We start from the raw sequence: 57,671 nt of genomic DNA on the forward strand, positions 1-57,671 counted from the left end.
AGCCGCAGCTCGCTCATCGCCGCCGAACTGGCCTACCGGCACGCCTCGCTGGCGCTGACGGTCGCCGAGAAGAGCGCCGCGGCCCAGCGCCGTGAACTGACCGACGCGCGCACTCTGCACGCCGCCTGGCAGGCGGCGGAGGCCGTACTGCGCCACCGCGCCGCCTCCGACCGTTCCGCGCGCGTCGCCGTGGCCATCCGCGAGGCGGAACGGGACGCGGCCCCGGCACTCGCCGCCCGCGCGAGTGCCGCCGCCGACCTCGTCCGCGCGCTGCACTGGGCCGCGGAGGAAGGTGAGCGGCTGGCCAACGAGCAGGAGGAGCGTTCCGCGGCGCTCCAGGAGGAGGGCGAATCGGCTCACCGCGATGCGACGGCCGCAGCCACCGAGGCTCAGCGCGCCCGCAGCGAGATCGGCCATCTGCGCCAACGGCTCAGCGAGGTCGAGCAGGAGACCGCCGAGGCGGTACGGGCGGGCTGGCTCGACGACACCGCACCCGACGCCGACCCGGCGCGCGCCGCGCTCGCGGCCAGCGACGCGGAGAAGACAGCGGTCGCGGCATGGGACGCGGCACGGGAGGCCGGTCGCACGACGGCTGACCGCGCGAGTCAGGCAGCCGCGGCCGAGTCCCGTGCCGAACTCGCGGCGGCCCGCGCCTCGGACGCGGCGCTGGCGGCGGACAGCGCCTACGAGGCGGAGCGCCGTGCCGCGGAGTCGATCGCCCAGGACGAACGACTGACGGAGCTGCTGAGCCTGCCGCCGACGGTGCACGCGGCGGTGCCTTCACCGCGGCGTGGCACCGGCGTTGACGCGGCCTCGAGGCCTGCCCCGGCGCCCGGCGGCGCCGAAGACCATGGGGCCGCGGACACCGGGCGTGCTCCGAACGTCGACGGCCGCCCCGACGCGCCCCTGCGCGCCGGCGAAGGGCCTCTCACCGCCGAAGAGTTGGACGGCTACGCCGACGAGCTGCGCGAGCTGCTCGACCAGTACGTCGCCTCGGCCGAGCGGCAGCTCTTCGATCTGCGTACCGCCGCGGCCGACGACGCCCGCATCCTGGGCGCGCTCGGCGACGGCGGGCTGCTGCCGCCGGGGCCCGACGTCCTCGCGACCGTCGAGTACCTCGGCGAGCACGGCGTCCCGGCCCTTCCCGGCTGGCGCTATCTCGCGCAGGCCGTCGACCCGGCCGACCACGCAGCGGTCCTCGCCGCGCGGCCCGAGCTGGTCGACGGCGTGGTGATCACCGACCCCGCCTCGCACGCCCGCGCACGCGAAGTCCTGACCGGGGCCGCGCTGTTGCCCCGCTCGGCCGTCGCGGTCGGAACGGCAGCCGCGCTGCTCGCACCCGTGCCCGGTCCCGGCACCGGTGCCGGCGGCGACGGGGACGTGTTCCTCGTACCGCCGAACCCGGCCATGCACGACGAGCACGCGGCCGACGAGGAGCGCCAGGCGCTGCGGGCCCGGGCGACCGCGCGGGACGAGGAGATCCGCGCGCTCGCGGCCCGGCTCGCGGGGGACCGTTCGATCGCCGCCCGGCTCGGCTCGTGGCGTGCGGACTGCCCGCCCGGCATGCTCGCCGAGCTCGCACAGGGTGCGCAGAGCGCCCGCGAGGCCGCCGAGGAGGCGCGGGAGGCGCTGGCCGAGGCCCGCACCGCACGCGCCGAGGCGGACGAGGCGGCCGCCGACGCCGCCCGCGTGCGCGACGAGCGCCAGGAGGCCGCCCAGCGCGCCCGCCGTGCCGCCGACGCACTCGCGGGCCTGGCCTTCCGGCTGCGTGAGCGAGCGGGCTGGCAGGTGAAACTGCGCGAACTGGCCGACGACGCGGCCGAGTCCGAGGCCAGGGCCACGACCTGCCTGGAACGGGCCAAAGCGGCCGACGAGGACCGCCGCGCCGCCCAGCGCGCGGGAGACGACGCACGCCGCACCGCCCGCGCGCTGCGCGCCGAGCGGGCCGAGATCGCCGGGGCTCCCGAGAATCTGCCGGAGGCCGACGAGGACGCTCCGCGCGCCGCGCTGCCCACCCTGCGCGAGGCCTACCGTGCGGCCTCCCAGCTGTACGAGAAGGTCGGCGTCGGCGCCGACCTGCGCGCCGAACAGGCCCGCGCGGAGAGCGACGAGAGCGCCGCCGTGGCCGAGCTCGACCGGCTCACCAACAAGGTCCGTACCCGCGCCGCCCAGCTCCTCGAGGGCACGGACGGCGCCGACGGTCCCTCCCGCCAGGCGGCGGCGGCCCGCGCCGAATCGCTCGTACAGATGCTGGAGTCGCGCGCCTCGGAAGCCAGCGAGAAGCTGGGCCGGCTGCGCGGCGAGGCCGAGCGGCTGGCCCCCGCCGACGGCGAGTCGCACACCGGACTCCCGGACGATCAGATTCCGGCCGACGCCGAGCAGGCGCAGGCCCTGCTGCGCACCGCGACGGGCGAACTGGCATCGCGCACCGACGCGCTGGAGACGGCCCGGGCCGCGCACGCCGCCCTGCTTCAGGCCCACCGGGCAGCCGAGGACGCGGCAGGCGGCTTCGACGAGACCGCCGCGCTCCTGCGGGACCTGCTGCGGGAACAGCACGACGAGGAGCCGCCGGACGCGCCCGAGCCGTACCCGGGCAGCCTGGAGGAGGCCCGGCACTCCGCCGCGGAAGCCCGGCGCTCACTGCGCGGCTGCGCCACCGACCTGTCCGCCGCCGAGGCGGCGGTGCGCGAAGCGAGCGACATTCTTGTCCGGCACGCGAACTCCACCCGGTACGAGCAGGTACGCACTCCCGCGCGCCAGCAGATCCGGGAACTGCCCGCCGCCGCGCTGCCCGAGCACGCAGCCAAGTGGGCGGAGGCGTTCGCGCCCCGGCTGCGCGTACTGACCGACGAGCTGGAGCAGCTGGAGCGCAACCGCGACACCATCGTCGACCGGCTGCGCGGTCTGGTGGACTCCGCGCTGACGACGCTCCGCTCGGCACAGCGGCTGTCCCGGCTTCCCGAGGGCCTGGGCGAGTGGTCCGGCCAGGAGTTCCTGCGGATCCGCTTCGAGGAGCCGGACCAGACGACGCTCGCCGAGCGGCTCGGCGAGGTCATCGACGAGGCGACCCGCGCGGCGGTGAAGAAGAACTCGGCGGCGGCCTACGGAGAGGGCCGGCGGGACGGAATGTCCCTGCTGCTGCGCGGTGTTCAGGCGGCGCTTCAGCCCAAGGGCGTCGCCGTCGAGATCCTCAAGCCCGACGCGGTGCTGCGCGCCGAGCGGGTCCCGGTGGGGCAGATGGGCGACGTCTTCTCGGGCGGCCAGCTGCTCACCGCGGCCATCGCTCTCTACTGCACGATGGCGGCGCTGCGCAGCAACGACCGCGGCAGGGACAAGCACCGGCATGCCGGCACGCTCTTCCTGGACAACCCCATCGGCCGCGCCAATGCGACGTATCTGCTGGAACTCCAGCGGGCGGTCTCCGATGCGCTGGGCGTCCAATTGCTCTATACGACAGGGCTCTTCGACACCACGGCTCTCGCCGAGTTCCCGCTGGTCATCCGGCTGCGCAATGACGCGGATCTGCGCGCGGGCCTGAAATACATCAGTGTCGAGGAACATCTGCGCCCGGGTCTGCCGCAACAGGACCCCTCGGGCGAGACGGTCCACGGCGAAATCACGGCGACGCGCATGTTCAAGCGAACCCCGGCGTCACCGGAGCCCGCGGCCGCAGACTAGGCCCTGTCCGGCCTGTTTCGACCGGACAGGACCTGGCCCTCGCCGGACATTCAGGCCCGTCCGGCTATCGAGGACCGGGGTCTGGCGCCGCGCCCCGGTTGCCGCTGCGCCGCCCGCGCCATCCGGCGCGCGCGGCGGCGCTCACGGCGAAGCTGACGCGCCGTGCTGCTCGGCACCGACACGACCCCATGGCGCTGGTTCCAGACCTGGCGGGTGACCCATACGTCCAGCACAGCCCAGGTCGCCACCACCGTGCTGCCGACGCTGCTGAGCACCATCGGAAAGGCCAGCCACGACCCGGCCACCGTGCAGAGAAACGCGATCATTCCCTGAATCAACGTCAGCGAGGCGATGATGACCGCGCGCACCGCCGCCGTACGGACCGGATCGGCCATGCGCCGCCGCACCGCCGGCTCCTCCACCCAGAGTTGCCGCGGGACATTCGCACAACTCGCCGCCCCAACCGCGCCGCGACGCTCGTCCGTGTCCATGGACCCTGTCACTCCCCACCTCTGTCCGACTTCAGGGTGGCTGCCCGGATTCCGCTGCTTTACTCCGGCCTCCGCATCGAATGCGGACCGGAGCCGAACCGAATGCGATGTACCCCGCGGTGCAGGCGAACCCCCGTGCCCCCGTACAGAGTGACGATTGACCCGGCCCGATGATTCCCGCGGAGCGAAGAATTCCAGCCATCTCCCACCGTCCGAAAGATGACGTGCCGCCAGGTGTGGTCCGACACCGTGGGGAATGCCATCTCCCCGAATACCGGGACAACTCATGATCAACACGTCGGTCGTAGGCCGAAAATCGTCCGGACGTGCCTTCGAGTTGTCTGTGTGACAGTAGTAGGCTCGCGCCGTTTGTTGACCGAACACCACCCGCACCGGGCGGGGGTTGAGCAGGGGGAGGCCATGCGCTTTCGCGGGAAGTCCATCCGCCGGAAGATCGTGGCGTTGTTGCTGGTGCCGCTTGTCTCCCTGACAGCCCTCTGGGGCTTCGCCACCGTACTGACCGGTCGGGAGGCCAGCGAACTCCTGGACGTCACCACCGTCGTCAAGGAAGTCGGATATCCGGTGGCGGACGCCCTCGGCGACGTCCAGAAGGAGCGCCGCCAGACGCTCATCTACCTTGCGGACCAGCGTGCTTCCGACGCCCTGCCCGCCCTGCGGCGCCAGCGCGAGGCCACCGACAAGGCCATCGCCAAGATCACGGCGAACATGAACAAGGCCGGCGTCCGCGACGACATGCGGTCCGACACCCGCGAGGAACTGCGCTCGCTCGTCGAGGGCCTCGACGGACTCAGTGCCCTGCGCCGCTCGGTCGAGACCGGCACCATCTCCCGCAAGCAGGCGCTCGACTTCTACAACCGCATCATCGATCCCGGCTTCAGTTTCCTGACGACGCTCCACGCCCTCAGCGACGTCGAGCTGGAACGCCAGGGCCGCGCTCTCGTCGGTCTCGTCCGCGCCACGGAAATGCTCTCCCGCGAGGACGCCCTGATCGCCTCCGCGCTGACCACGGGCCAGATCACCGCCGAAGAGATCCGCGCGCTCTCCGACTTCATCGCGAACCGCAAGCTGTACTACGAGACCAATCTCGAGGTCCTGCCCGCCGACGAGCGGGAGATCTACGAGCAGTACTGGCGCAGCCCCGAGACGGCACCCCTGCGCGACATCGAAGAGCGCCTGATCTCCGTGGGCGCCACCAAGGAGACGGGCGCCTCCGAAGCCGGGCGCTGGCAGGCCGCGGCCACACCCGTCCTCACCGACCTCGCCCGCGAGGCCAAGGAAGCGGGCGTCCGCTACGAGGACCGCGTCGAACCCGCCGCGTACAGCGTCTTCGTCAAGGCGGGCGTCGCCGGTGTCCTCGGCTTCCTCGCGCTCCTCGTCTCCGTCATCGTCTCCGTACGCATCGGCCGTGACCTCGTCCGTGACATCTCCCGCCTCCGCAAGGAGGCCCACGAGGTCTCCGGCGTACGGCTGCCCAGCGTGATGCGCCGGCTCGCCGCCGGTGAGCATGTGGACGTCGAGACCGAGGCACCACGACTCGAATACGACAAGGACGAGATCGGGCAGGCGGGCCAGGCGCTCAACACCCTTCAGCGGGCCGCCGTCGAGGCCGCCGTCCGGCAGGCCGACATGCGGCGCGGAGTCTCCGAGGTCTTCGTCAACCTGGCCCGCCGCAACCAGGTCCTGCTGCACCGCCAGCTCACGCTCCTCGACACCATGGAGCGCCGCACCGAGGACACCGAGGAACTCGCGGACCTGTTCCGCCTGGACCACCTCACCACCCGTATGCGCAGGCACGCCGAGGGCCTGGTGATCCTCTCCGGTGCGGCCCCCTCCCGCCAGTGGCGCAAACCGATCCAGCTGATGGACGTCGTACGGGCCGCGGTCGCCGAGGTCGAGGACTACGAGCGCATCGAGGTGCGCAGGCTTCCGCGTATCGGCGTCGGCGGCCCCGCGGTCGCCGACCTCACCCACCTGATCGCCGAACTCCTGGAGAACGCCACGGTGTTCTCGCCCCCGCACACCGGGGTCCAGGTGCACGGCGAGCGGGTCGCCAACGGCTTCACCCTCGAAATCCACGACCGCGGTCTCGGCATGGCCCCCGAGGTGCTGCTCGACGCCAATCTGCGGCTCGCGGAGACCCCCGAGTTCGAACTCTCGGACACCGACCGGCTCGGCCTGTTCGTCGTCAGCCGGCTCGCCCAGCGCCAGAACGTCCGGGTCTCGCTGCAGCCTTCGCCGTACGGAGGGACCACCGCGGTCGTCTTCATCCCCGCGGCCCTGCTCACCGAGGCCCCCGAGACCCAGGGCACCGGTTTCCGCCTCGACCGCAAGAGCGAGAGCCCGGCCGGACGCCGCGGCAGCGACGGCAAGTTCTCGGCGCTCGCCAAGGTCCCCACCGGCCTGGGTGGCTCCCCGCTGCTCGACGGGCCCGTCGAACTGGAGGCGCCGGTCGGCTCGTTGGGCTTCGACGACCGCCCGGTCGGCAGCGGTATGGACTCCGTCGCCGACATCGAGGACACCGAGAGCGAGCGCGGCGGGATCTTCCGCCCCAGGGCGGCCCGCGATCGCCGGGGCGCGAGTGCCGACGAGCAGCACCAGCAGGCGCTGGACCAGACGCCCGAGCGCAACTCCGGCCCGGTGCCGCTGCCCCGCCGCAAGCCGCCGACCCTGGTCACCGACCACGGCCGCAGGGTGGACGAGCGGGGCCGCACCCACCCGGCTCCCGCCCGCGAGCCCGGGAGAGCCTCCGCCGAGCCGCCGCTCGCGCCCGCTCCCGAGCCCTGGCAGATCCCCGAGCCCCGCCAGGGGCCGGAATCCCGCCAGGTTCCCGAGCTGCGCCAGGGTCCGGGATCCCGTCAGGCTCCCGAGCCGCGCCCGGGGCCGTGGCCCGCACCCGCCCCGGCCGCACCGGCGCCCGCACCCCGACGTGGTGCCGCACCTTCGCCTTCACCGGGATCCATCCCGCAGCCCGCCGCCGAAACGGCCCCGCGGCCCGACGGCCTGCCCCGTCGCGTCCGTCAGGCCAGCCTCGCCCACCAGCTCAGGGAGTCGGCCGCCGACCGGCAGCCGCCGGCCCCGTTCGCGGGAGGAGACGTCGAGCGGGACGCGGAGCAAGTACGCAGCCGTATGGCTTCCATGCAACGAGGGTGGCAGCGAGGCCGCCGCCACAACGCCGAAGAGGCCGGACACTCCGACCAGGCCACCGGCCCCGGCGAAACCGCACCACGAACGACATCTGAGGGGGACGGTCGATGACCGCACCACATGCCGCAGCAATCAACTCCATGGGCGCCAGGCCCGCCACACAGGGGGCGGGCGAGCTCAACTGGCTGCTCGACGAGCTGGTCGACCGCGTCGCCAGCATCCGCAAGGCCCTGGTGCTCTCCAGCGACGGCCTGGCAACCGGCACCTCGCGGGATCTCACCCGCGAGGACAGTGAGCATCTCGCCGCCGTCGCCTCCGGTTTCCACAGTCTGGCCAAGGGAGTCGGCCGTCACTTCGAGGCGGGCCGGGTCCGTCAGACCGTCGTCGAGCTGGACGAGGCGTTCCTCTTCGTCACGGCCGCGGGCGACGGCAGCTGTCTGGCCGTGCTCACCGACGCGGACTCCGACGTCGGCCTGGTGGCGTACGAAATGACGCTCATGGTCAAGCGGGTCGGCGTGCACCTGTCCACCGCACCACGGACCGGTCAGACCGCCGGAGGGTGAGGGCCGGGATGAGTGAATCGGCTCAGTACGCAACCGACCCGCACCACTTCTTCGACGCCGACGCAGGCCCGGTGGTCCGTCCGTACGCCATGACCCGCGGACGGACGAGCAGCAGGACCCGCCATCGGCTCGATCTGATCGCCCTTGTCGTTCCGGAGCTCGCGGCCGAGGACCCCGGCCGCGACCAGCTGCTCTCGCCGGAGCATGTCGAGATCGTCGAACGCTGCGGCGACACGCCTCAGTCGATCGCCGAACTCGCAGCCACCCTCGACCTCCCCGTAGGCGTGGTCCGCGTTCTCGTCGGCGATCTCGTCGAGGACGCCCTGGTGCACGTAACCCGTCCCGTTCCGCCGGCCGAGCTGCCGGATGTGAGCATTCTCCGCGAGGTGATCAATGGTCTTCGGGCGCTCTAGCCGCCGAACGCCGCCCATCGAGCCGGTCACGCTGAAACTCCTGGTCGCGGGTGGATTCGGCGTCGGCAAGACGACACTGGTGGGCGCGGTCAGCGAGATCAGACCGCTGCGCACCGAGGAGACGCTGAGCGAGGTGGGCCGTCCCGTCGACGACACCGAGGGCGTCGAGAGCAAGACGACCACGACCGTCGCGATGGACTTCGGGCGCATCACGCTCCGCGAGGACCTGGTGCTCTACATCTTCGGCACACCGGGCCAGGACCGCTTCTGGTTCCTCTGGGACGAGTTGGCACAGGGCGCGCTCGGCGCGGTCGTCCTCGCCGACACGCGCCGCCTGGAGGACTCCTTCGCGGCCGTCGACTACTTCGAGCGCCGCGGCATTCCGTTCACCGTCGCGGTCAACTGCTTCGAAGGGGCAGGGCGTTTTCCCGGCGAGGCGGTACGGTCGGCACTCGACCTCGACCCCGAGGTGCCGCTGCTGATGTGCGACGCGCGCGAGCGCGAGTCCGTCAAGGAGGTGCTGGTGGCGGTGGTCGAGCACGCACTGACCCGCGCCGACCGGCAGCGCGAGCACGCCACGACCTGACGCGGACTGCACGGCAGGACACGGCCCGTACCCCCACCGACAGGGGTACGGGCCGTGGTCTTGGGGGACCGCGGGCGGCTACCGGACGGGGCCAGGGGGTGTCTTTCGGATCTTGCCGGGCTCGCGTGCCCTGGCACGGCACCTCGCTGCGTTGTCGTCAGTCGCCTACGCTCCGCGTGGGCTCCATCCTCCGCCTTGCGATGCACCACGCCAGACCCCGCTCACTGATCCGGCCTGATCCAAAAGACACCCCCTACGCCCCGTCCTCCTCGTGCCAACCGAAGCTGCGCTCCACCGCCTTGCGCCAGTTGCCGTACTCGCGCTCGCGGTCCTGCGCCTCCATCCGCGGCGACCACTCCACGTCCCGCTGCCAGTGGGCCTTCAGCTCGTCGAGGTCCGACCAGACGCCGGTCGCGAGCCCTGCGGCGTACGCGGCACCCAGACACGTCGTCTCGGACACCTTCGGGCGGATCACCGGCACCCCCAGCACATCCGCCTGATGCTGCATCAGCAGATTGTTGGAGGTCATGCCACCGTCCACCTTGAGCGTGGTGATCTGCACCCCGGAGTCCTGGTACATCGCGTCGACGACCTCACGCGTCTGCCAGCTCGTCGCCTCCAGCACCGCGCGCGCCAGATGCGCCTTGGTGACATACCTCGTCAGGCCGGTGATGACACCGCGCGCGTCGGAGCGCCAGTACGGGGCGAACAGCCCGGAGAAGGCGGGCACGATGTACGCCCCGCCGTTGTCGTCCACGCTCGCCGCCAGCGTCTCGATCTCGTCCGCGCTGCGGATGATGCCGAGCTGGTCCCGGAACCACTGCACCAGCGCCCCGGTGATCGCGATCGAGCCCTCCAGGCAGTACACCGGCGCCTCCTCGCCGATCTTGTACCCGAGCGTCGTGATCAGCCCGCTCTTCGACGGCACGGGCCGGTTGCCGGTGTTCAGCAGCAGGAAACTGCCGGTGCCGTAGGTGTTCTTGGCCGTTCCCGTGTCGTAGCAGGCCTGTCCGAAGATCGCGGCCTGCTGGTCGCCGAGCGCGGATGCCACCGGCACGCCCGAGAGCTGGCCGACAGCGCTCCCGTACACCTGAGCCGAGGACTTGATCTCCGGGAGCATCACCTGCGGCACATTCATCGCCGACAGGATGGCCGGATCCCATTCGAGGGTCTGCAGATTCATCAGCATCGTGCGCGACGCGTTGGTCACATCGGTGACATGGACGCCGCCCTCGGTGCCGCCCGTGAGGTTCCAGATCAGCCAGGAGTCGATGGTGCCGAAGGCGATCTCGCCGCGCTCGGCCCGGCTGCGCAGCCCGGGCACATTGTCCAGCAGCCAGGCCGCCTTGGGCCCGGAGAAGTAGCTGGCGAGCGGGAGCCCGGTCGCATCGCGGAAACGGTCCTGTCCGTCCGTGCTGCCCAGTTCGTTGCAGAGCGCGGATGTACGGGTGTCCTGCCAGACGATCGCGTTGTGCACGGGTTTGCCGGTCGCCCGGTCCCACAGGACCGTGGTCTCCCGCTGGTTGGTGATCCCGAGCGCGCTGAGCTGTTCGGCACGCAGCCCTGCCTTGGCGATCGCCCCGGCCACCACCGCCTGCACCTTGGACCAGATCTCGGTGGCGTCGTGCTCCACCCAGCCGGGCTTGGGGAAGATCTGACGGTGCTCACGCTGGTCGACGGCGACGATCGCGCCGTCCTGGTTGAAGATGATGCAGCGGCTGGACGTGGTGCCCTGATCGATTGCGGCGACGAACTTGTCCGTCATGACTTCCCCTTGTCAATGAGGCCCGCAAGGCCTTGAACTGGAAGGCCTAGAAGGCGGCGTTGAAGATGAGGCCGGCCAGCAGCCCGCCGATCGCGGGTCCGGCAACCGGCACCCAGGCGTAACCCCAGTCCGATGTGCCCTTGTTGGGGATCGGCAGCAGCGCGTGGGTGATGCGCGGTCCGAGGTCACGAGCCGGGTTGATGGCGTAACCGGTCGGCCCGCCGAGCGACAGACCGATGCCGACGACCAGCAGCGACACCAGAAGGATGGAGATGCCGGAGCCGTAGATGCCGGCGTTCTGCCCGGGTATCTGGCCGATGCCGATACCGTCGTTCCTGCCGAAGGCGAGGATCGGCAGCACCAGGCCGATCGTCGCGATGATCTCGGTCATCATGTTGGCGACGGGACTGCGGATCTCCGGTCCCGTCGAGAAGATCCCGAGCGTGGGCAGGGCGTTCTTTTCGTCGGCGTTGGCCTGGAACTGCGCGAAATAGACGAGATAGGCGAGTACGGCGCCGAGAATCGCGCCGACCATCTGCGCCAGGATGTAGAGCGGGACCTTGCTCCACTCCCCGGTGTCGACGGCGACCCCCAGGGTCACGGCGGGATTGAGATGCCCTCCGGACAGCGGCGCGGCGGTGTACGCCCCCGCCAGCACGCCGAAGCCCCAGCCGAAGGCGATGACGACCCAGCCTGAGGCCCTGGCCTTGGAATGATGCAGGGTTACGGCGGCGCAGACGCCGGCGCCGAAGAGGATGAGTATCGCGGTGCCGATGACCTCACCGAGGAAAATGTCTCCATTGCTCATGGCGGCTCCTAGGCTTCGCCCGGGGCCTGGCCCCGGTCCTGCGTGCAGGGTGCGTGCTCCATGGCGTGCCATGGCTACGGGCAGGAGGCAGGGGAGTCCCGTACCCCGCCCGGCGTCCTTGACGAGCGTGGTGAGCGTGCCGAAGTGCGGCGATGCCGACGAAGAGGCAGTGTTCACCGGCCGTGACGGACCGTCAAGGTCGTTGACAGCAAGCGCAGTTCACAGCCGGTGTGTTGACACGGTAGCGGGGAACGTAAGGCGGCGGGAGTACGCCTGGGCACTGTGCTCAGCGCACGGCGACGACGGCCGAACCATGGCCGAACAGCCCCTGGTTCGCGGTCATTCCGGTGCGCGCTCCCGGCACCTGGCGATCCCCGGCGGCCCCGCGAAGCTGCCAGGTCAGCTCACACACCTGCGCGATGGCCTGTGCGGGCACCGCCTCACCGAAGGACGCGAGCCCGCCGCTGACATTGACCGGAATACGCCCGCCGAGCGCGGTGGCGCCCTCGCGCACCAGCTTGGCGCCCTCGCCCGTCCCGCACAGGCCGATGTCCTCGTACCACTCCAGCTCCAGGGCGGTGGAGAGGTCGTACACCTCGGCCAGCGACAGGTCCTCGGGGCCGATGCCCGCTTCCTCGTAGGCGGCCCGGGCGATGGACGCCCGGAAGGTGTGCGGGACGGGATCGACGGCGGCCGCCGAGTCGGTCGCGATGTCCGGGAGATCGAGCACGGTCTTCGGATAGGTCGGGGTGACGGTCGACACGGCACGGATACGCACCGGATCACTGACCCCGTGCCGCCGCGCGAAGTCCATGCCGGACAGCACCAGTGCGGCCGCGCCGTCGGAGGTGGCGCAGATGTCGAGCAGCCGCAGCGGATCGGCGACGACCGCGGACGCGGCGACATCCTCGGCCGAAACGGTCTTGCGGTAGCGGGCGTTGGGGTTCAGCGCCCCGGCGGCCGCGTTCTTGACCTTGACCAGAGCGAAGTCCTCGGGGGAGTCCCCGTACAGGGCGATGCGGCGCCGTGCGTAGAGCCCGAAGTAGGCGGGGTTGGTGGCGCCGAGCACCCGGAAGCGCACCCAGTCGGGATCGTCGGGCCGATCGCCGCCGGCCGGGGCGAAGAAACCCTTCGGCGCCGAGTCCGCGCCGACCACCAGCACGACGTCGGCCATACCCGCCAGGATCTGCGATCGCGCGGTGTTGATCGCCTGCGCGCCCGAGGCGCAGGCGGCGTAGACGCTGGTGACGCGTGCGCCCTGCCAGCCCAGCGCCTGGGCGAACGTCGCGCCCGCCACGTAACCGGGATAGCCGCAGCGCACGGTGTCCGCGCCGACCACCGACTGCACCTGCCGCCAGTCGATCCCGGCGTCGGCGAGCGCGGCCCTGGCCGCGACCGTGCCGTACTCCACGAAGCTGCGGCCCCACTTGCCCCACGGGTGCATTCCGGCCCCGAGGACCGCCACGTCGCCGGTCATGACGCCATCCCCACGGGCCGCCAGTGCCAGGTCGTCCAGACCGTCCGGGAGGTTTCGTCGAGCACTCCGGGTACGACCTCGACCTCCATGCCGACCGAGAGGTCACCGACACCGACACCCGGCACCGCCTGCCCGAGCACGACCATGCGCTCGGCCTCCAGCTCGACGGCGACGAGGGTGTACGGCTCCCACGGCGTGTCCGGGTCGGAGACATAGGGCGCCGGCGGGCGGTAGCGCCCGTCCGTGTAGGACCACACCCGACCGCGCCTGGACAGGGGGAACTCCGCCAACTCCCCGCCCTCGCAGGCCGGGTTGCGGCAGAAGGAGTCCTCGCGCGGGAAGAAGACCGACGTACAGGCGGCACAGCGGGTGCCGAGCAGCCGGAAGTCCTCCTCACCGCCGTCCTGTGTGAACCAACCGGCCACCACGGGCGTGCGCGTCACGGTTCCTCCCCGGCCCAGCAATCTGACGGTACGTCAGAAGTGTGCCACGGGTCAGCGGTTCGCGGCGAGCCACTTGGCGGCGATCTCGGCCAGCTCGCCGTCCCTGCCCGCCAGCATCATCCGGATCATCTGCACGTCGCCACGCAGTGACCAGGCCGGATGCCCGAAGGTCGCGGGGTTGTTCTTCTCGATGAGGAAATGTGCGGGCCAGGCCGTCCCGTATCCGATGAGCGGCAGCGCGGCCGCATACCGTTTCCGGCCGCGCGCGAGCCCGTACGCGCTGATCGCGAGACCGGTGAGTGTGCCGGTCAGATGCACCCAGCGGGTGGCCGCCCTGGAGTGCATGGCGACGTAGTACGGCCAGAACTCCTCGTACGAATCGAATGTCTGCTGCGTCATAGCCGCACCGTATTCCTTCCGCGGAGAACCGGATACGGCCCTGCCGCGTCCGACATCAGTGAACGGGCGGCCGGAGCCTACGGGGGTGGTCCCGGCCGTCCGTTCACTGGTGTCGCACAACCGGGAAGTCGAAGAAGGTGTCCGGGAAGGGCTCCGGCCTGAAGGTGAAGTGCCACCACTCCTGCGGCAGGTTCACAAAGCCCTCGGCGCTCAAGGTGTCCTTCAGAAACTGCCGGTTGGCACGCTGCTCGCCCTGGATCCTGGGGTCGTCGGTGTGCGACAGCGTGTCGAAGCAGTCGAATCCGGTTCCCATGTCGACGGAATTGTCCGGGAAGCGATCGGTCTGGGGCGCGAAGCAGGGGACGAGAGGTTCACCGGGGACGTACGGCCTGGTCGGGAGGGCGGGCAGTTTCACGAGGGTGAGATCGACGGTGCTCCCGCGGCTGTGCCCGGACTTCTCGGCGATGTAACCGTCGGCGAACAGCCTCGACTTGTCGACCTGTGGATAGAACTCCTTCTTCATGGCCTCGTCATCGAGGTCCCTGGCCCACCGTACGAAGTGGTCCACGGCCCGCTGGGGCCGGTAGCAGTCGTACACCTTCAGCGAGTAGCCCTGCCGCAGCAGCCTCGACTGCGCCCGGTGCAGGGCTCGCGCGGCGGGCCGGGTGAGGATGCAGAGCGGATGCCGATAGCCGTCGACGGGCGCGCCCAAGAAGTTGTGACGGCTCGTGTAGCGCATCTCCTGAATGATCGTCGCGTCGACGGAGCGCAGCGCCACGAACTCCCCGAGCGCCGTCGGCTCGGCCCCGGCGTGCACCGAAAGCGCGGCCGCGGCCGCCACGACAAGGGTGCGCAAGGCGGAAGCAAGTCCAGTCATGGGCAGACGCTTTACCAGTGATCGGGTACAGTCCGCGCGTGTCCATGGACTCCCACTGCGGCAACTGCGGGGCAGCGTACGGCTCCCTGACCCATTGGCCGCGCACCTGCCCCACCTGCGGCGAGACGGCCTACCGCAACCCGCTCCCGGTCGCCGTCGCGCTGCTGCCCGCGTACGACGCGAACGGAACCGGGCTCGTCGTCATCACCCGCACGATCGACCCGGGGCGGGGCGGCATCGCGCTGCCGGGCGGCTATATCGACCTCGGCGAGGACTGGCAGCAGGCGGTCGTCCGGGAGCTGTCCGAGGAAACCGGCATCGAGGTCCCCCGCGAAGACGTCCGCCTCGCAGACGCACTCAGCGCCCCGGACGGCCATCTGCTCCTGTTCGGCCTCCTGCCACCGCGCGCGGTGGAGTCCCTTCCACTCCCGGCCCCGACCCCGGAGACGACGGGCTGGCACGTGCTTCACGAGCCGACGGAGCTGACGTTCCCGCTGCACACGATCGCGGTCCGCAACTGGTTCGAGGGCACGTACGCCTAGGTCCTGTCCGGCCGATCTTGCCGGGCTCGCGTGCCCTGACGCACGCTCGCTGCGTTGTCGTCAGTCGCCGACGCTCCGCGTCGGCTCCTTCCTCCGCCTTGCGATCGCACGCACCAGACCCCGCTCACTGATCCGGCCTGATCGACCGGACAGGACCTAGGTACCGGGTCCGGCCGCGTGTGTTTCGCGGGCGAACCCCCGCGCTCTGTGGCACCTCCACGTGGGGAGGGGCCGTGCAGGGTCGTCCCCGCAGGCGATTGGCGGCCAACACCGGGTGCCCAATCCAACGGCCCGATTGCCGCCGACGCCGAGAAGTCGAGCCCGGAGGGGACCCGGAACCCGACCGTCCGGCACCGGGTACCCCCGACCCCAAAGTTCCGAACCGGTACCCCCGCCCCCCAGACCCGCACCCCGCGGCACCGGGTACCCCCGAACCCCCTACCCCCCCGCTCCCAGCCCCCGCACCCTCACCCGCCACCTCGGCTGCGCCGACCCCCCGCCCTTCTGGTGCTTCACCACGACCCGCCCGTCCACCAGCCGTGTCGTATACCGCTCCACCTCCGGCTGCTCCCAGCCGTCGCCGAGGTCCGCGACCACCAGGCCCCCGCCCCTGCGGCCCTCCGCCGGTGCCCAGACCTCAAGCTCCATCCCGCCGTCATCCCCCCGCACCGGGATCACCGAGCCACCCCGCGCCAGTACGGGGATACGTGACAGCGGCGCGTCCACCAGCACCTGACCCGGGCCGTCGTACGCCCGGCCCGTCGCCGTGTCGTACCACCGTCCCTTCGGCAGCCGCACCGCCCGCCGGTCCGTCCCCCGCTCCAGCACCGGTGCCACCAGCAGCGCGTCGCCCAGCAAGAACGCGTCCTCGCAGTCGCGCAGCACCCGGTCCTCCGGGCAGCCCCACCACAGCGGCCGCGCATACGGCGCCCCGGTCAGCCGCGCCTGATGCGCGAGGGTGACGAAGTAGGGCCGCAGCCGCTCCCGTTCGGCGAGCGCTGCCCGCGCGTGCTCCAGGACCGTGGGCCCGAACTCCCACGGCTCCCTGCGCCCCGCGTCGATCGCCGCATGCGTACGGAACAGCGGCAGCAGCGCCCCCAGCTGGAACCAGCGCAGATACAGCTCCGGCGACGGACTGCCGTCGAAGCCGCCCACATCCGGCCCGGAATACGGCACCCCGCACAGCCCGAGGCCCAGCACCAGCGAGAGCGAGGCCCGCAGCCCCGGCCAGCCGGTGGACACGTCGCCGGACCAGGTGCCTCCGTACCGCTGCATGCCCGCCCAGCCGGAGCGCGAGAACAGGAACGGCCGCTCGTCGGGGCGCAGCCGCCGCAACCCCTCGTACCCGGCACGGGCCATCGTGAGGCCGTAGAGGTTGTGGGCCTCGCGGTGGTCGCCGCCCTGTCCGTCCAGCGCGTGCCGGGCGGACCGCGGCAGGGTCATGTCGCCGAAGGGTGTGAAGGACACGGGTTCGTTCATGTCGTGCCAGACGCCGGAAAAGCCCTGCGCGAGCCGCTCCTCGTACAGGTCTCCCCACCAACGGCGGGCCGCCGGATCGGTGAAGTCCGGATAGACGCTCTCGCCGGGCCAGACGACGCCACGGGCCTCCTGGCCCGCCGCGTCCCGCACGAACACCCCCGCCGCCGCACCGCTGTCGTACACCGCGTTCCCGCGCTGCGCCTTCACCGCCGGATCGACGATGGACACCAGCCGCACCCCGTCGTCGCGCAGATCCTTCGCCATCCCCGGCAGATCGGGGAAGTGCTCGCGGTCGACGGTGAAGACCTGATGCGCGTCGTAGTGATCGATGTCGAGATGGACCGCGGCCAGCGGCAGCTCACGCTCCTGATAGCCCGCGACGATCCGCCGCACTTCCTGCTCGCTGCCGAACCCCCATCGCGCGTGCTGCGGACCGAGCGCCCAGGCCGGCGGCACCGCGGGCGCGCCGGTCAGCTGGGTCCAGCCGGCCAGTACGCGCGTGGGTGTTCCCACCACGACCCAGCAGCGCAGTGGCCCGCCCTCCATGCGCACCTCGCTGGTGCCCCGCCGGTCGTGCCCGGAGCCCGCGCCCTCCTCGCCCTCCCGGAGGGTGACCCGGCCGTCCCAGGAGTTGTCGTGGAAGGCCAGATGCGTGCCGGCGTCGGCCACGACCAGCTGGACCGGCATGGTGATGTACAGCGGGTCGTCGCCGGGCTCGAAGCTGCCGCGCGGGTCGGTGTTCCACAACCGGTACGAGCCGTCGCGCAGCCGCGGCCCGGACGCCCGGCCGCCGAGCCCGAAGAAGCGCGCGTCCGCGGGCACTTCGGTCCGCTGCACCCATCGCGCCGGCCCGCCCCGCACCGGCTCCCACCAGCGCGGTGGCAGATCCCGGCGCAGTACGACACCTCCGGGCGTACGGATCTCCACGGCGCCGTGCCGGGAGACCTCCACGGTCACCCGCTCCGACACCACACGCCAGCCCCCGTCCTTGTCGGGCTCCAGCTCGGCTCGCGGGTCCGGCTCGGGAGGGGCACCGTCGAGGGCGTACGAGGGTTCGGGCTCGGCGCCGTCCCAGCCCCAGAAGACCGCGCCGCCCGCAGCCACCCGGATCCGCAGCTGAGAACGGGCGAACCGGACGATCCCGCCACCCGGCAGTGGCTCGGCCTCGGTGACCGGCCCGGGCACTCTGGCCCGTTCCGCCCCTCTCGCCGGCAGCGCCCGGGCATCGGTCCGACGCTGCCGCCAGGCCGAGCGTGCCGCGCGCAGCCCCTGCATTGTTCCGAGGTTTCTCACCGAGCGCACCACACCACGACCGTCCATGCAGCTCAGCCTGCCATCCGGTCGCGGGTGCGCGGGGGTTTGTTCAACTCCCGTTCACCCGTGGTGGGAGCACATATTCCCTTGCCCGACCATGGGTGGGGAGCCCTGGTGCGAAAGACGATCACATGGCATCGTCCGTGTCAGCCGTGTCACGCGCACACCCCGCTCGTGCGCGCGAGAAACGCACACACCGCGTAGAGCCACCCCGGAGACGCCCCATGACCTCAGCAGCGAACCCTGCCCCCCTGTGGCAGCCGGACCCCGACCGCATCGCCGCCGCCCGGATCACCCGCTTCCAGGCCTGGGCCGCCGAGCGCCACGGGGCCCCTGCCGAGGGCGGTTACGCGGCGCTGCACCGCTGGTCGATCGACGAGCTCGAAACCTTCTGGCAAGCGGTCGCCGAATGGTTCGACGTCCGTTTCTCCACTCCGTACGAGCGCGTCCTGGCCGACCGGGCCATGCCCGGCGCCCGGTGGTTCCCCGGCGCCACGCTCAACTACGCCGAACATGCCCTGCGCACCGCCGAGGAGCGCCCCCATGATCCGGCGCTGCTTCATGTGGACGAGACACATGAGCCGACCCCGATCAGCTGGTCCGAGCTCCGCCGCCAGGTGGGCGCGCTCGCCGCCGAACTGCGCGCCCTCGGCGTACGCCCGGGGGACCGGGTCAGCGGCTATCTGCCCAACATCCCGCAGGCCGTCACCGCGCTGCTCGCCACCGCGGCGGTCGGCGCGGTCTGGACATCCTGCGCCCCCGACTTCGGCGCCCGCAGCGTCCTCGACCGCTTCCAGCAGGTCGAGCCGGTCGTCCTGTTCACGGTGGACGGCTACCGCTACGGCGGCAAGGAGCACGACCGTACCGACACCGTCGCCGAGCTGCGCCGCGAGCTCCCCACCCTGCGCGCGGTGATCCACATCCCGCTGCTCGGCACCGAGGCCCCCCAGGGCGCTCTCGACTGGTCGGCGGTCACGTCTGCGGACGTCGAGCCCATCTTCGAGCAGGTCGCCTTCGACCACCCGCTGTGGGTCCTGTACTCCTCCGGCACGACCGGCCTGCCCAAGGCGATCGTCCAGTCGCAGGGTGGCATTCTGCTGGAGCACTTCAAGCAGATCGGCCTGCACTGCGACCTCGGCCCCGAGGACCGCTTCTTCTGGTACACCTCGACCGGCTGGATGATGTGGAACTTCCTCGTCTCCGGCCTGCTCACCGGCACGACGGTCGTCCTGTACGACGGCAGCCCGGGCTATCCCGACACCGCTGCCCAGTGGCGCATCGCCGAGCGCACCAAAGCCACGCTCTTCGGTACCTCCGCCGCGTACGTCATGGCTTGCCGCAAGGTAGAGGTCCACCCCTCGCGCGACTTCGACCTGTCCGCGGTCAAGTGCGTCGCGACGACCGGGTCCCCGCTCCCGCCCGACGGTTTCCGCTGGCTGCACGACGAGGTGGCCGACGACCTGTGGATTGCCTCCGTCAGCGGAGGCACGGACGTCTGCAGCTGCTTCGCGGGCGCGGTGCCCACCCTGCCCGTCCATATCGGCGAACTCCAGGCGGCCTGCCTCGGCACCGACCTCCAGTCGTGGGACCCCCAGGGCAAGCCGCTCATCGGCGAGGTCGGCGAACTGGTCGTCACCAACCCGATGCCGTCCATGCCGATCCGCTTCTGGAACGACCCGGACGGCAGCCGCTACCGCGACAGTTACTTCGAGATGTTCCCGGGCGTCTGGCGGCACGGCGACTGGATCACCATCACCGATCACGGCTCCGTCGTCATCCACGGCCGCTCCGACTCGACGCTCAACCGCCAGGGCGTACGGATGGGCTCGGCCGACATCTACGAAGCCGTCGAACGCCTACCCGAGATCCGTGAATCCCTGGTCATCGGCCTGGAAGAACCGGACGGCGGCTACTGGATGCCGCTCTTCGTCCACCTCGTCGACGGAGCCACTCTCGACGACGAACTGCGCGCCCGCATCAAGCGGACGATCCGCGAACAGCTTTCCCCGCGTCATGTCCCCGACGACATCATCGAGGTCCCGGGCGTCCCGCACACCCTCACGGGCAAGCGCATCGAGGTCCCGGTGAAGCGCCTGCTCCAGGGCACGGCCCTGACGAAGGCGGTCAACCCGGGTTCGGTCGACAACCTGGAACTGCTGCGCTTCTACGAGAGCTTGGCCCGCACCCGCGGAGCGGGCCCGTCTGCCGGATAAGGCCGGCCCGCCGGGCTGAGGTGCTGGGCCCGCCCGGCCCAAGCCCCCTACCCCCCGTACGTCGCCTCGGACTCGCCCAGCACCTCCGCGAAGTCCGAGGCGAGCCGTACCGCATCACTCGGCTCGAGACCCGCCGTCGAGATCCGTACACCCGGTCCCGAGGCGATCCGAAAGCGGAAACCGGCCGCGACCCACCAGCCCCTGGACCGCAGCCCGTTGACGACACCCGACTCGTCCACGACCGGCACCCACACATTCATCCCGCTCATCCCATGTGCGGCGATACCGTGCGAGCCCAGCGCGGCCACCAGCGCCCGCCGCCGCTCTCCATAGGCCGTACGCGCCCTGCCCACCAGCTCCATCGTGTCCCCGTCGCTCATCAGGCCGAGTACGGTGCGCTGCAGCAGATGACTGATCCAGCCCGAGGTCAGCAGCAGCCGACCGTCGTGCCGCGCCAGCGTGGTCGGATCGCAGGCCGCCGCTGCCCACCGCAGATCCGTCCCCAGGAACTTGGTGACGGTCCGCACATGCGCCCAGCGTGAGAGCCCGCCCGCGGTAAGAGAGTTGAGCTCCGCGCCCGCGATGTCCGAGGCGTGATCGTTCTCGATCACCAGCACTTCGGGCGCCTGGCGCAACACCTCGACGAGCGCGTCACGTCGCCCCGCCGAGAAGCATCCGCCGTACGGATTCTGGGCCCGCGGGCTGCACACTACCGCCCGCGCACCCGCCCGCACGGCCGCGGCAAGTGCCTCGGGACGCATGCCCTCGTCGTCCACCGGCACGGCCACCGACCGCAGGCCCAATGCCTGTACGAGATCCAGCAGGTGGTGGTAGCCGGGGTCCTCCATCGCCACCGTGTCGCCCGGCCGCAGCTCGGTGGAGAGCAGTCGCGCCACACAGTCCAGCGCGCCGTGCGCGAAGGTGACGTGCTCGACCGGCACCCCATGGCCGCCGATCCAGGCCCGTACGGCCTCCTCCAACTCCGGCAGTCGCGGGGCCGAACGGTGCGAACGGGCACCGGGGGAGAGCTGCGCCGGTGGCAGCAGGTCCGGCAGAAACGCCGGATCAGGATGGCCGCCGGCCAGATCCCGGAGCCCCTCGGGCACCTTCGGAGGCCGCCGGGAAGCGACCGCGGGCGCGGCGGCGACCACGGTTCCGCCCCGCCCGCGCGTCACCACGACCCCGCGCTGCCGCAGCTCCTTGTAAGCGGTGGCGACCGTCCCGGGGCTCACCCCGAGATCGTCCGCGAGCCGACGCACCGGCGGCAGCGCGTCGCCGGGCCCCAAGCCGCCGTCTGCCACAGCCCGTTCGACGGACGCGGCGATTCCCTTGGCGCTCGTACCACTGATCGAATATTGTGTTGCCACGTAATAGACTATGTACCAATACATAAATCGCGTCAAGGGGGAACCGGTGAGCCTGCCGAAGAGCCGGGCAGCACTCGAAGACACACCCAAAGGCACATTCAAGAACCGCATCCCAGGCGGCCGTGACGGTCGCCGCATGCTTGCCATCACCATGGTCGACAAGACGGGCAACGGCTTGTGGACCGCCACGCAAGCCCTCTACTTCACCTACGTCACCGGCCTCTCCCTCACCGAAGTGGGCCTCCTCATCGCGCTGTCGGCCGGCCTCGGTATCGCAGGAGCACCGATCGCCGGCCGCGTCGCCGACCGGTTGCCCGTCACCCGCGTCCTGATCGCCGCACAACTCCTGCGCGCCCTCGCCGGCCTGGCCGTGCTGACCACCGACCACTACGCACTGCTGCTCGTCTGCGCGGCCTTCGCCAGCGTCGGCGACCGCGGCGCGAACGTCCTCACCAAGCTCTACGCCACCCGCATCACGGGCTCCCAGCGCGTTCGCTATCAGGCCCTGAACCGCACCGTCGGCAACACCGGCTTCGCCATCGGCGGCCTGGCCGCCGCAGCCGCGCTCGGCATCGGTACCACGGCCGCGTATCAGTCTCTCCTCGTGGGCAACGCGATCAGCTCCCTCGCCGCGGCACTGCTCACCCTGCGCTGCGGTGACGCCCCATCGCCCTCGCGTGTCGTCACCGGCTCCGGCAGCGAGAGGGTCCCGGTGAAGCCCGCGAACCCCTGGCGTGACCGCACCTATCTCCTCTATGTGGCCAGTGAGACGGTGCTCTTCCTGGACGACGCGGTCTTCATGGTCGGACTACCGCTCTGGATCGTGCATGCCACCGACGCTCCGCACGGCCTGGCCCCGCTGCTCCTCGTACTGAACAACGTGATGGTCGTGGCCCTGCAGATCCCCATGGCCAAGTTCGGCGCCACGACGCGAGCGGCACGGCGACTGCTGCTCCCTCTCGCCGCCGCCTTCGCCGTCGGCACCCTTGCCATGAGCGCCTCCGCGGTCGGCAGCCGATGGCTCGCGATCACCGCCCTCGTTCTCGCCGCCGTCGCGCTCACTCTGGCGGAGATCATCCACGCCACCATCTCCTGGGGACTCTCTGTCGCCCTCGCCCCCGACGAGGCGCAGGGTGCCTACCTCGGAGTGCATGGAGTGGCCGCATCGGCCCAGCGCAGCGCGGGCCCATTGATCGTCACCGGCGTCATCGCGGCAGGCCCCGCGGGCTGGGCGCTGATGGGTGCCGGACTGGTCGCCACCTGCTTCGCGCAGAGCCGTCTCGTACGGAACAAGCTGCCCGAAGCCCCGTTGTCAGTGCCGTCGATTACGGTGAGTCACGAGTAATCGACACAGGGGGAGACATGGCACAGACCAAGCAGTCCACGCGCCGGCGCAACAAGACCACCGCATCCCTGCGCCGCACCCTTCACCGCGAAGTGCCCAGCACCGTCGGCCTCATCGCCGACGAGTACGACTTCAGCGCGATGCGCCAGTACCGCACCTTCACTTTCGACGACCACCCCACCTATCTCCGCCAGATCGAGGCGCTGCTCAAGACCCTGGCCTCACGGCAACTGCACACCACCGTCGCCCTCTTCGACCCCGAAGACTTCGCCGAGTACTGCACCGAAGCGGGCCTCGACCCCGACGCCGCCGTCAGCCGCAGCCGCTACACCGCCGCCATCGCGGCTCGCGGCGCCACCCTGGCGTACACCGGACAGCCGGTCACCAGCCTGCTGCCCCAGCTGATCAACAAGGCCGTGCGCCAGGCCACTTGGGAGTACGCGACAATGCTCCTCGCCGACCTCGGGGACTGCGCCGACTGCGGCCAGGACATCGGCCGTGCCGCCTTCGACCGGGCCTCTCGCATCCTGATGGGCCTGCTCGAAGCGGCCGGACCGGGCAGCCACCACATGGTCTGCAGCATCCCCGCCCCGGACGAACAGCTCGTTGCCGTCCTCCATGCCGAGGGCGCCGCCGACGCACAGGCCCAGTTGGACGCCTCGGAGGGCGCGGAGTTCGTGACCGTCCTCGCCACGGGTATCGCCCTCGAAACGCCCGGGGGAGTAGTTCTGCGTACGAGCGCCGACGGCACCCCCGACCGCCTCCACGGCTGGCGGGTCCACGAGGGCAGCCTCGTCCCGCTCACCGCGGGCGAGGTCTTCAGCGCCTACTGCACCGACGCCAACACCGGTGAGCCGCTGTCTCCGGAGCCCGGCGTCGAGTACTGCGCGGGTTTCAGCATCACCACCGACGACCCGGACAACCACCACTGAAACGCCGAAGGGGCTTCCTCCCGTCTCGGCAGGAAGCCCCTTCGATCAACCATCGAGCCACGGCACACCGGCTATTCGCCGGAGAGCACCGCCTGCGCGGCGACCCGCGCCTCCTCGGCCGTGTCCGCGGCACGCGCCGCGGCGGCAGCGCGCTCGCACTGCGCGAGCGTGTACTTCGCCAGCGTCGCGCGGACGTACGGAATCGACGCGGCACCCATCGACAGCGAGGTCACACCAAGACCGGTGAGCACACACGCGAGCAGCGGATCGGAGGCAGCCTCACCACAGACACCACAGCTCTTGCCCTCGGCCTTCGCGGCCTCGGCCGACAGCGCCACCAGGTCCAGCAGCGCCGGCTGCCACGGGTCCTGCAGACGCGACACCGCACCCACCTGACGGTCGGCGGCGAAGGTGTACTGCGCGAGGTCATTGGTGCCCAGCGACAGGAACTCCACCTCCTGCAGGATCGAGCGCGCCCGCAGCGCGGCGGACGGAATCTCAACCATCGCACCGAACTTCGCCTGCAGCCCGGCCTCGCGGCACGCGTCAGCGAACGCCTTCGCGTCGGTGCGGTCCGCCACCATCGGGGCCATGACCTCGAGGTAGACCGGCAGCCCTGCGACGGCCTTGGACAGCGCCGTCAATTGCGTACGCAGCACCTCCGGGTGATCCAGCAGGCTCCGCAGCCCGCGCACACCCAGCGCCGGGTTCGGCTCGTCCGCCGGAGTCAGGAAGTCGAGCGGCTTGTCCGCACCGGCATCCAGCACCCGCACGACGACCCTGCCCTCGGGGAAGGCCTCGAGAACCTTGCGGTAGGCCTCGACCTGCTTCTCCTCCGACGGCGCCTGCTTACTGTCGTCCAGGAAGAGGAACTCCGTACGGAACAGACCGACACCCTCGGCACCGGCCTCGACCGCGGCCGGCACATCGGCAGGCCCGCCCACATTGGCCAGCAGCGGCACCTTGTGCCCGTCGGACGTCGCCCCCGGCCCACTGGAAGCAGCCAGCGCCGCCTTGCGCTCCGCCGCCCCCCTTTCCAGCTCGCCCCGCTTCTCCTGGCTCGGCTCGACGAAGATCTCGCCGGTACTGCCGTCGACGGCGATGAGCGTGCCCTCGGCCAGCTCCTTGGCACCCGGCAGCGCCACCACGGCCGGCACGCCCAGCGCCCGCGCCAGAATCGCGCTGTGGCTGGTGGGCCCGCCCTCCTCGGTGACAAACCCGAGCACCAGCCCAGGGTCGAGCAGTGCGGTGTCCGCGGGCGCGAGATCCCGCGCGATCAGTACATACGGCTCGTCGCTGTCCGGTACACCGGGCATCGGCACACCGAGCAGCCGCGCCACAATCCGGTTCCGCACGTCGTCCAGGTCCGCCACCCGACCGGCCATGTACTCGCCGGCGCCCGCGAGCATCTCCCGGTACATGGCGAACGCGTCGTACACACCGCGCTCGGCGGTGCTGCCGACGGCGATACGGCGCTCCACGTCGGCCATGAGCTCCGGGTCCTGCGCCATCATGGCCTGCGCCTCGAGCACGGCCTGCGCCTCGCCACCGGCCAGATTGCCGCGGGCAATCAGGTCGGCGGCCACGGCCTCCACGGCCTTGCGGGCGCGTCCCTGTTCGCGCTCCGCGTCCTCGGGCCGAATCTGCTTGGCCGGCGGCTCCAGAACCGCCGTACCCATGTGCCGGACCTCGCCGATCGCCACACCATGGCTCACGCCGACGCCTCGCAGCGTTGTCTCCATTACACCCGTCTCCGATTGAGCGACGGCCCGTGCCGCCGCGGTGGAAGTCCGACCAGCCGTGATTACGTCTCCGGCGTCACTGCCAGCCGAAGAGCGAGTCGCCGGCCTTGACGTCGCCACCCTCGCGAAGGTCGGAGAGGGAGTCGGCCGTGGCTTCGAGCGCCACGATGGGACAGATGGCGGACTTTCCGGCCTCTTCGACGGCCGACGGGTTCCAGCGCACCACTGCCTGCCCGCGCTGGACGGTGTCGCCCTTGTTGACGAGCAGCTCGAAGCCCTCGCCGTTGAGCTGGACGGTGTCGATGCCGAGGTGCGTCAGTACACCGTGCCCCTGGTCGTCGACGACGACGAAGGCGTGCGGGTGCAGGGAGACGATGATTCCGTCGACGGGGGCGACGGCCTCCGACGGCTCACGCACGGGGTCGATGGCGGTACCGGGACCGACCATCGCACCGGAGAAGACGGGGTCCGGCACGGCAGCGAGTCCGATGGCACGTCCGGCAATAGGGGACGTCACTGTGGTCATGGAGCCTCCCAGGGGCGGAGATTCGTCCGGCGTCGTCCCTGCCTGTCCTGGACGACGCGCTGTTCAGAAGGGTATGTCACTGGATGTCCCAGTTATTCCTGAGAGCTACCAGTTCGCGGACCTAGGGGCGCACCGGAAACGATTTGCCTGATCTCCCGGCGAGCTGTACTGTCGTTCCTCTGCCTGACCCCAACGCGACTCTGAGTCGGGGGTCGGCAGCACCTATCAAGCCGAGATACTAACTGGTCTAAACCTCTGCCTGCCCGCAGGGCGGTGGTCAGGAAGACCGAAAAAGCCTGATAGTGTACGGAAACACCGAAGGGAAGCGCCCGGAGGGCCCGATGAAAAGGGTCTGAAGGAAGCGTCCGTTCCTTGAGAACTCAACAGCGTGCCAAAAGTCAACGCCAGATTGACAACCCCGGCCCATTTCGGTGGGTTGAGGTTCCTTTGAAAGTCCTGTCGGCCCTTTTGTGGCGGGCAGGCAATGACACAGCGAGGACGCTGTGGATGACCGGTCTTATTCCGACCGGTTGTCCCGCTCTTGTGGTGTTCGACCCGATTACGGGTAAACATTCATGGAGAGTTTGATCCTGGCTCAGGACGAACGCTGGCGGCGTGCTTAACACATGCAAGTCGAACGATGAAGCCCTTCGGGGTGGATTAGTGGCGAACGGGTGAGTAACACGTGGGCAATCTGCCCTTCACTCTGGGACAAGCCCTGGAAACGGGGTCTAATACCGGATACCACCTCCCGAGGCATCTTGGGGGGTTGAAAGCTCCGGCGGTGAAGGATGAGCCCGCGGCCTATCAGCTTGTTGGTGGGGTGATGGCCTACCAAGGCGACGACGGGTAGCCGGCCTGAGAGGGCGACCGGCCACACTGGGACTGAGACACGGCCCAGACTCCTACGGGAGGCAGCAGTGGGGAATATTGCACAATGGGCGAAAGCCTGATGCAGCGACGCCGCGTGAGGGATGACGGCCTTCGGGTTGTAAACCTCTTTCAGCAGGGAAGAAGCGCAAGTGACGGTACCTGCAGAAGAAGCGCCGGCTAACTACGTGCCAGCAGCCGCGGTAATACGTAGGGCGCAAGCGTTGTCCGGAATTATTGGGCGTAAAGAGCTCGTAGGCGGCTTGTCACGTCGGATGTGAAAGCCCGGGGCTTAACCCCGGGTCTGCATTCGATACGGGCTAGCTAGAGTGTGGTAGGGGAGATCGGAATTCCTGGTGTAGCGGTGAAATGCGCAGATATCAGGAGGAACACCGGTGGCGAAGGCGGATCTCTGGGCCATTACTGACGCTGAGGAGCGAAAGCGTGGGGAGCGAACAGGATTAGATACCCTGGTAGTCCACGCCGTAAACGTTGGGAACTAGGTGTTGGCGACATTCCACGTCGTCGGTGCCGCAGCTAACGCATTAAGTTCCCCGCCTGGGGAGTACGGCCGCAAGGCTAAAACTCAAAGGAATTGACGGGGGCCCGCACAAGCAGCGGAGCATGTGGCTTAATTCGACGCAACGCGAAGAACCTTACCAAGGCTTGACATATACCGGAAAGCATCAGAGATGGTGCCCCCCTTGTGGTCGGTATACAGGTGGTGCATGGCTGTCGTCAGCTCGTGTCGTGAGATGTTGGGTTAAGTCCCGCAACGAGCGCAACCCTTGTTCTGTGTTGCCAGCATGCCCTTCGGGGTGATGGGGACTCACAGGAGACTGCCGGGGTCAACTCGGAGGAAGGTGGGGACGACGTCAAGTCATCATGCCCCTTATGTCTTGGGCTGCACACGTGCTACAATGGCCGGTACAAAGAGCTGCGATGCCGCGAGGCGGAGCGAATCTCAAAAAGCCGGTCTCAGTTCGGATTGGGGTCTGCAACTCGACCCCATGAAGTCGGAGTTGCTAGTAATCGCAGATCAGCATTGCTGCGGTGAATACGTTCCCGGGCCTTGTACACACCGCCCGTCACGTCACGAAAGTCGGTAACACCCGAAGCCGGTGGCCCAACCCCTTGTGGGAGGGAGCTGTCGAAGGTGGGACTGGCGATTGGGACGAAGTCGTAACAAGGTAGCCGTACCGGAAGGTGCGGCTGGATCACCTCCTTTCTAAGGAGCACTTCTAGGCCGGCTCTGCCGGTCCAGAGGCCAGTACATCGGCGTACGTCCGATGCTGGTTGCTCATGGGTGGAACGTTGACTATTCGGCACGATGAGTTGGGATCACTAGTACTGCTTCGGCGTGGAACGTGATGTCCTGACTGGTCGTGCCGGGCGCGCTGTTGGGTGTCTGAGGGTACGAGCGTTTGCTCGTCCTTCGCGATGCCGGCCCCGGTGAACTCGCCCTGTTGGGTGGGGTGGTGGGTGGCTGGTCGTTGCTTGAGAACTGCACAGTGGACGCGAGCATCTGTGGCCAAGTTTTTAAGGGCGCACGGTGGATGCCTTGGCACCAGGAACCGATGAAGGACGTGGGAGGCCACGATAGTCCCCGGGGAGCCGTCAACCAGGCTTTGATCCGGGGGTTTCCGAATGGGGAAACCCGGCAGTCGTCATGGGCTGTCACCCGCTGCTGAACACATAGGCAGTGTGGAGGGAACGAGGGGAAGTGAAACATCTCAGTACCCTCAGGAAGAGAAAACAACCGTGATTCCGGGAGTAGTGGCGAGCGAAACCGGATGAGGCCAAACCGTATGCGTGTGATACCCGGCAGGGGTTGCGCATGCGGGGTTGTGGGATCTCTTTGTCATCGTCTGCCGGCGATGAGACGAGTCAGAAACCGTTGATGTAGGCGAAGGACATGCGAAAGGTCCGGCGTAGAGGGTAAGACCCCCGTAGCTGAAACATCAGCGGCTCGTTTAAGAGACACCCAAGTAGCACGGGGCCCGAGAAATCCCGTGTGAATCTGGCGGGACCACCCGTTAAGCCTAAATATTCCCTGGTGACCGATAGCGGATAGTACCGTGAGGGAATGGTGAAAAGTACCGCGGGAGCGGAGTGAAATAGTACCTGAAACCGTGTGCCTACAAGCCGTGGGAGCGTCGCGCGCAGAGTTTACTCTGTGCGTCGTGACTGCGTGCCTTTTGAAGAATGAGCCTGCGAGTTTGCGGTGTGTTGCGAGGTTAACCCGTGTGGGGAAGCCGTAGCGAAAGCGAGTCCGAACAGGGCGATATAGTAGCGCGCTCAAGACCCGAAGCGGAGTGATCTAGCCATGGGCAGGTTGAAGCGGAGGTAAGACTTCGTGGAGGACCGAACCCACCAGGGTTGAAAACCTGGGGGATGACCTGTGGTTAGGGGTGAAAGGCCAATCAAACTCCGTGATAGCTGGTTCTCCCCGAAATGCATTTAGGTGCAGCGTCGTGTGTTTCTTGCCGGAGGTAGAGCACTGGATAGGCGATGGGCCCTACCGGGTTACTGACCTTAGCCAAACTCCGAATGCCGGTAAGTGAGAGCGCGGCAGTGAGACTGTGGGGGATAAGCTCCATGGTCGAGAGGGAAACAGCCCAGAGCATCGACTAAGGCCCCTAAGCGTACGCTAAGTGGGAAAGGATGTGGAGTCGCAGAGACAACCAGGAGGTTGGCTTAGAAGCAGCCACCCTTGAAAGAGTGCGTAATAGCTCACTGGTCAAGTGATTCCGCGCCGACAATGTAGCGGGGCTCAAGCGTACCGCCGAAGTCGTGTCATTCCAGCATGAGGGCCAACGCCCGCTGGGATGGGTAGGGGAGCGTCGTGTGCCGGGTGAAGCCGCCGCGTAAGCGAGTGGTGGACGGTACACGAGTGAGAATGCAGGCATGAGTAGCGATACACACGTGAGAAACGTGTGCGCCGATTGACTAAGGGTTCCTGGGTCAAGCTGATCTGCCCAGGGTAAGTCGGGACCTAAGGCGAGGCCGACAGGCGTAGTCGATGGACAACCGGTTGATATTCCGGTACCCGCTTTGAAACGCCCAGTATCGAGCCCATTAATGCTAAGGCCGTGAAGCCGTCCTGGAGCCTTCGGGCGAAGGGGAGTGGTGGAGCCGCCGGCCCAAGGTGGTAGTAGGTAAGCGATGGGGTGACGCAGGAAGGTAGTCCAGCCCGGGCGGTGGTTGTCCCGGGGTAAGGGTGTAGGCCGTGTGATAGGCAAATCCGTCACACACTAGGGCTGAGACCTGATGCCGAGCCGATTGTGGTGAAGTGGATGATCCTATGCTGTCGAGAAAAGCCTCTAGCGAGTTTCATGGCGGCCCGTACCCTAAACCGACTCAGGTGGTCAGGTAGAGAATACCGAGGCGTTCGGGTGAACTATGGTTAAGGAACTCGGCAAAATGCCCCCGTAACTTCGGGAGAAGGGGGCCATCACTGGTGAGAGGACTTGCTCCTTGAGCTGGGGGTGGCCGCAGAGACCAGCGAGAAGCGACTGTTTACTAAAAACACAGGTCCGTGCGAAGCCGTAAGGCGATGTATACGGACTGACGCCTGCCCGGTGCTGGAACGTTAAGGGGACCGGTTAGTCACATTTCGGTGTGGCGAAGCTGAGAACTTAAGCGCCAGTAAACGGCGGTGGTAACTATAACCATCCTAAGGTAGCGAAATTCCTTGTCGGGTAAGTTCCGACCTGCACGAATGGCGTAACGACTTCTCGACTGTCTCAACCATAGGCCCGGTGAAATTGCACTACGAGTAAAGATGCTCGTTTCGCGCAGCAGGACGGAAAGACCCCGGGACCTTTACTACAGTTTGATATTGGTGTTCGGTTCGGCTTGTGTAGGATAGGTGGGAGACTTTGAAGCAGCCACGCCAGTGGTTGTGGAGTCGCCGTTGAAATACCACTCTGGTCGTGCTGGATGTCTAACCTGGGTCCGTGATCCGGATCAGGGACAGTGTCTGATGGGTAGTTTAACTGGGGCGGTTGCCTCCCAAAGGGTAACGGAGGCGCCCAAAGGTTCCCTCAGCCTGGTTGGCAATCAGGTGTTGAGTGTAAGTGCACAAGGGAGCTTGACTGTGAGACCGACGGGTCGAGCAGGGACGAAAGTCGGGACTAGTGATCCGGCGGTGGCTTGTGGAAGCGCCGTCGCTCAACGGATAAAAGGTACCCCGGGGATAACAGGCTGATCTTCCCCAAGAGTCCATATCGACGGGATGGTTTGGCACCTCGATGTCGGCTCGTCGCATCCTGGGGCTGGAGTCGGTCCCAAGGGTTGGGCTGTTCGCCCATTAAAGCGGTACGCGAGCTGGGTTTAGAACGTCGTGAGACAGTTCGGTCCCTATCCGCTGTGCGCGTAGGAGTCTTGAGAAGGGCTGTCCCTAGTACGAGAGGACCGGGACGGACGAACCTCTGGTGTGCCAGTTGTCCTGCCAAGGGCATGGCTGGTTGGCTACGTTCGGAAAGGATAACCGCTGAAAGCATCTAAGCGGGAAGCCTGCTTCGAGATGAGGACTCCCACCCCCTTTGAGGGGTTAAGGCTCCCAGTAGACGACTGGGTTGATAGGCCAGATGTGGAAGCCCCGCAAGGGGTGGAGCTGACTGGTACTAATAGGCCGAGGGCTTGTCCTCAGTTGCTCGCGTCCACTGTGTCAGTTCTGAAGTAACGAACTGTCGAGTCCCCCCTTTGGCCGGGGGATTCCGGAATCGATATCTTCATAGTGTTTCGGTGGTCATTGCGTTAGGGAAACGCCCGGTTACATTCCGAACCCGGAAGCTAAGCCTTTCAGCGCCGATGGTACTGCAGGGGGGACCCTGTGGGAGAGTAGGACGCCGCCGAACAATTATTGTGGGAGAGCCCCGCACCTTCTGGTGCGGGGCTTTTCTGCGTTCAGGGCCCGATTGTTCCTCCGTACCCCTGTGCATCCCGCGGCTGCGGCTGAGGGTAGGGTCAGGGAGCATCATTGGAACGTTCCGCACAGGAGGCCCCCGGGTGGAGGTCCAGGAGACCCGTGTCCAGACGGACCGGGTGCTCACCATCCCCAACATCCTCAGCATGGCGCGTCTCGCCGGTGTGCCGCTCTTCCTGTGGCTGATTCTCCGCCCCGAGTTCGGGGGGCCCAACAGCGATGGCTGGGCTTTGCTCGTACTGATGCTGAGCGGCGTCAGTGACTATCTCGACGGCAAGCTTGCGAGGCGCTGGAACCAGATCAGCAGTCTGGGGCGGCTCCTCGACCCGGCTGCCGACCGGCTGTACATCCTCTCCACGCTCGTCGGGCTGACCTGGCGCGAGATTCTGCCCATCTGGCTCACCGCCGCCCTATTGGCGCGGGAACTGATGCTGCTGGTGATGGTGGGAATCCTCCGCCGGCACGGCTATCCGCCGCCCCAGGTCAACTTCCTGGGGAAGGCAGCCACGTTCAACCTCATGTACGCGTTCCCCCTCCTGCTCCTGAGTGACGGAAACGGGTGGCTTGCGTCACTCGCTGCTATTTTCGGATGGGCGTTCGCAGTATGGGGTACAACTCTGTATTGGTGGGCAGGGATCCTCTACGTGGTCCAGGTCCGCCGCCTCGTCAAGGCGGATGCAGTGGCCGATTGACCTCGTCGATGCCGTGCCGAGCAGCGTTGCCGGCCGTGCATGACGCCAAAGGGCCTCATGTGACGGGTCCAGTCGGCTAGACCGTCGTCTCTTCAAGGAGGACGCTTCCGACATGAAGGCCGTCGTGATGGCCGGTGGCGAAGGTACCCGACTTCGCCCAATGACCTCGAGCATGCCCAAGCCGCTCCTGCCAGTGGCCAATCGGCCGATCATGGAGCATGTGCTGCGCCTGCTCAAGCGGCATGGGCTCAATGAGACCGTCGTAACCGTGCAGTTTCTCGCCTCACTCGTCAAGAACTACTTCGGCGATGGCGAAGAGCTCGGGATGGAGCTCACCTATGCCAATGAGGAGAAGCCACTCGGCACTGCGGGGAGCGTGAAGAATGCCGAAGAAGCGCTGAAGGACGACGCGTTTCTCGTCATCTCCGGTGATGCGCTCACCGACTTTGACCTGAGCGACCTCATCTCCTTCCACAAGGAGAAGGGCGCACTGGTCACGGTGTGTCTGACGCGAGTGCCGAACCCTCTCGAATTCGGTATCACCATCGTGGACGAAGAAGGAAAGGTCGAGCGCTTCCTCGAGAAGCCCACCTGGGGACAGGTTTTCTCCGACACGGTGAATACCGGCATCTACGTGATGGAGCCTGAGGTATTCGACTATGTCGAGGCCGATGTTCCCGTGGACTGGTCCGGCGATGTGTTCCCGCAGCTCATGAAGGAAGGCAAGCCGATCTACGGCTATATCGCCGAGGGCTACTGGGAGGACGTGGGCACCCACGAGAGCTATGTGAAGGCTCAGGCCGATGTCCTCGAGGGCAAGGTCGATGTGGAACTCGACGGGTTCGAGATCTCTCCCGGTGTGTGGGTGGCCGAAGGTGCGGAGGTCCATCCGGACGCCGTGCTGCGCGGTCCGCTGTATATCGGCGACTATGCCAAGGTCGAGGCCGACGTGGAGATCCGCGAGCACACCGTCGTCGGGTCCAACGTCGTCGTCAAAAGCGGTGCCTTTCTCCATAAGGCCGTGATCCACGACAACGTGTACATCGGAGAGCACTGCAACCTCCGCGGCTGCGTGATCGGAAAGAACACCGACATCATGCGTGCCGCACGTATCGAGGACGGCGCGGTCATCGGCGACGAGTGCCTTGTCGGCGAAGAATCGATTATCCAGGGCAATGTCCGGGTCTACCCGTTCAAGACCATCGAGGCCGGCGCCTTCGTCAACACCTCGGTCATCTGGGAGTCGCGGGGCCAGGCGCATCTCTTCGGGGCTCGCGGAGTGTCCGGAATCCTCAATGTCGAGATCACGCCCGAACTGGCCGTGCGGCTGGCCGGTGCGTATGCAACCACCCTCAAGAAGGGGGCGACGGTCACCACGGCGCGTGACCACTCCCGGGGCGCCCGTGCGCTCAAGCGGGCCGTCATCTCCGCGCTGCAGGCCAGCGCCATCGACGTACGCGACCTGGAGAACGTGCCGCTGCCGGTTGCGCGGCAGCAGACCGCCCGCGGCAGTGCCGGCGGCATCATGATCCGTACGTCTCCCGGTGTGCCGGACTCCGTCGACATCATGTTCTTCGACGAGCGCGGTGCGGACCTTTCGCAGGCCGGTCAGCGGAAGCTGGACCGGGTGTACGCGCGTCAGGAGTACCGGCGGGCGTTCCCCGGCGAGATCGGGGACCTGCACTTCCCGTCCAGCGTCTTCGACTCGTACACCGGATCCCTGCTGCGCAATGTCGACACCTCCGGCATCGCCGAGTCGGGTCTCAAGGTCGTCATCGACGCGTCCAACGGCAGCGCCGGACTGGTTCTGCCGAGCCTGCTCGGACGGCTCGGCGTGGACGCCCTGGTCATCAACCCCGGGCTCGACGAATCGAGGCCGACGGAGTCGGCCGACACCCGACGGTCCGGACTGGTGCGGCTGGGCGAGATCGTGGCCTCCGCCCGGGCGGCCTTCGGGGTGCGTTTCGACCCCGTCGGTGAGCGGCTGTCGCTGGTCGACGAACGAGGGCGCATCATCGAGGACGACCGCGCGCTGCTTGTGCTGCTCGACCTGGTGGCGGCGGAGCGGCGCAGTGGGCGGGTGGCGCTTCCGGTGACGACCACGCGGATCGCCGAGCAGGTCGCCGCGTACCACGGCACACAGGTGGAGTGGACGACCACCTCGCCCGACGATCTGACGCGCGTGGGGCGCGAGGAGACCACGATCTTCGGTGGTGACGGCCGGGGCGCCTTCATCATTCCGGAGTTCAGCAGCGTCTTCGACGGCTCGGCGGCCCTCGTACGGCTGGTCGGGCTCGTGGCCCGTACGCAGCTCACGCTGAGCCAGATCGATGCCCGCATCCCGCGAGCGCACGTGCTGCGGCGCGATCTGGCGACACCTTGGGCGGTCAAGGGGCTGGTGATGCGGCGCGTCGTGGAGGCGGCCGGTGACCGGCATGTCGACACGACCGACGGTGTCCGTGTGGTCGAGGCCGACGGCCGCTGGGTGATGGTCCTTCCCGACCCCGCGGAGGCTGTCACTCATTTGTGGGCAGAGGGGCCGGATGACGCTTCGGCGCAGGCGCTCCTGGACGAATGGTCCGCCGTCGTGGACAGCGCAGGTCACTGACGTGTGACGGGTGTGCCGGGAGTTGTCCGCGGACGGCTTCCGGCACACCGGTGGGGCCATTCGGCGGTAACACCTGCGACGTGCGACGATGTGCGGCATGTCGCAGCAGCCCCCCGTTCGGAGCACCGGCTCTCCACCCGCACGTCCCGATGCGTCCATGTCGCTGCTGACGAACGTCATGGAGCACAGCCTCGACGACGGATACGCGGAGGCGGCGGCCCGCAAGGAGGCCGAGGGCGGGGGTCTTCCCCGTACGCTGCGTGCCAAGCTCGGACTCGCGGCCGGCCTGGTGCTGGCGGCGCTCGTCGTGACCGTCGGAGCGGCCGAGGCGCGGATATCGGCACCGGTGGTGGCGAAGGAGCGCGAGGAGCTCATCGACCGGATCGACGCGGAGACCGCGGACGCCGACGCGCTGGAGCGCAGTGTCGACACGCTCCGCGACGAGGTGGGGAACCGGCAGCGCAAGGCCCTCAAGACGCAGGGCGGGGAACAGGCAGAAATCGTCGCGCTGCTCTCCGGCGCCACAGAGGTGGAGGGGCCGGGGGTCAAGCTCGTCGTCGACGATGCGAAGGACACCGATCAGGGTGGCGGCGGGCCGCGGGAGAGCAGCGGCTTCAACGACACAGGCCGGGTGCGCGACCGGGACATGCAGCGGATCGTCAACGGGCTCTGGGAGTCGGGCGCTGAGGCTGTCGCGATCAACGGGCAGCGGCTGACGGCCCTGTCGGCGATCCGCGCGGCGGGCGACGCCATACTGGTCGACAACAAGCCGCTGGTGCCGCCGTACACGGTGCTCGCGGTGGGGGACGGGAAGAAGTTGAGCACCGCGTTCCAGGACAGTGCCGACGGGCAGTATCTGCACGCGTTGCAGGAGAACTTCGGGATCCGCACCAGCATCTCCACCGAGGAGAAGGTGCGCCTGCCGGCGGCGCCGAGCTTGATCGTACGTACAGCAGAGCCGAAGACCGCCGACGCCGGGAAGGGCAACGGGCAGGGCACGGCTGACACAGGGAAGGGCACATCGTGATCGCCGTACTGGGCCTCGTCGTCGGAGTCGTGGTCGGACTGTTGGTCCGGCCCGAAGTGCCGGCGGTGGTCGAGCCCTATCTGCCGATCGCCGTCGTGGCGGCTCTCGACGCGGTCTTCGGTGGCCTGCGGGCCATGCTCGACGGAATCTTCGTCGACAAGGTCTTCGTCGTCTCCTTCCTGTCGAACGTGGTGGTGGCAGCGCTGATCGTGTTCCTGGGCGACAAGTTGGGCGTGGGCGCCCAGCTGTCGACGGGTGTGGTGGTCGTGCTCGGTATCCGGATCTTCTCCAACGCTGCCGCGATCCGCCGGCACGTGTTCCGGGCGTGAGGCCGATGAACAGCGAAGAGAATCCTCGGGGCGAGGAACACCCCAAGGGCGAGGAGCCGGAGTCGGTGACGCCGCCGGCCGCCAACACCGGTTCCGGGAACGCTGAGCCGGAGCAGACCCGGCCGCAGCAGCCCGAGCCGGAACAGCCCGAGCCGCAGCAGCCCGAGCCGGAGCAGCCCCGCCCCGAACAGGCACAGTCGGAGCAGCCCCGCCCGGAACAGGCCCACTCGGAGCAGACCGAGGCCGAAGCGCCCGAGCCCGCGCAGCAGACCGGTCGGCAGCGGCTTGTCGCGGTGCTGTGGCCGCCGCGGGTCAGCCGCGCTCAACTCATTGTCGCCCTCCTGCTGTTCGTCCTCGGGCTCGGCCTCGCCATCCAGGTCCGCTCCAACAGCGACAACAGCGCGCTACGCGGCGCCCGCCAGGAGGACCTGGTGCGCATCCTCGACGAGCTCGACAACCGCACGCAGCGGCTCGAGGACGAGAAGCAGCGTCTGGAGGACCAGCGCACCGAGCTGGAGAACAGCTCGGACCAGGCCGAAGAGGCTCGCAAGCAGACCCTGCAGAAGGAGCAGCAACTCGGCATCCTCGCCGGTACGGTCGCCGCGCAGGGCCCCGGCATCACGCTCACCGTCCAGGACCCGTCCGGCACGGTGGAGTCGGACATGCTGCTCGACGCGATCCAGGAACTGCGGGCGGCGGGCGCGGAAGCGATCCAGGTCAACGACATCCGGGTCGTCGCGGACACCTACTTCACGGGAACCGGCGCCGACATCGAGGTGGACGGCAAACCGGTCAAGGCCCCGTACCGATTCAAGGTCATCGGCAAGCCGCAGGATCTGGAGCCCGCCCTGAACATCCCGGGCGGCGTGGTCCAGACACTGGAGAAGGAGCAGGCCACGGCCACGGTGACGCGCTCGCAGAAGATCGTCGTGGATGCCTTGCGACCCGCGAAGCGGCCTGACTACGCTCGGTCGTCGGCGCAGTGAGGCGGGGGTGCATGGGGTCCGGGGGACCAGGGCATGAGCTTGCGGGGGGTCGGCACATCACAAGCGTGCCGCGTGGTGGAAACTGTCTGGTGGTCACGGACGTTGTGAGGATGTCCGGGTCGGCAGGTCTGATCATTGAGGGTTCGTCCTGCCCCACGGGCGGGTCTATTTCGGTCAAGGGGAATCGCCCGTGAAGTTGTTTGGGAAGTTGTTCGGCAAGAGCGCACGCGAGGACGGTGGCAACGCCCGGCATCGCGCGCCGCGCCATGGCCAGAGTGAGGAGCAGGGCGCTGAGCGGCCGCTCTTCCGCGATGAGGTTGCTGGTCCGGGCGGTGACATTTCGGGCGGTCAGGGCGCGTCGTCTGTTGACCCTGCCGGTTCCAGCCGCATAGGTTTCGGGGAACCATCAACCTCAAGTACGGGTGGAGGGTTTGCCCCGGACCCGTATTCAACCAATCCCCACGCGGGGCAGCCGCGGCAGGAGGATCCGTCCATGTCGGCCTTGGTTTGTACGAGGTGCGGGCACCGCAATGCCGAGGCCAGCCGGTTCTGCTCCAACTGCGGTGCGCCGCTGCGTGGCGGAGCCCCCGCGGAGCGTCCTTCGGAGACGACCTCGACGATCTCCATCTCCGGCCTTGAGGCGTACGACTCGGAGGTGACGGGGCAGACGCAGATCCCGTCACTGTCCCCCGAGGCCCAGGCCGCCGTCGACGCGCTGCCGCTCGGCTCGGCGCTCCTGGTGGTGCGCCGCGGTCCTAACTCCGGAAGCCGCTTCCTGCTGGACGGCGAGCTGACCACGGCCGGCCGTCACCCGCAGAGCGACATCTTCCTCGACGACGTGACCGTCTCGCGGCGTCATGTGGAGTTCCGCCGGGGACCGGACGGCCGCTTCAGCGTCGCGGACGTCGGCAGCCTCAACGGCACGTACGTCAACCGCGAGCGGATCGATTCCGTCGTTCTGTCGAGCGGTGACGAGGTCCAGATCGGCAAGTACCGGCTGGTCTTCTACGCGAGCCAGCGGGGCGTGTAACCCTCCCCCAGACTCCGTCCGGGGGGACCCCCAGGAAGGTACATGCTGCGAACACCGACGGGCGGTGCCGGACACGGCACCGCCACCGCGGGCGAGAGGCTGATGAGCATCGGTACGGTGCTCAGCCGGCTTCGCGACGAGTTTCCCGAAGTGACCATCTCCAAGATCCGTTTTCTGGAGTCGGAAGGGCTGGTCGAGCCGCGGCGGACGCCGTCCGGGTACCGCAAGTTCAGCCCCGACGACGTGGAGCGGCTGGCGCAGGTCCTGCGGATGCAGCGGGATCACTATCTTCCGCTGAAGGTCATCCGTGAGCATCTCGACGCCCTGGGGCGCGGTGAGCACGTTCAGCTGCCCGCGCAGGGTCCCCAGCGGGAACTGCTCGACGGCCCGTGGGAAGCCGGCGCCGACCGGCCGACGGCCGCACGCGTGGGCCGTTCCGAGCTCCTGGCGGCCGCCGACGTGAGCGAGGCGGACCTGGCCGAGTGGGAGTCCTACGGCCTGCTGGCGAAGGGCGAGGACGGCGCGTACGACGCCGAGTCGGTGACCGTGGCCAAGCTGGTCGCGGATCTCGGGAGATTCGGGCTGGAGCCGCGGCATCTGCGGGCGATGAAAGCCGCCGCGGACCGTGAGGCGAGCCTGGTCGAGCAGGTCGTTGCACCCTTGCGGCGGCACCGTAATCCGCAGACCAGGGCGCATGCCGAGGCGACCACGAAAGAGCTCGCTGCCCTGTCTGTGCGGCTGCATGCGGCCCTCGTGCAGACGGCTCTCGGGGTCCGGCTGCACTGATCATGGGAGAGCCCGACTACCCAAACCGGTCGGGCACGTCCTAGGGTTGCTGTGTGAACGAGCTCGACGTTGTGGGTGTCCGGGTCGAAATGCCCTCGAACCAACCGATCGTGCTCCTGCGTGAAGTGGGAGGCGACCGGTACCTCCCCATCTGGATCGGTCCCGGGGAGGCCACCGCCATTGCCTTTGCCCAGCAGGGCATGGCTCCGGCGAGGCCGCTGACGCATGACCTCTTCAAGGATGTGCTGGAGGCGGTGGGCCAGGAGCTCACCGAGGTGCGCATCACTGACCTGCGCGAAGGGGTCTTCTACGCGGAGCTGGTCTTCGCCAGTGGAGTCGAGGTGAGCGCGAGGCCGTCCGACGCCATAGCGCTGGCCCTGCGTACGGGTACGCCGATCTATGGCAGCGACGGGGTCCTCGACGACGCCGGAATCGCCATCCCGGACGAGCAGGAGGACGAGGTGGAGAAGTTCCGCGAGTTCCTCGACCAGATCTCGCCCGAGGACTTCGGCACCAACAGCCAGTGACCGTCCGAACAGTCGTCGTCAGCGCATTCGAGTAGCCTTTCCCCGAATACGGGCACGAGAAACCACTCTCAGGGTGATTATCACTCGGCGTGGCGATCGTTGACGCACCCCTGGTGACTGCCTACCGTCGAGTCGGCAGGTCAAGGACGGAGGTCGGCGTGAGAAGCAGCGGCGACGGTACGGCTGGGGGCGCCCCCGGACGGAGTCTGGGGGAGGGCGGGCTGCATCCGCTTCACGAAAGTGCGGCCGAGGCCAGTGAGACGATCGGCTACCGCGGTCCGACCGCGTGTGCGGCGGCGGGCATCACCTACCGCCAGCTCGACTACTGGGCACGCACCGGGCTGGTCGAGCCCAGCGTGCGGCCGGCGTACGGATCGGGCACGCAGCGGCTCTACAGCTTCCGCGATGTGGTTGTCCTCAAGATCGTCAAGCGATTCCTGGACACCGGCGTAGCACTGCAGAACATCCGCACCGCGGTGCAGCATCTGCGGGCGCGTGACGTCTCGGACCTGGAGCGCATGACGCTGATGAGCGACGGTGCCACTGTCTACGAGTGCTCGTCGCCGGACGAGGTCGTGGATCTGCTCCAGGGCGGCCAGGGGATCTTCGGGATCGCCGTCGGCGTGGTCTGGCGTGATGTGGAGACGGCGCTGTCGCAGCTCCACGGCGAGCGGATCGACACCGGCGAGACGCTGGTTGGCAACAACCCGGCTGACGAGCTGGCCAGACGTAGACGCGACCGGGCCGTCTGAGCGGCGCGGCGGAGGGACCACGCGCTGCCGGCGCCATTGTCAGTGGCGTAGGGCAGCATCGGAGTTGTGAGATCCGCGCCGACGATCCTGCATCTGGACATGGATGCCTTCTTCGCCGCCGCCGAGCAGGCGGCGAAGCCGAGTCTGCGCGGAAAGCCGGTGGTGGTCGGCGGGCTCGGGCCGCGAGGGGTCGTCGCGACCGCCTCGTACGAGGCACGGCGCTTCGGGGTCCACTCCGCGATGCCGATGGCGCAGGCGAGACGGCTCGCGCCCAATGCCGCCTATCTCGTGCCGCGCTTCTCGCTCTACCGCACGGTCAGCGAGCAGGTGATGGAGCTGCTGGGCAGGCTCTCGCCGCTGGTGGAGCCGCTGAGCCTGGACGAGGCGTTCGTGGACCTGGAGGCGGGCGGGGTCGCCGACGACTCCGCGTCGGCCAGGGAGACGGGGGAGCGGCTGCGTGCTCAGATCCGCACGTTCACGGGTCTCACCGGGTCGGTCGGGCTCGCCGGATCCAAGATGCTGGCCAAAATCGCCTCCGAGCAGGCGAAACCCGACGGTCTGGTGCTGATCGAGCCGGGCACGGAACGTGAGCTGCTGGGGCCGATGTCGGTGCGGACGCTGCCCGGGGTTGGCCCGGCGACGGGGGAGCATCTGCGCCGCGCGGGAATGACGACCGTCGCGGAGCTCGCTGAGGCGGGCGAGGACGAGCTCGTACGGCTCCTGGGCAGGGCGCACGGGACCTCGCTGTTCCGGATGGCCATGGGGTACGACGACCGGCCTGTCGTGGCCGAGCGGGACACGAAGTCGGTCTCCGTCGAGGACACCTTCGATGTGGATCTGCACGACCGGGTGCGGGTGCGGATCGAGGTGGAGCGGCTCGCCGACCGGTGTGTGCAGAGGCTGCGGGCCTCCGGGCACTCCGGGCGGACCATCGTGCTGAAGGTGCGGCGGTACGACTTCTCGACGCTCACGCGTTCCGAGACGCTGCGCGGGCCGACCGACGATCCATCGGTGGTGCGGGAGGCCGCCGGGCGGCTCCTGGAGGCCGTGGACACCACGGGCGGGGTACGGCTGCTCGGCGTGGGCGTCACCGGGCTCACCGACTACACCCAGGAAGACCTCTTCGCCCAGGCCGCCGCCGACGAGCAGGCTGCTGCGGACGATCGTGCCGGACCGGCGCACGAGGGGGCACCGGAGGTGGAGGGCGACCATGGGGCCCAGGGGGGCGAAGAGGCGGCTGGGGCGGGCGTCGCGGAGCCCGTCGCGCATGCGGAGCGGCGCTGGGCCGCCGGGCACGACGTACGGCATGCCCAGTACGGGGCGGGCTGGGTACAGGGCAGCGGCGTCGGGCGGGTCACGGTGCGGTTCGAGGAGCCGGGGTCGCCGCCGGGACGCGTTCGTACCTTCCGCGTCGACGACCCCGATCTCGAGCCCTCCGACCCCCTGCCCCTGGTGCCTCTGCCGGAGAAGGAGCAGGCCCCGGGTCAGTCCTCCTGGCCCGCGACGCGGCCGAAGGAGGTGTCCCCCGACGGCGTGGGCGTCTCAGGAGCCTCGGAAAGATCGAGGCCGTAGTGGTGGTAGAGCTGCAGTTCCTGCTCAGGGGAGAGATGACGGCCGACACCGAAGTCGGGCGCGTCCTTGATCAGCGAGCGTTCGTACGGGACGTGCAGGGTGTCGTCGACCACCTTGCTGGGCTCCAGCGGGACGAAAGCGTCCCTGCTGAACAGGCCGGTGCGCACAGCTGCCCACTCGGGCACGCCGGTCGCATCGTCGAGATACACCTCGTCCACAGTCCCGATCTTGGTGCCGTTGCGGTCGAACGCCTTGCGGCCGATCAGGCTGCGCGGATCGATGTCGGTCTGCACGGTCCCTCCAATTGGTCGCAACTGCTGTTTAAATACTACAAAAGTGCACATCGTGACTGTCGGCCACTTGAGCGATCGGAGCGAGAACGGCGCTGGTACGCTGGCAGACGGCTGCTGACCCCGTGCGGGAGAGTCCACCGGTGACACACCGGCGGCGCCGAAGGAGCAAATCCTCCCCGGAATCTCTCAGGCCCCTGTACCGCACGGACGAGGTCACTCTGGAAAGCAGAGCGGGCGTCGGACGGCGTCCGCTCTCACCGACGGTGAAAGCCGACGCGCCTGCGTGCGCGCCGGTGAAGCTCTCAGGTTGAGATGACAGAGGGGGAGGCCGTCCGGGCATCCGCGCCGCGATGCCCCTCGCCGGTCGTGTCAGACCAGGAGGCCTCCTAAATGACCGCCAACCGCATTCCGCTCTCTCAGCTGGAGCAGGGCATCCCCTTCGAGCAGCGCCACATCGGGCCCGACGCCGAGGCCCAGGCAAAGATGCTGGCGCAGGTGGGGTACGGCTCGCTGGACGAGCTGACCGCCGCCGCGGTGCCCGATGTGATCAAGAGCGCGGAGGCGCTGAACCTCCCGGGCGCGCGCACCGAGGCCGATGTCCTCGCCGAACTGCGCACGCTGGCCGACCGCAATCAGGTGCTGGCGCCGATGATCGGCCTCGGCTACTACGGCACGTTCACGCCGCCGGTCATCCTGCGCAATGTCATGGAGAATCCGGCCTGGTACACGGCGTACACGCCCTACCAGCCGGAGATCTCCCAGGGCCGTCTCGAGGCGCTGCTCAACTTCCAGACGATGGTCGCCGATCTGACCGGTCTGCCCACCTCTGGCGCGTCGCTGCTCGACGAGGCCACCGCCGCGGCCGAGGCCATGTCGCTCGCCCGCCGCGTCGGCAAGGTCAAGAACGGCGTCTTCCTGGTCGACGCCGACGCCCTTCCGCAGACCCTCGCGGTGATCGAGACCCGCGCCGAACCGACCGGTGTCGAGGTCGTCACCGCCGACCTGAGCGAGGGCATCCCCGCCGAGATCGCCGAGCGCGGCGTCTTCGGCGTACTGCTCCAGTACCCGGGCGCCTCCGGTGCCGTCCGTGACCTCAAGCCCGTCATCGAGCAGGCGCACGAGCTGGGCGCGATCGTCACCGTCGCCGCCGATCTGCTGGCGCTGACCCTGCTCACCTCGCCGGGCGAGCTGGGCGCCGACATCGCGGTCGGCACCACGCAGCGGTTCGGCGTCCCGATGGGCTTCGGCGGACCGCACGCCGGCTACATGGCCGTGCGCGAGAAGTTCGCGCGCAGCCTGCCCGGCCGACTCGTCGGCGTCTCCGTCGACGCGGACGGCAACAAGGCCTACCGCCTCGCACTGCAGACCCGTGAGCAGCACATCCGCCGCGAGAAGGCCACCAGCAACATCTGCACCGCCCAGGTGCTGCTCGCCGTCATGGCCGGGATGTACGCGGTCTACCACGGCCCCCAGGGCCTGCGGTCGATCGCGCAGCGCACCCACCGCTTCGCGACGCTGCTCGCCGAGGGCCTGCGGTCCGGTGGCGTCGAGGTCGTGCACGGCTCGTACTTCGACACGCTCACCGCGCGGGTTCCCGGCAAGGCCGCCGACGTGCTCGCCGCCGCACGCGAGGGCGGGGTCAACCTCCACCTCGTCGACGCCGACACCGTCTCGATCTCCTGCGACGAGACCACGGGGCGCACGGAGCTGAACGTGGTCTGGGCCGCTTTCGGCCTCGAGGGCGACATCGAGGCGCTGGACGCGGCGACGGAGGACGCTCTGCCGCAGTCGCTGCTGCGGACGGACGACTACCTCACGCATCCCGTCTTCCACCAGCACCGTTCCGAGACGGCGATGTTGCGCTACCTGCGCAAGCTCGCTGACCGGGACTACGCGCTGGACCGCGGCATGATCCCGCTCGGCTCCTGCACCATGAAGCTGAACGCGACCACCGAGATGGAGCCGGTCACCTGGCCGGAGTTCGGGCAGATCCACCCCTTCGCCCCCGTCGAGCAGGCCGCCGGATACCTCACGCTCATCCATGAGCTGGAGGAGCGCCTCGCCGAGGTCACCGGGTACGACGCGGTCTCCATCCAGCCCAACGCCGGTTCGCAGGGCGAGCTCGCGGGCCTGCTGGCCGTGCGCGCGTACCACCGCGCCAACGGCGACGAGCAGCGCACCATCTGCCTCATCCCCTCCTCCGCGCACGGCACCAACGCCGCCAGCGCGGTCATGGCGGGCATGAAGGTCGTCGTGGTGAAGACCGCCGACGACGGCGAGGTGGACATCGCGGACCTGCGCGCCAAGATCGAGCAGTACCGCGACGAGCTCTCAGTTCTGATGATCACCTACCCGTCCACGCACGGTGTGTTCGAGGAGCACGTCGCCGACATCTGCGCCCAGGTCCACGAGGCCGGCGGCCAGGTGTACGTCGACGGCGCGAACCTCAACGCGCTGGTGGGTCTCGCCAAGCCGGGCAAGTTCGGCGGCGACGTCTCGCACCTCAACCTGCACAAGACCTTCTGCATCCCGCACGGCGGCGGCGGTCCGGGCGTGGGCCCGGTGGGTGTCCGCGCACACCTCGCGCCGTACCTCCCCAACCACCCGCTCCAGCCGACCGCGGGACCCGAGACGGGTGTGGGTCCGATCTCGGCCGCTCCGTGGGGCTCTGCGGGCATCCTGCCCATCTCCTGGGCGTACGTACGGCTCATGGGCGGCGAGGGCCTCAAGCGCGCGACGCAGGTCGCCGTGCTCGCGGCCAACTACATCGCCAAGCGCCTGGAGCCGCACTACCCCGTGCTCTACACGGGCCCGGCGGGCCTCGTCGCCCACGAGTGCATCGTGGACCTGCGGCCGCTGTCGAAGTCGACCGGTGTCAGTGTCGACGACATCGCCAAGCGGCTGATCGACTACGGCTTCCACGCGCCGACGATGTCCTTCCCGGTGGCCGGCACACTGATGATCGAGCCCACCGAGAGTGAAGACCTGACCGAGATCGACCGCTTCTGCGACACCATGATCGCGATCCGGGGCGAGATCGAGAGGCTCGCCTCGGGCGAGTGGCCCGCCGAGGACAACCCGCTCAGCAACGCCCCGCACACCGCGGCCGCGCTCGGCGGGGAGTGGGAGCACCCTTACAGCCGTGAGGAGGCGGTCTTCCCGGCCGGGGTGAGCGCCGCGGACAAGTACTGGCCGCCGGTGCGCCGGATCGACGGAGCGTTCGGAGACCGTAACCTCGTCTGTTCCTGCCCGCCGATGGACGAGTACGAGAACTGACGGACTGCGACCGGCGAACGGGGCCGGAGCGGCGGCGCGCATGCGTCAGGGCCGGTGCGGAGATGAGTCTCCGTGCCGGCCCCTCGTCGTAACGGACGGCTTTCGTCGCCCTACGGACGGCTCTAGGCGGCCGTCGTCACCTGCCGGTGCGGCGCGATGATCTGCCCGTCCGGCAGCAGCTCGCCGGTGTCCTCGAAGAGGAGGATGCCGTTGCACAGCAGGCTCCAGCCCTGCTCCGGGTGGTGCGCCACGAGACGCGCGGCTTCCCGGTCGGCTGAGTCGGATGTCGGGCAGGCTGGCTGGTGCTGGCACATGGCTGGGTTCTTTCGCTGCGGTGTGTCGACTGTGACTGTCCTGCGGCTCGATGAGGAGTTCATGGCCGCCCCCCGTATCTCTCGGTCCGATCCCAGTGTTGCCCCACGGGCGACAATCCGCAGGGATTTCGCGGCAGCTCTTCTTACTGGTTAATGACGTATCACCCGGGCGGACGGTTCAGTTCAACTCCATTGTCCTTTCGGGTGGTTAGGGGTGGCCGGTATGGGCTAGTCCACCCGGGGCAGAAATGCGCCCCGCGACCGGATGGTCACGGGGCGCGAAGAGGGTGTGAGCAGGGCGTCTGTGGGGGCGCTCCGCCGGCCGCGACGGTCAGGCGGGGGAGCCGAGCAGCGGGGCCGGAGTGAGGCGCAGAGTCATGACCGGGAGTAGATCGGAGACCTGGTGCGGCCGGTGCGCGGTGATGCCCGGAGGCGCCGGAGCCAGCGGTACCAGTACGTCCGTGGGGCGGGGTGTGCCGGTCCCGGCGTCGGCGTCGGTGTCACCGTGCAGCCAGAGGGTCAGCATGTAGAGCTCGGGGATGGACAGCAGCCGCGGCTGGAAGTGGGTCCCCATCGACTCGGCCTGCCGCAGCGCCCGCTCCGTGGAGCTCAGATAGGGGCCTTCGAAGAAATGCGAGAAGGTCCAGCCGTCGGGGGTGAGCATCGTCTCCGCCGCGGCCACGACGCGTTCGCCGCTGCGGATGAGGAAGCGCCAGCCCGTGAGGCGGGTGTAGGGGGCACTGCTGCTCGGGACGATCTGATCCAGTACATGGACGGGAAGTGGCAGTTCGGGGCTCACAGATCCCTGGACGGACCTCAGAGCGGGTGTGCGGGCCTCGCGGACGGCGGTCGGGGAACCGAGTGCTGCGAGGACGCTGCGGAGGGCAGGCGCGGGGGCCGGGGGGACATGCAGCGGCATGATGGGTCGCCTCTCACTTCGGAGACACGTTTGAGCAGGGGCAGGTGCGGACGGCACTGTCAGCGTGGCGGGGTCAGAGGGGGCCGGAAACCCCACCGGGCGCCAACTCTCTGCCTCGTTCGCGAAGTTTATACGACACGTGTTCTCGCCATGTTTCTGCTAGCGTTCCTGCGTATTTCCGGCAAGGCGGAATCAGGTCTATTTGTTGCGAAGTATCTGCCGATTCCTTGAAGGGGCAGAGCCACGGCCTGGGGTTCTAGTGTCAGCACGGTAGGCTGAAACCAGTCGGTGTTTTTCACCATGCATCGGGCAGCGGAAACTGCAAACTGCATCATGCCGAGGGAATGTGCCGCTCGGCCACTTCGCACACCCTACCGGCAGCGGACCGCGCATGGGGCGTTATGGATCAGTCAGTGTGGGCATTATCGACCGTGACGTGATCGGCTGGTGCTGCGTGGTGCCCACTCGAGGAGGGACGCTTCGATGGGGGAGAAGGTCGTGGCAGGCGGGTTTCACCTGTCCGATCGGCAAAAGTACCGGAGGAAGTTGCAGCAGTGCCTCGCGGGACTGGGGAGGCTGCTGGCCGAGAAGAGGTTCGACCGGCCCAAGAATCTCATGGGCCTTGAGATCGAGCTCAATCTCGCGGGTGCCGACGGGCTGCCACGGATGATGAATGCGGAAGTGCTCGAGCGAATCGCAAGCCAGGATTTCCAGACCGAGCTCGGAATGTTCAACCTGGAAGTAAATATTGTTCCGCACCGGTTGAGCGGGCGGGTTCTCGACCAGCTGGCAGAGGAGTTGCGCACCGGTCTCGGATACGCCCACCGAAAGGCTGTAGAACTCGGCGCGGGCATCGTCATGATCGGAATTCTTCCGACGCTCGCCCAGGACGACCTCGTCTCCGCGAACCTCTCGGACGTCGACCGGTACACACTTCTCAACGATCAGATCGTCGCGGCACGCGGCGAGGAATTCGCGCTCGACATCGAAGGCGTGGAGCGGCTGACCTGCACCTCGGCGTCCATAGCGCCCGAAGCCGCCTGTACGTCCGTGCAGTTGCACCTCCAGGTGACGCCCGCGAGATTCGCGGATGTGTGGAACGCCGCGCAGGCGGTGGCCGCCGTCCAGGTCGCCGTCGGCGCCAACTCCCCCTTCCTGTTCGGCAGGGAACTGTGGTGCGAGTCGCGGCCGCCCCTGTTCCAGCAGGCCACCGACACCCGACCGCCCGAACTGCAGGCTCAGGGGGTCCGGCCACGGACCTGGTTCGGCGAGCGCTGGGTGAGCTCGGCGTACGACCTCTTCGAGGAGAATCTGCGCTACTTTCCCGCCCTGCTGCCCATCTGCGACGAGGAGGAGGACCCGCTGCGGGTGCTCGACGAAGGCGGGGTCCCCAGGCTCCAGGAGCTCGTGCTGCACAACGGAACCGTCTACCGATGGAACCGCCCGGTGTACGGGGTCGTCGACGGCGTACCTCATCTGCGGGTCGAGAACCGCGTCCTCCCGGCCGGCCCCACGGTCACCGACGTGATCGCCAATGTCGCCTTCTACTACGGGCTGGTGCGCGCGCTCGCCGAGGAGGCCAGGCCGGTGTGGAGCAAACTGCCCTTCTCCGCCGCGGCCGAGAACTTCGACACCGCGTGCCGCCATGGCATCGAGACGGAACTCCAGTGGCCGCGCCCGGGCCGGGCGGGCGGCATCACCACGGTTCCGGCCGTCAAGCTCGTACGGGACGAACTGCTGCCGCTCGCCGCGGCAGGGCTCGACGCGTGGAACGTCGAGCCCGCCGACCGCGACTTCTACCTCGGCGTCATCGAGGAGCGGTGCAGGCGGCGCGTGAACGGGGCCACCTGGCAGGCAGACACGTATCACCGCGCGCTGGAGGCCGGTCTCGAACGGGAGGCCGCGCTCGCGGCCACCACCCGTCGCTACTGCGAGCTGATGCACCTGGGCGAGCCGGTGCACACCTGGCCGGTCGGCTTCCCCGGGTCCCGCTCCTGAGCGGACCCCGTCCTGGGCGGGCGCCTCACTGCTGGGCGGTCAACGTCCTGGGCGGTCCGCCTCCTCGGCGAGCCGACCCCTGGGCGGGACTCACTGCTGAGTCGCGGTGCGCCCCGTCTGCCCGACCGCCATGATCGCCTTCAGGATCACGCCCTGGATCTCCACGGGATCGCTGACCTGGTAACCGGCGCCGCCCGTCGCCTTGGCGATCTCGTCGACCTCCGCCTGATCGGCGTCGGGGCCGACCGCGATCGCGATCAGGGGCACCGGACGATCGGGGTCGGTGAGCTCCTTGAGCCGGGAGATCAGCTCACTGCGGGAGATGCTGAAGCGGTCCTGGTTGGAGCCGTCCGTGAGCAGGACGAGGGCGTTGAACTTGCCCTTCGCATAGGTCGCCCGGGCCTCCTTGTAGGCGGCGAGCGTCGTGTCGTACAGACCGGTCGCGCCGTCCGGGACGGGAGTGAGCGCCTTGAATGCCTTGGCGAGCCGGGCACGCTGGGTGCCCTCGCCCTTGGCGGGGGCATCGAGCCGGGCCGTCGGCACGAGCTTGCGGTAGTCGTTCGGGCCGTCGAGGCCGGTCGCGAACTCCCACAGCCCGATCTCGTCCTGCGGTGTGAACTGGCCGAGTGCCTGCAGCAGGGACGCCTTGGTGACATCGAGCCGGCTCTCCGGTTCACGGCCCGGCACAGGCTGCTGCATGGATCCCGAGACATCGACGACCGTGGTGAGACGGGCGCTCTGCACGGTGATGGTCCACGTGCCCAGCGTCTCCTGCAGGGCGTCCGTCGGCAGCGGCTGGGCCATGGCCGCGGACGGGGCGTAGGGCTGCGGCACACGGCCGCCGGCGATGCGCACGACCGACTCCTCGAACGTGCCGTCGGCGGCGCGGAAGCCGTGCACCGCCAGGGTCCGCCGGGACTCCGTCTCACTCAGCAACCCCAAGAAGCGCGTGGCGGCCCGGCCCTCGTCGGTGCTCAGCCGGCTCTCGTCGACCAGGTTGTACGGATAGTCCAGCTGGGGCGCGCCGTCCTTGGGATAGAAGAGGTCGAGGTCGCGTGCGCTGTCGCGGGTGGCTGAGTTGTACGCGAATGCGGCCTGCTCGGAGAGATACACGGCCTGGTTGCTCCGGGGGGCGCTGCCACCCTTGCCGGATTCACCGGGCGCCAGGGTGCCCACCACCTTGGCGTCCGCGTCCGAGACACGCTGCGACAGGAGTTTGGCGGTGGCGGCGACCTTGGTGTCGGCATCCGGGCCGCCCGCCTTCCCCACGGACTGGGCGACGCTGGTGAGCGCAAGCAGCCCGGTCGCGCTGCGGTACGGGTCGGCGGAGCCGAGGCGCACCCTGTCCGTCGCGGTGGCGGCCTGCGTCAGCTGTGCCCAGGTGTACGTCCTTTTGGGCCAGCCGAGGGCGGAGCCCGTCGAGTGAACCGTGGCCAGGGCGACGGGGGAGACGGCGACATTGCCGGCCGGTGTGAGCGGGACCCTCTCCGTGAGCGCTTTGGCGCGCTCGGCCCAGACGGTGGAGTCGGGCAGCCACACCTCGTAGCCGGGCTCGGCCCTGCCCGCGGCGAGTTCCTGGGTGACCTGGTTGTTCTCGCGCGCGGTGACGCGTACGTCCATGCACTGGCCGTCGGATCGGATCCGCTCTTTGCGGGCGCGGTCGGCGACCTCGCGCACGGCGGGCGCTATGTCGGGCGAGGCGACGATGTCCAGGTGTACCGCGGAGTCCTCGCACGACGTGGCGAAGGAGAGCAGACCGCTCTGTGCCGCGATGCCCGCCCCCGCCGCAACGGCGAGAACGAGCATCGTGGCGATGGCGGTCGTGCGCCTGCGTACGCGTGGACGGGACCTGCCTCCGTCCCTCGCCTCGCCGTCGGGCAAGCTGTGACGTCCCATGCGGTGGTGCCCCTCTTCGAGCGATGAGCAAGGAAAAGGGGACCGCGTCATCTCGATGACGCTTGTCCCCCGGCCTGTCGCGCGCGATCTTCGTACCTGTATTCGAGACCCTAGCGGGGCGAGGATGGGGATGAGACGGGATTACTCAACTGGAGGCAGGTGTGCAGGCGGAGGCGGGACGCGTGGCTGATTCTCTTCCTCAAGAGGGCATGTCGCGAAGGATCTTGCGGTCCGAGACACTGCTCGTGCTGGCGCTCTCACTGGGTGCGAGCGCGGTGTCGGCGCTGATCAGCTTTGTCGGATCGCTGACGAAACCGGGCAGCCTGAAGCAGCAGGCGGCGACGCTGAACGGGTCGTTCGCCCCGGGGCGGCCATGGCTCGATCTCGCCTGGCAGCTCTTCGACATCGCGACGGCTCTGGTGCCTGTTCTGCTCGTCGCGCATTTCCTGTTCCGGGAAGGCGCCGGGCTGCGGTCGATCGGCTTCGACCGGAGCAGGCCATGGAGCGATCTCGGGCGCGGCGCACTCGTCGCGGCGGGGATCGGGGGAGCCGGGCTGGCCTTCTATCTGGCGACGCGAGCCCTCGGGTTCAACCTCACGGTGGTGCCCGAGTCGCTGCCGGAGGTCTGGTGGAAGTACCCGGTACTGATTCTCTCGGCGATCCAGAACTCCGTACTGGAGGAAGTGATCGTCGTCGGATATCTGCTCCGCAGGCTGGGGCAGTTGGGCTGGAGCCCGATGGCCGCGCTGGTGGCGAGCTCGGTGCTGCGCGGCTCGTACCACCTCTACCAGGGCGTCGGCGGGTTCGTCGGCAACATGGTGATGGGCGTGCTGTTCGTGCTGCTCTACCGGCGGTGGGGGCGGGTCGGGCCGCTGGTGGCGGCGCATGCGCTGCTCGACATCGTGGCCTTCGTCGGATACGGGCTGCTGGCGGGCAAGGTGGGGTGGCTGCCCACGCCGTGAGCGAGGTGCGGAGCTGGGGCGTACGGCCGATGCGTACGCCCCATCGAGATGTGCGCTCGCGGATCAGGGTGCGGAGAGCAGCTCGCCGTCGATGACGGTGACGGCATGGCCGGTCAGCCGGGTGCGCTCGCCGCGCACGGAGGTACGGACCAGGCCGGTACGGGCGGATGCCTGCAGCCCGGTCAGCTCGGTGCGCCCCAGCCGGGCCGACCAGAACGGCGCGAGTGCCGTGTGGGCACTGCCGGTCACCGGGTCCTCGTCGATGCCGACCCGCGGGAAGAAACAGCGCGAGGCGAAGTGATAGCCGTTCGCCGGGTCCGCGGCGGCCGCCGTGGCGATGATGCCGCGCTCCGAGTGGTCGACCAGGGCACGGATGTCCGGGGTCAGTGAGCGCACGGCCTGCTCGTCGGCCAGCTCGACGAGCAGATCGCCGATGTCCGGGCCCGTGTCGTGCGCCGAGAGAACGTCGGCGCCGAGCGCCTCGGCGACTCCGTCCGGGATCTTCAGCTGCGTGAGCGTCGCGGTGGGGAAGTCGAGCGTGATCGTGCCGCTCGGGTCGGCGGTGGCGGACAGGATGCCGCAGCGTGCCGCGAAGCGCACCGTGCCCGTGGCGGCGCCGGTGGTGTGCAGCACATGGGCCGTGGCCAGCGTGGCGTGGCCGCACATGTCGACCTCGGTGGCAGGTGTGAACCAGCGCAGCGCCCAGTCCGCATCGCCGCCTGCCGGGAGCGGGTGGGCGAAGGCCGTCTCGGCGTGGTTCACCTCCCTGGCCACGTACTGAAGCCAGGTGTCGTCGGGGAACCGGTCGGAGTCCAGCAGGAGGACTCCGGCGGGGTTGCCGGTGAAGGGACGGTCGGTGAAGGCGTCGACGATTCGAATCCGCATCCCGCGACCGTAGAGGCGCCACGAAGCCGCAGGCCAAGGCCAATTCGAAGTTGCTGGACCGATTGGGTGTTGCCAGCCGACACATTCCGATATATCGTTGACGCATCGCGACAGATCAACGATGGAAGGAGCGTAGCGATGCGTTCACATGGACAGGGACACGAACACGGTCAGGGACATGGGCACTGCGGGCCCGGCCATCAGGGTCGGGGCGACTTCGAGGGGCGGCGCGCGGCGTTCGGTTCGTTCGGGCCGCCGTTCGGCGGTCCCTTCGGGGGCGGACGCGGTCGCGGGGGCGGTCGGGGAAGGGCGCGGCGCGGAGATGTGCGTGCCTCGATCCTGGCGCTGCTGAAGGACCGGCCGATGCACGGTTACGAGATGATCCAGGAGATCGGCGAGCGCAGCGGAGGGGCCTGGCGGCCCAGCCCGGGCTCGGTCTACCCGACGCTCCAGTTGCTCGAGGACGAAGGCCTGATCACCAACGAGACCGAGGGCGGCAAGAAGCTGTTCACGCTCACCGATGCCGGGCGCACCGAGGCCGAGTCGGGGCCGGAGGCCCCGTGGGAAGAGGCCGGGCGCGGGGTCGACTGGGACACGGTCAACGAGATCCGTCAGGCCGGGTTCGGTCTGATGGAGGCTTTCGGCCAGGTCTGGAAGACCGGCAGTACCGAGCAGCGGCAGAAGGCCGTCGCCGTCATCAACGAAGCCCGTAAGAAGCTCTATCTGATCCTTGCCGACGAGCACTGACTCACGGCGCGAGAAGGGCCCCGTGCGCGAGCGCGGGGCCCTTCCCGTGTGTTCTGTGGTCTCGCCTGTTGTCCTTCGGGCGTCAGGTGACCAGCCCGCCCAGCTTGCGCAGCGACTCGTTGAGCGCGGCCGTCGCCGAGTCCTTCAGCTTGCCCGCCATCAGCGACACGGCGGCGCCGGTGAACTCCCCGTCGATGCGCACCTGTGTGGCGTTCCCGTCCGGCGTGAGCGTGTAGCGGTTGCCGACGCTGACGCCCATCGGTCCCTTGCCCTTGATTCCCAGCACCCGGCCGGCCTCGAACTCGTCCACGGTCCAGGCGACTTCGGCCGGGAATCCCATGAGCTTCATGTTCTCGTCGTAGGTGGCTCCCAGCTCCAGAGTCTGCGGCCCGCCCTTGGGGAAGCTGGTGTGGGTGGCGTTCCACTGGCCGTAGCTGGTGAAGTCGGTCAGCTGGGCCCAGACCTTCTCGGCCGGCGCCTCGATCCGGGCTTCGGCACTGACTTCGGCCATACGACCACCCCTCCATGTCGGATTACGGTGTCGCGGAACGTAGCCGGACCTGCCCGAACATTCAATACTGATGAACAGTCAGATCTGCATCGGGCAAGGCGGCGCGCACCCTTGGGGGAGAAGTGTCTCGATCTCATCCGTGAGGAGGAGAAACCGGTCGCCCGTGCCCAACCTCCGTGGGATGTGCAAATGGGCCCCGGCGAGGACGCCCGGGCACTTCGGAGCTGATGGGGTGGGAGATGTGCACAGCCCTACCCCGCGGGTGCCTCGGCAGCCCGCCGCCATCCGTACGGGCATCGATCCCCGGCTCACCGCGGAGCTGGTTTCGGTGGTCGCCGGTGCGCGCCGCAGGGCCCTGCGTGACGGCGACCGTCAGATCGACACGGCGCATCTGCTGCACTCACTGATCGAGTCGGACCCCGAGGTGCGGACGGCACTTGGCGGCGGGCCGCAGGTCGCGCGCGTCCTCGGCTATCTCGTACAGCGCAGCATCGGATACGGCCTGCGCTGGCAGGGCTCGGTGGAGGACTCGGGCACCCTTGCCGTCGTACGCGAGACGGACGGCGAACTGTCGGGGTGGTCGCCCGCGGCCGCCGCCGCGATGGAGGGCGCACTGCAGCGGGCCGAGCTGCGCGGCCGGGCGCGGGCCGCCGGCATCGATCTGCTCGCCTGCCTCGCCGCGGATCCGGAGTGCCGGGCCGTGGAGGTGCTCGCGCGGGCCGGGGTGGACGCGGCGGTTCTGAGCGGGCGGATGGCGGCCGGCTGACCGCCGGACACCGGCACCGGGGCGCGGCGTCTCGACATGCGTCACGGGGGTGACGGTCCTGTCGTGCGCTGTCATGATGTCCCGATGCAGGCGTCTGAGGGAAGAAACGCCGGCCTGGGACTCGCCCTGGGCTCGGCGTTCGCGTTCGGTGGATCGGGTGTCGCGGCCAAGCCGCTGATCGAAGCGGGTCTCGACCCGCTGCATGTGGTGTGGCTGCGCGTGGCCGGATCCGCGCTCGTCATGCTGCCGGTGGCCTGGCGCCACCGTGACCTCGTGCTGCGCAGGCCCGCGCTGCTCGTCGGCTTCGGGCTGCTCGCCGTCGCTGGCGTACAGGCCTGCTATTTCGCGGCGATCTCCCGGATCCCGGTCGGAGTCGCGCTCCTCATCGAATATCTCGCGCCCGCGCTCGTCCTGGGATGGGTGCGCTTTGTCCAGCGCAGGCCGGTCACCAGGGCCGCCGCCCTCGGCGTCGTTCTCGCCGTCGCCGGTCTCGCGTGCGTTGTCGAGGTGTGGTCGGGGGTCGGCTTCGACGTGGTCGGGCTGCTGCTGGCGCTGGCCGCCGCGTGCTGCCAGGTCGGCTACTTCGTCCTGTCCGACCACGGCGGGGACGGTGACGACGCGGCCGACCCGATGGGCGTCATCGCGTACGGACTGCTCATCGGCGCGGCTGTGCTGACGCTGGTGGCGCGGCCGTGGGGGATGGACTTCTCGCTCCTCGGCGCGAGCGCGGACATGGGCGGCACGCAGGTGCCCGCGGCGCTGCTCCTCGGCTGGATCGTCCTGATCGCCACGGTGCTCGCGTACGTCACCGGGGTCGTGTCGGTGCGCAGGCTCTCGCCGCAGGTGGCCGGCGTCGTGGCCTGCCTGGAGGCGGTCATCGCGACCGTGCTGGCGTGGGTGCTGCTGCGGGAGCATCTCTCGGCGCCGCAGATATTCGGCGGTGCGGTGGTGCTGGTGGGGGCGTTCATCGCGCAGTCACAGGCTCCGAAGGCGCCGTCGGGGCCGGTCGCGGGGGGTGGGCCCATCGAGTCCGCAGTCCCCGGGGGACAGTTGTCGGCCCCGCACGCCGCACCGTAGGGTGCCGGTCATGCATTCGACCGTACTTCCGCCGCCTGCCGCCTAGCGCGGGCGGCCTGCCGTTGACGAAGACCGGGCTCGGGGTGTCCCCGAGCGGTTCGTCGCTGCCCGCGTGACGGAGCCGAGCGACCAGCCATCCCGTTCTTCACACGGAGAAGTCACGTGTCGAAAATTTCCTCAACTCCTGCTGTCGGCGTGCCCGCACATGTGCGGGCACCGCTGCCGACTCCTGTGCCCGTCGGGCGGAGTCTCCTCTATCTGATCTTCGCCGGAGTCGCCTGGGGGACCGCGGGCGCGGCTGCCTCGCTGGTCTTCCAGGTGAGCGATCTCGGTCCTCTCGCGCTGTCGTTCTGGCGCTGCGCCGGGGGCTTGGTGCTGCTGCTGGGCGCGCTGGCGCTGCGTGCGCGGACTGCGGCTGCCGTGCGCCGTGCCGCGGCCGGTGAACCGCGGCGTCGTCGGCTGCTGCGGATCGTGGCCACGGGCATCGGCCTCACCGTCTTCCAGAGCGCCTACTTCGCGGCCGTCGAGGCGACCGGGCTCGCTGTCGGCACGGTCGTCACACTGGGCGCGGGCCCCGTGCTGATCGCGGTGGGTGCGCGGCTGACGATGGGCGAGCGGTTCGGGCGCGGCGGTGTCGTCGCGGTCACGGGGGCACTGGCCGGCCTGTCCGTGCTCGTGCTCGGCGGCGAGGGCGGGACGGTACGGCCGGTGGGTGTAGCCCTCGCGCTGCTCTCCGCAGCCGGATACGCGGCGATCACCCTGCTGACGCGGTGGCTCGGACGTGGCGGGAGCGGTGGCGACTCGCTGTCGACGACGGCCTGGGCGTTCGCGATCGGAGCGGTCGGGCTGCTGCCGATGGCGCTGGGGGAGGGGCTGCTGCCGCACACCGAGGAACTGGGGCGTGTTCTGTGGCTGCTGGCCTATGTGGCGGCGGTGCCGACGGCGTTTGCGTACGCCCTCTACTTCGCCGGGGCGGCGGTGGTGCGGGCCGCGACGGTCTCGGTGATCATGTTGCTCGAGCCGGTGAGCGCGGCGGTCATCGCGGTGACGGTGCTGGACGAGCGGCTGACGGGGGCGACGGTGGCCGGGACCTCGCTGCTGCTGGCGGCGGTGGCTGGGCTGGCGGTGGCGGAGACGCGGGTGGGGCGGCGGTAGGGGCCCGGGGTGGGGGCGGGGCGCCCCCGCCCCGCGGGCTGAGGGGTCAGCTCCGCGTCAGGTAGGCCGGTACGCCGATCGACTCGTCCAGGTCCGCCGCCGGGATCGGGGTTCCCCGGTGCGTGGTCACGGGCACCACTCCGGTCCAGTACGGGAGCGTCGCGTCCTCCGGGTCGTCGTTCGGGCCACCCGTGCGGAGCTTGGCCGAGACCTCCGTAAGGTCCAGGCGCAGGACCGCGGTCGCCGCCAGCTCCTTGGGGTTGGCCGGGCGCGAGTCGAGCGAGCGGCCCGGGATCACGTGGTCCACCAGGGCGTCCAGGGCCGTGCGCTTCTCGTCGGGGTCCGTGACCGGGTGGGCCGTGCCGTGGACGACGACCGAGCGGTAGTTGATCGAGTGGTGGAAGGCCGAGCGGGCCAGGACCAGCCCGTCGACATGGGTGACCGTCAGGCATACGGCGAGGCCCGGGTCCGGTTCGCCCGCCATGCGGAGGGGGCGTGAGCCCGTCGAGCCGTGGAGGTAGAGGTGGTCGTCGACGCGGGCGTACAGCGTCGGCAGAACGACCGGCGCGCCGTCGCGGACGAAACCTAGGTGGCAGACATACGCCTCGTCCAGTATCGAGTGGACCTGCTCGCGGTCG

44 protein-coding genes, 3 rRNA genes and 1 riboswitch (2 of these 48 cut by a window edge) are annotated in these 57,671 nt (G+C 69.0%); of the genes, 29 read left to right on the top strand and 18 right to left on the bottom strand.

Translation table 11 applies throughout. The features are described 5' to 3' along the window. Window positions 1-3,678: the 3' portion of a hypothetical protein gene (locus OHA61_RS33445; protein WP_406306160.1), read on the top strand. 1,086 nt of this gene lie to the left of the window's left edge; 3,678 of the gene's 4,764 nt are visible here — the last part of the coding sequence; its start codon lies beyond the left edge, outside the window; the stop codon is at window positions 3,676-3,678. Window positions 3,679-3,728: 50 nt separating this feature from the next. Here the strand turns inward: OHA61_RS33445 and OHA61_RS33450 are convergent, their stop codons facing one another. Beyond that, on the bottom strand, window positions 3,729-4,169 hold the full coding sequence (locus tag OHA61_RS33450) for a hypothetical protein (RefSeq protein ID WP_406306161.1): 441 nt from the start codon (window positions 4,167-4,169) through the stop codon (window positions 3,729-3,731). A 420-nt stretch (window positions 4,170-4,589) separates the two neighbouring features. Here OHA61_RS33450 and OHA61_RS33455 point away from each other — a divergent pair, with 420 nt between their 5' ends. From OHA61_RS33455 to OHA61_RS33470, 4 genes are read left to right on the top strand one after another with little or no spacing between them, the layout of a single operon-like run. Further along, window positions 4,590-7,445 carry a nitrate- and nitrite sensing domain-containing protein gene (locus tag OHA61_RS33455; protein ID WP_406306162.1) on the top strand — a complete coding sequence of 952 codons (2,856 nt, stop codon included), beginning with the start codon at window positions 4,590-4,592 and terminating at the stop codon, window positions 7,443-7,445. After that, window positions 7,442-7,897: a roadblock/LC7 domain-containing protein gene (locus tag OHA61_RS33460; protein WP_324985102.1), complete on the top strand. Its 456-nt coding sequence runs from the start codon at window positions 7,442-7,444 to the stop codon at window positions 7,895-7,897. Before OHA61_RS33455 ends, OHA61_RS33460 begins: the two co-directional genes overlap by 4 nt. 8 nt (window positions 7,898-7,905) lie before the next feature. After that, entirely contained in the window at window positions 7,906-8,310 is a 405-nt protein-coding gene (locus tag OHA61_RS33465; RefSeq protein WP_389374188.1) for a DUF742 domain-containing protein, read from the top strand. Then, the gene (locus OHA61_RS33470; RefSeq protein ID WP_406306163.1) at window positions 8,291-8,896 is read left to right on the top strand and encodes a GTP-binding protein; all 606 of its coding nucleotides are present in this window, start codon (window positions 8,291-8,293) and stop codon (window positions 8,894-8,896) included. The genes OHA61_RS33465 and OHA61_RS33470 overlap by 20 nt, the downstream gene beginning before the upstream one ends. Window positions 8,897-9,149: 253 nt before the next feature. Here the strand turns inward: OHA61_RS33470 and glpK are convergent, their stop codons facing one another. The 6 genes from glpK to OHA61_RS33500 all read right to left on the bottom strand — a co-directional run bounded on the left by glpK (window position 9,150) and on the right by OHA61_RS33500 (window position 14,665). Further along, entirely contained in the window at window positions 9,150-10,661 is a 1,512-nt protein-coding gene (glpK, locus tag OHA61_RS33475) for a glycerol kinase GlpK (protein WP_406306164.1), read from the bottom strand. Between the two features lie 46 nt (window positions 10,662-10,707). After that, on the bottom strand, window positions 10,708-11,469 hold the full coding sequence (locus OHA61_RS33480; RefSeq protein WP_324985089.1) for an MIP/aquaporin family protein: 762 nt from the start codon (window positions 11,467-11,469) through the stop codon (window positions 10,708-10,710). A gap of 286 nt (window positions 11,470-11,755) precedes the next feature. Then, window positions 11,756-12,946, bottom strand: coding sequence for a lipid-transfer protein (locus tag OHA61_RS33485; RefSeq protein WP_406306165.1), 1,191 nt, complete (start codon window positions 12,944-12,946; stop codon window positions 11,756-11,758). Then, complete coding sequence (locus OHA61_RS33490; protein ID WP_406307569.1) at window positions 12,943-13,374, bottom strand: Zn-ribbon domain-containing OB-fold protein; 432 nt, start codon at window positions 13,372-13,374, stop codon at window positions 12,943-12,945. Before OHA61_RS33490 ends, OHA61_RS33485 begins: the two co-directional genes overlap by 4 nt. Window positions 13,375-13,440: 66 nt before the next feature. Continuing rightward, window positions 13,441-13,788 carry an Mpo1-like protein gene (locus tag OHA61_RS33495; protein ID WP_389374191.1) on the bottom strand — a complete coding sequence of 116 codons (348 nt, stop codon included), beginning with the start codon at window positions 13,786-13,788 and terminating at the stop codon, window positions 13,441-13,443. A 103-nt stretch (window positions 13,789-13,891) separates the two neighbouring features. Beyond that, window positions 13,892-14,665, bottom strand: a complete 774-nt coding sequence (locus OHA61_RS33500) for a M15 family metallopeptidase (RefSeq protein WP_406306166.1) — start codon at window positions 14,663-14,665, stop codon at window positions 13,892-13,894. 44 nt (window positions 14,666-14,709) lie between these two features. Between OHA61_RS33500 and OHA61_RS33505 the strand changes: the two genes are divergently transcribed. Further along, the gene (locus OHA61_RS33505; protein WP_406307570.1) at window positions 14,710-15,207 is read left to right on the top strand and encodes an NUDIX domain-containing protein; all 498 of its coding nucleotides are present in this window, start codon (window positions 14,710-14,712) and stop codon (window positions 15,205-15,207) included. Between the two features lie 438 nt (window positions 15,208-15,645). Here OHA61_RS33505 and OHA61_RS33510 read toward each other — a convergent pair whose 3' ends face one another. Continuing rightward, window positions 15,646-18,006 (bottom strand): glycoside hydrolase family 31 protein, encoded by a 2,361-nt coding sequence (locus OHA61_RS33510; protein ID WP_406306167.1) that lies wholly within the window; start codon window positions 18,004-18,006, stop codon window positions 15,646-15,648. A 218-nt stretch (window positions 18,007-18,224) separates the two neighbouring features. Between OHA61_RS33510 and OHA61_RS33515 the strand changes: the two genes are divergently transcribed. Beyond that, a complete protein-coding gene (locus OHA61_RS33515; RefSeq protein WP_406306168.1) occupies window positions 18,225-20,213 on the top strand; it encodes an acetoacetate--CoA ligase in 1,989 nt (662 codons plus the stop codon). A gap of 47 nt (window positions 20,214-20,260) precedes the next feature. Here the strand turns inward: OHA61_RS33515 and OHA61_RS33520 are convergent, their stop codons facing one another. Further along, entirely contained in the window at window positions 20,261-21,580 is a 1,320-nt protein-coding gene (locus tag OHA61_RS33520) for an aminotransferase class I/II-fold pyridoxal phosphate-dependent enzyme (RefSeq protein ID WP_406306169.1), read from the bottom strand. Between the two features lie 136 nt (window positions 21,581-21,716). On the opposite strand from OHA61_RS33520, the gene OHA61_RS33525 reads away from it, so the two are divergent. Next, on the top strand, window positions 21,717-22,925 hold the full coding sequence (locus tag OHA61_RS33525) for an MFS transporter (protein ID WP_406306170.1): 1,209 nt from the start codon (window positions 21,717-21,719) through the stop codon (window positions 22,923-22,925). Window positions 22,926-22,942: 17 nt separating this feature from the next. After that, entirely contained in the window at window positions 22,943-23,857 is a 915-nt protein-coding gene (locus OHA61_RS33530) for a hypothetical protein (protein WP_406306171.1), read from the top strand. 71 nt (window positions 23,858-23,928) lie between these two features. Here the strand turns inward: OHA61_RS33530 and ptsP are convergent, their stop codons facing one another. Both ptsP and OHA61_RS33540 read right to left on the bottom strand, forming a co-directional pair. After that, window positions 23,929-25,599: a phosphoenolpyruvate--protein phosphotransferase gene (gene ptsP / locus OHA61_RS33535; protein WP_406306172.1), complete on the bottom strand. Its 1,671-nt coding sequence runs from the start codon at window positions 25,597-25,599 to the stop codon at window positions 23,929-23,931. Window positions 25,600-25,675: 76 nt separating this feature from the next. Continuing rightward, window positions 25,676-26,125: a PTS glucose transporter subunit IIA gene (locus OHA61_RS33540; protein WP_266489837.1), complete on the bottom strand. Its 450-nt coding sequence runs from the start codon at window positions 26,123-26,125 to the stop codon at window positions 25,676-25,678. A 572-nt stretch (window positions 26,126-26,697) separates the two neighbouring features. On the opposite strand from OHA61_RS33540, the gene OHA61_RS33545 reads away from it, so the two are divergent. From OHA61_RS33545 to OHA61_RS33605, 13 genes are all read left to right on the top strand, one after another. Next, window positions 26,698-28,223, top strand: a 16S ribosomal RNA gene (locus OHA61_RS33545). 301 nt (window positions 28,224-28,524) lie between these two features. Then, a 23S ribosomal RNA gene (locus tag OHA61_RS33550) occupies window positions 28,525-31,647 on the top strand. A 93-nt stretch (window positions 31,648-31,740) separates the two neighbouring features. Next, window positions 31,741-31,857: ribosomal RNA gene (rrf, locus tag OHA61_RS33555) — 5S ribosomal RNA — on the top strand. The 16S, 23S and 5S rRNA genes sit together here, the layout of an rRNA operon. Window positions 31,858-32,008: 151 nt before the next feature. After that, window positions 32,009-32,617, top strand: a complete 609-nt coding sequence (locus OHA61_RS33560; RefSeq protein ID WP_266488515.1) for a CDP-alcohol phosphatidyltransferase family protein — start codon at window positions 32,009-32,011, stop codon at window positions 32,615-32,617. Between the two features lie 112 nt (window positions 32,618-32,729). Next, window positions 32,730-35,225, top strand: a complete 2,496-nt coding sequence (locus OHA61_RS33565; protein WP_266488513.1) for a mannose-1-phosphate guanyltransferase — start codon at window positions 32,730-32,732, stop codon at window positions 35,223-35,225. Between the two features lie 97 nt (window positions 35,226-35,322). Then, window positions 35,323-36,252, top strand: a complete 930-nt coding sequence (locus OHA61_RS33570) for a DUF881 domain-containing protein (protein WP_406306173.1) — start codon at window positions 35,323-35,325, stop codon at window positions 36,250-36,252. Further along, the gene (locus OHA61_RS33575; protein ID WP_003970459.1) at window positions 36,249-36,581 is read left to right on the top strand and encodes a small basic family protein; all 333 of its coding nucleotides are present in this window, start codon (window positions 36,249-36,251) and stop codon (window positions 36,579-36,581) included. The genes OHA61_RS33570 and OHA61_RS33575 overlap by 4 nt, the downstream gene beginning before the upstream one ends. A gap of 5 nt (window positions 36,582-36,586) precedes the next feature. Beyond that, window positions 36,587-37,567, top strand: a complete 981-nt coding sequence (locus OHA61_RS33580) for a DUF881 domain-containing protein (protein ID WP_406306174.1) — start codon at window positions 36,587-36,589, stop codon at window positions 37,565-37,567. A gap of 148 nt (window positions 37,568-37,715) precedes the next feature. Beyond that, the gene (locus tag OHA61_RS33585) at window positions 37,716-38,597 is read left to right on the top strand and encodes an FHA domain-containing protein (RefSeq protein WP_406307571.1); all 882 of its coding nucleotides are present in this window, start codon (window positions 37,716-37,718) and stop codon (window positions 38,595-38,597) included. A 42-nt stretch (window positions 38,598-38,639) separates the two neighbouring features. After that, the gene (locus OHA61_RS33590) at window positions 38,640-39,383 is read left to right on the top strand and encodes a MerR family transcriptional regulator (RefSeq protein ID WP_406306175.1); all 744 of its coding nucleotides are present in this window, start codon (window positions 38,640-38,642) and stop codon (window positions 39,381-39,383) included. Between the two features lie 53 nt (window positions 39,384-39,436). Beyond that, window positions 39,437-39,910, top strand: coding sequence for a bifunctional nuclease family protein (locus OHA61_RS33595; protein WP_006123076.1), 474 nt, complete (start codon window positions 39,437-39,439; stop codon window positions 39,908-39,910). A gap of 158 nt (window positions 39,911-40,068) precedes the next feature. Next, window positions 40,069-40,662 carry a MerR family transcriptional regulator gene (locus tag OHA61_RS33600; RefSeq protein WP_324974730.1) on the top strand — a complete coding sequence of 198 codons (594 nt, stop codon included), beginning with the start codon at window positions 40,069-40,071 and terminating at the stop codon, window positions 40,660-40,662. 66 nt (window positions 40,663-40,728) lie between these two features. After that, window positions 40,729-42,234: a DNA polymerase IV gene (locus tag OHA61_RS33605; RefSeq protein WP_406306176.1), complete on the top strand. Its 1,506-nt coding sequence runs from the start codon at window positions 40,729-40,731 to the stop codon at window positions 42,232-42,234. On the opposite strand, the gene OHA61_RS33610 is transcribed toward OHA61_RS33605, so the two are convergent. Further along, window positions 42,147-42,527: a PRC-barrel domain-containing protein gene (locus OHA61_RS33610; protein ID WP_266488498.1), complete on the bottom strand. Its 381-nt coding sequence runs from the start codon at window positions 42,525-42,527 to the stop codon at window positions 42,147-42,149. The two genes, OHA61_RS33605 and OHA61_RS33610, sit on opposite strands and share 88 nt — an antisense overlap. 115 nt (window positions 42,528-42,642) lie before the next feature. Beyond that, window positions 42,643-42,739, top strand: a riboswitch (glycine riboswitch). Window positions 42,740-42,917: 178 nt separating this feature from the next. Between OHA61_RS33610 and gcvP the strand changes: the two genes are divergently transcribed. Next, a complete protein-coding gene (gcvP, locus tag OHA61_RS33615) occupies window positions 42,918-45,803 on the top strand; it encodes an aminomethyl-transferring glycine dehydrogenase (protein WP_406306177.1) in 2,886 nt (961 codons plus the stop codon). A 122-nt stretch (window positions 45,804-45,925) separates the two neighbouring features. Here gcvP and OHA61_RS33620 read toward each other — a convergent pair whose 3' ends face one another. Together OHA61_RS33620 and OHA61_RS33625 are read right to left on the bottom strand one after the other, a co-directional pair. Next, window positions 45,926-46,117, bottom strand: a complete 192-nt coding sequence (locus OHA61_RS33620; RefSeq protein ID WP_324975735.1) for a DUF5999 family protein — start codon at window positions 46,115-46,117, stop codon at window positions 45,926-45,928. Between the two features lie 331 nt (window positions 46,118-46,448). Further along, entirely contained in the window at window positions 46,449-47,036 is a 588-nt protein-coding gene (locus tag OHA61_RS33625) for a hypothetical protein (RefSeq protein WP_406306178.1), read from the bottom strand. A gap of 483 nt (window positions 47,037-47,519) precedes the next feature. Here OHA61_RS33625 and OHA61_RS33630 point away from each other — a divergent pair, with 483 nt between their 5' ends. Further along, a complete protein-coding gene (locus OHA61_RS33630) occupies window positions 47,520-49,034 on the top strand; it encodes a glutamate-cysteine ligase family protein (protein ID WP_406306179.1) in 1,515 nt (504 codons plus the stop codon). A 90-nt stretch (window positions 49,035-49,124) separates the two neighbouring features. On the opposite strand, the gene OHA61_RS33635 is transcribed toward OHA61_RS33630, so the two are convergent. Next, window positions 49,125-50,930, bottom strand: coding sequence for a hypothetical protein (locus OHA61_RS33635; protein WP_406306180.1), 1,806 nt, complete (start codon window positions 50,928-50,930; stop codon window positions 49,125-49,127). A gap of 161 nt (window positions 50,931-51,091) precedes the next feature. On the opposite strand from OHA61_RS33635, the gene OHA61_RS33640 reads away from it, so the two are divergent. After that, window positions 51,092-51,892, top strand: a complete 801-nt coding sequence (locus OHA61_RS33640) for a CPBP family intramembrane glutamic endopeptidase (RefSeq protein ID WP_324975725.1) — start codon at window positions 51,092-51,094, stop codon at window positions 51,890-51,892. Window positions 51,893-51,955: 63 nt separating this feature from the next. Here the strand turns inward: OHA61_RS33640 and OHA61_RS33645 are convergent, their stop codons facing one another. Continuing rightward, window positions 51,956-52,777 carry a PhzF family phenazine biosynthesis protein gene (locus OHA61_RS33645; RefSeq protein WP_406306181.1) on the bottom strand — a complete coding sequence of 274 codons (822 nt, stop codon included), beginning with the start codon at window positions 52,775-52,777 and terminating at the stop codon, window positions 51,956-51,958. Window positions 52,778-52,915: 138 nt separating this feature from the next. Here OHA61_RS33645 and OHA61_RS33650 point away from each other — a divergent pair, with 138 nt between their 5' ends. After that, window positions 52,916-53,524 carry a PadR family transcriptional regulator gene (locus OHA61_RS33650; RefSeq protein WP_324975720.1) on the top strand — a complete coding sequence of 203 codons (609 nt, stop codon included), beginning with the start codon at window positions 52,916-52,918 and terminating at the stop codon, window positions 53,522-53,524. An 82-nt stretch (window positions 53,525-53,606) separates the two neighbouring features. On the opposite strand, the gene OHA61_RS33655 is transcribed toward OHA61_RS33650, so the two are convergent. Next, on the bottom strand, window positions 53,607-54,035 hold the full coding sequence (locus OHA61_RS33655; RefSeq protein WP_266488483.1) for an SRPBCC family protein: 429 nt from the start codon (window positions 54,033-54,035) through the stop codon (window positions 53,607-53,609). Between the two features lie 241 nt (window positions 54,036-54,276). On the opposite strand from OHA61_RS33655, the gene OHA61_RS33660 reads away from it, so the two are divergent. The 3 genes from OHA61_RS33660 to OHA61_RS33670 all read left to right on the top strand — a co-directional run bounded on the left by OHA61_RS33660 (window position 54,277) and on the right by OHA61_RS33670 (window position 57,033). Beyond that, window positions 54,277-54,801 carry a Clp protease N-terminal domain-containing protein gene (locus OHA61_RS33660; protein WP_406306182.1) on the top strand — a complete coding sequence of 175 codons (525 nt, stop codon included), beginning with the start codon at window positions 54,277-54,279 and terminating at the stop codon, window positions 54,799-54,801. Window positions 54,802-54,885: 84 nt separating this feature from the next. Then, window positions 54,886-55,878 (top strand): EamA family transporter, encoded by a 993-nt coding sequence (locus tag OHA61_RS33665; RefSeq protein ID WP_406306183.1) that lies wholly within the window; start codon window positions 54,886-54,888, stop codon window positions 55,876-55,878. Window positions 55,879-56,049: 171 nt separating this feature from the next. Then, window positions 56,050-57,033: a DMT family transporter gene (locus tag OHA61_RS33670; protein WP_406307572.1), complete on the top strand. Its 984-nt coding sequence runs from the start codon at window positions 56,050-56,052 to the stop codon at window positions 57,031-57,033. 46 nt (window positions 57,034-57,079) lie between these two features. On the opposite strand, the gene OHA61_RS33675 is transcribed toward OHA61_RS33670, so the two are convergent. Further along, window positions 57,080-57,671, bottom strand: the 3' portion of a protein-coding gene (locus OHA61_RS33675; RefSeq protein ID WP_406306184.1) for a pyridoxamine 5'-phosphate oxidase family protein. Its footprint extends 77 nt past the window's final position; only the last 592 of its 669 coding nucleotides appear in the window; its start codon lies beyond the right edge, outside the window; its stop codon occupies window positions 57,080-57,082.

The organism is Streptomyces sp. NBC_00885 (assembly GCF_045207475.1).
Taxonomy (GTDB): domain Bacteria; phylum Actinomycetota; class Actinomycetes; order Streptomycetales; family Streptomycetaceae; genus Streptomyces.

Bases quoted from the DNA above. Each gene is read 5' to 3' on its own strand.
- OHA61_RS33570 (WP_406306173.1), top strand. From the start codon at position 35,323: ATGTCGCAGCAGCCCCCCGTTCGGAGCACCGGCTCTCCACCCGCACGT.
- OHA61_RS33530 (WP_406306171.1), top strand. From the start codon at position 22,943: ATGGCACAGACCAAGCAGTCCACGCGCCGGCGCAACAAGACCACCGCA.
- ptsP (WP_406306172.1), bottom strand. From the start codon at position 25,599: ATGGAGACAACGCTGCGAGGCGTCGGCGTGAGCCATGGTGTGGCGATC.
- OHA61_RS33505 (WP_406307570.1), top strand. From the start codon at position 14,710: ATGGACTCCCACTGCGGCAACTGCGGGGCAGCGTACGGCTCCCTGACC.
- OHA61_RS33540 (WP_266489837.1), bottom strand. From the start codon at position 26,125: ATGACCACAGTGACGTCCCCTATTGCCGGACGTGCCATCGGACTCGCT.
- OHA61_RS33450 (WP_406306161.1), bottom strand. From the start codon at position 4,169: ATGGACACGGACGAGCGTCGCGGCGCGGTTGGGGCGGCGAGTTGTGCG.
- OHA61_RS33485 (WP_406306165.1), bottom strand. From the start codon at position 12,946: ATGACCGGCGACGTGGCGGTCCTCGGGGCCGGAATGCACCCGTGGGGC.
- OHA61_RS33625 (WP_406306178.1), bottom strand. From the start codon at position 47,036: ATGCCGCTGCATGTCCCCCCGGCCCCCGCGCCTGCCCTCCGCAGCGTC.
- OHA61_RS33455 (WP_406306162.1), top strand. From the start codon at position 4,590: ATGCGCTTTCGCGGGAAGTCCATCCGCCGGAAGATCGTGGCGTTGTTG.
- OHA61_RS33620 (WP_324975735.1), bottom strand. From the start codon at position 46,117: ATGTGCCAGCACCAGCCAGCCTGCCCGACATCCGACTCAGCCGACCGG.
- OHA61_RS33500 (WP_406306166.1), bottom strand. From the start codon at position 14,665: ATGACTGGACTTGCTTCCGCCTTGCGCACCCTTGTCGTGGCGGCCGCG.
- OHA61_RS33565 (WP_266488513.1), top strand. From the start codon at position 32,730: ATGAAGGCCGTCGTGATGGCCGGTGGCGAAGGTACCCGACTTCGCCCA.
- OHA61_RS33525 (WP_406306170.1), top strand. From the start codon at position 21,717: ATGCTTGCCATCACCATGGTCGACAAGACGGGCAACGGCTTGTGGACC.
- OHA61_RS33635 (WP_406306180.1), bottom strand. From the start codon at position 50,930: ATGGGACGTCACAGCTTGCCCGACGGCGAGGCGAGGGACGGAGGCAGG.
- OHA61_RS33515 (WP_406306168.1), top strand. From the start codon at position 18,225: ATGACCTCAGCAGCGAACCCTGCCCCCCTGTGGCAGCCGGACCCCGAC.
- OHA61_RS33590 (WP_406306175.1), top strand. From the start codon at position 38,640: ATGCTGCGAACACCGACGGGCGGTGCCGGACACGGCACCGCCACCGCG.
- OHA61_RS33645 (WP_406306181.1), bottom strand. From the start codon at position 52,777: ATGCGGATTCGAATCGTCGACGCCTTCACCGACCGTCCCTTCACCGGC.
- OHA61_RS33630 (WP_406306179.1), top strand. From the start codon at position 47,520: ATGGGGGAGAAGGTCGTGGCAGGCGGGTTTCACCTGTCCGATCGGCAA.
- OHA61_RS33510 (WP_406306167.1), bottom strand. From the start codon at position 18,006: ATGGACGGTCGTGGTGTGGTGCGCTCGGTGAGAAACCTCGGAACAATG.
- OHA61_RS33460 (WP_324985102.1), top strand. From the start codon at position 7,442: ATGACCGCACCACATGCCGCAGCAATCAACTCCATGGGCGCCAGGCCC.
- OHA61_RS33470 (WP_406306163.1), top strand. From the start codon at position 8,291: ATGGTCTTCGGGCGCTCTAGCCGCCGAACGCCGCCCATCGAGCCGGTC.
- glpK (WP_406306164.1), bottom strand. From the start codon at position 10,661: ATGACGGACAAGTTCGTCGCCGCAATCGATCAGGGCACCACGTCCAGC.
- OHA61_RS33650 (WP_324975720.1), top strand. From the start codon at position 52,916: ATGCGTTCACATGGACAGGGACACGAACACGGTCAGGGACATGGGCAC.
- OHA61_RS33465 (WP_389374188.1), top strand. From the start codon at position 7,906: ATGAGTGAATCGGCTCAGTACGCAACCGACCCGCACCACTTCTTCGAC.
- OHA61_RS33480 (WP_324985089.1), bottom strand. From the start codon at position 11,469: ATGAGCAATGGAGACATTTTCCTCGGTGAGGTCATCGGCACCGCGATA.
- OHA61_RS33495 (WP_389374191.1), bottom strand. From the start codon at position 13,788: ATGACGCAGCAGACATTCGATTCGTACGAGGAGTTCTGGCCGTACTAC.
- gcvP (WP_406306177.1), top strand. From the start codon at position 42,918: ATGACCGCCAACCGCATTCCGCTCTCTCAGCTGGAGCAGGGCATCCCC.
- OHA61_RS33580 (WP_406306174.1), top strand. From the start codon at position 36,587: ATGAACAGCGAAGAGAATCCTCGGGGCGAGGAACACCCCAAGGGCGAG.
- OHA61_RS33665 (WP_406306183.1), top strand. From the start codon at position 54,886: ATGCAGGCGTCTGAGGGAAGAAACGCCGGCCTGGGACTCGCCCTGGGC.
- OHA61_RS33655 (WP_266488483.1), bottom strand. From the start codon at position 54,035: ATGGCCGAAGTCAGTGCCGAAGCCCGGATCGAGGCGCCGGCCGAGAAG.